53 protein-coding genes and 1 tRNA gene (2 of these 54 running past the window's edge) are annotated in these 57671 nt (G+C 51.3%); 7 read left to right on the top strand and 47 right to left on the bottom strand.

Annotation, left to right across the window (positions count from 1 at the left end; translation table 11 throughout):
* Window positions 1-1762, top strand: partial view of an AraC family transcriptional regulator gene (locus MKZ24_RS04950; RefSeq protein WP_340781523.1) — the 3' portion only. 584 nt of this gene lie to the left of the window's left edge; the window shows 1762 of its 2346 coding nt (coding positions 585-2346); its start codon lies off the left edge, out of view; the stop codon is at window positions 1760-1762.
* 11 nt (window positions 1763-1773) lie between these two features.
* The gene (locus MKZ24_RS04945; RefSeq protein ID WP_340781520.1) at window positions 1774-3429 is read left to right on the top strand and encodes an ABC transporter substrate-binding protein; all 1656 of its coding nucleotides are present in this window, start codon (window positions 1774-1776) and stop codon (window positions 3427-3429) included.
* Window positions 3430-3471: 42 nt separating this feature from the next.
* On the opposite strand, the gene nikE is transcribed toward MKZ24_RS04945, so the two are convergent.
* From nikE to MKZ24_RS04915, 6 genes are all read right to left on the bottom strand, one after another.
* Window positions 3472-4287: a nickel import ATP-binding protein NikE gene (gene nikE, locus MKZ24_RS04940; RefSeq protein WP_340790053.1), complete on the bottom strand. Its 816-nt coding sequence runs from the start codon at window positions 4285-4287 to the stop codon at window positions 3472-3474.
* Between the two features lie 20 nt (window positions 4288-4307).
* Window positions 4308-5132, bottom strand: a complete 825-nt coding sequence (locus MKZ24_RS04935) for an ABC transporter ATP-binding protein (RefSeq protein ID WP_340781517.1) — start codon at window positions 5130-5132, stop codon at window positions 4308-4310.
* A gap of 19 nt (window positions 5133-5151) precedes the next feature.
* The gene (nikC, locus tag MKZ24_RS04930) at window positions 5152-5982 is read right to left on the bottom strand and encodes a nickel ABC transporter permease subunit NikC (RefSeq protein ID WP_340781515.1); all 831 of its coding nucleotides are present in this window, start codon (window positions 5980-5982) and stop codon (window positions 5152-5154) included.
* 2 nt (window positions 5983-5984) lie between these two features.
* Complete coding sequence (gene nikB / locus MKZ24_RS04925; RefSeq protein ID WP_340781513.1) at window positions 5985-6926, bottom strand: nickel ABC transporter permease; 942 nt, start codon at window positions 6924-6926, stop codon at window positions 5985-5987.
* 21 nt (window positions 6927-6947) lie between these two features.
* Window positions 6948-8567, bottom strand: a complete 1620-nt coding sequence (gene nikA, locus MKZ24_RS04920; RefSeq protein ID WP_340781510.1) for a nickel ABC transporter substrate-binding protein — start codon at window positions 8565-8567, stop codon at window positions 6948-6950.
* Between the two features lie 206 nt (window positions 8568-8773).
* Window positions 8774-9124, bottom strand: a complete 351-nt coding sequence (locus MKZ24_RS04915) for an ArsR/SmtB family transcription factor (RefSeq protein WP_042241165.1) — start codon at window positions 9122-9124, stop codon at window positions 8774-8776.
* Between the two features lie 162 nt (window positions 9125-9286).
* Here MKZ24_RS04915 and MKZ24_RS04910 point away from each other — a divergent pair, with 162 nt between their 5' ends.
* On the top strand, window positions 9287-10699 hold the full coding sequence (locus MKZ24_RS04910) for an MFS transporter (protein ID WP_340781508.1): 1413 nt from the start codon (window positions 9287-9289) through the stop codon (window positions 10697-10699).
* 135 nt (window positions 10700-10834) lie between these two features.
* On the opposite strand, the gene MKZ24_RS04905 is transcribed toward MKZ24_RS04910, so the two are convergent.
* Together MKZ24_RS04905 and MKZ24_RS04900 are read right to left on the bottom strand one after the other, a co-directional pair.
* Window positions 10835-11002: a CxxH/CxxC protein gene (locus MKZ24_RS04905; protein WP_063776434.1), complete on the bottom strand. Its 168-nt coding sequence runs from the start codon at window positions 11000-11002 to the stop codon at window positions 10835-10837.
* Window positions 11003-11105: 103 nt separating this feature from the next.
* Window positions 11106-12890 carry a M3 family oligoendopeptidase gene (locus MKZ24_RS04900; RefSeq protein ID WP_340781506.1) on the bottom strand — a complete coding sequence of 595 codons (1785 nt, stop codon included), beginning with the start codon at window positions 12888-12890 and terminating at the stop codon, window positions 11106-11108.
* Between the two features lie 185 nt (window positions 12891-13075).
* On the opposite strand from MKZ24_RS04900, the gene MKZ24_RS04895 reads away from it, so the two are divergent.
* The gene (locus MKZ24_RS04895; RefSeq protein WP_340781505.1) at window positions 13076-14413 is read left to right on the top strand and encodes a DUF2252 domain-containing protein; all 1338 of its coding nucleotides are present in this window, start codon (window positions 13076-13078) and stop codon (window positions 14411-14413) included.
* A 414-nt stretch (window positions 14414-14827) separates the two neighbouring features.
* On the opposite strand, the gene cydC is transcribed toward MKZ24_RS04895, so the two are convergent.
* The 7 genes from cydC to MKZ24_RS04860 form a co-directional block, all read right to left on the bottom strand.
* The gene (cydC, locus tag MKZ24_RS04890; RefSeq protein WP_340781504.1) at window positions 14828-16627 is read right to left on the bottom strand and encodes a thiol reductant ABC exporter subunit CydC; all 1800 of its coding nucleotides are present in this window, start codon (window positions 16625-16627) and stop codon (window positions 14828-14830) included.
* Complete coding sequence (gene cydD / locus MKZ24_RS04885) at window positions 16624-18387, bottom strand: thiol reductant ABC exporter subunit CydD (protein WP_340781503.1); 1764 nt, start codon at window positions 18385-18387, stop codon at window positions 16624-16626. The genes cydC and cydD overlap by 4 nt, the downstream gene beginning before the upstream one ends.
* Window positions 18387-19400 (bottom strand): cytochrome d ubiquinol oxidase subunit II, encoded by a 1014-nt coding sequence (cydB, locus tag MKZ24_RS04880; protein ID WP_042241179.1) that lies wholly within the window; start codon window positions 19398-19400, stop codon window positions 18387-18389. The genes cydD and cydB overlap by 1 nt, the downstream gene beginning before the upstream one ends.
* Before the next feature lie 3 nt (window positions 19401-19403).
* Window positions 19404-20792: a cytochrome ubiquinol oxidase subunit I gene (locus MKZ24_RS04875; RefSeq protein ID WP_340781502.1), complete on the bottom strand. Its 1389-nt coding sequence runs from the start codon at window positions 20790-20792 to the stop codon at window positions 19404-19406.
* Between the two features lie 223 nt (window positions 20793-21015).
* A complete protein-coding gene (locus tag MKZ24_RS04870) occupies window positions 21016-21246 on the bottom strand; it encodes a cold-shock protein (protein ID WP_039295880.1) in 231 nt (76 codons plus the stop codon).
* A gap of 92 nt (window positions 21247-21338) precedes the next feature.
* Entirely contained in the window at window positions 21339-21539 is a 201-nt protein-coding gene (locus tag MKZ24_RS04865) for a cold-shock protein (RefSeq protein ID WP_019914582.1), read from the bottom strand.
* Window positions 21540-21933: 394 nt separating this feature from the next.
* Window positions 21934-23181 carry a S1C family serine protease gene (locus MKZ24_RS04860; protein WP_042241185.1) on the bottom strand — a complete coding sequence of 416 codons (1248 nt, stop codon included), beginning with the start codon at window positions 23179-23181 and terminating at the stop codon, window positions 21934-21936.
* 386 nt (window positions 23182-23567) lie between these two features.
* Between MKZ24_RS04860 and MKZ24_RS04855 the strand changes: the two genes are divergently transcribed.
* A complete protein-coding gene (locus tag MKZ24_RS04855; RefSeq protein WP_039295868.1) occupies window positions 23568-23774 on the top strand; it encodes a hypothetical protein in 207 nt (68 codons plus the stop codon).
* Here the strand turns inward: MKZ24_RS04855 and MKZ24_RS04850 are convergent.
* From MKZ24_RS04850 to rpsF, 21 genes are all read right to left on the bottom strand, one after another.
* Window positions 23743-24549, bottom strand: coding sequence for an MBL fold metallo-hydrolase (locus MKZ24_RS04850; RefSeq protein WP_340781499.1), 807 nt, complete (start codon window positions 24547-24549; stop codon window positions 23743-23745). The genes MKZ24_RS04855 and MKZ24_RS04850 overlap by 32 nt on opposite strands.
* A 16-nt stretch (window positions 24550-24565) precedes the next feature.
* Window positions 24566-25306, bottom strand: a complete 741-nt coding sequence (yycI, locus tag MKZ24_RS04845) for a two-component system regulatory protein YycI (RefSeq protein ID WP_340781498.1) — start codon at window positions 25304-25306, stop codon at window positions 24566-24568.
* 19 nt (window positions 25307-25325) lie between these two features.
* Window positions 25326-26618 (bottom strand): YycH family regulatory protein, encoded by a 1293-nt coding sequence (locus MKZ24_RS04840; protein ID WP_340781497.1) that lies wholly within the window; start codon window positions 26616-26618, stop codon window positions 25326-25328.
* The gene (gene walK / locus MKZ24_RS04835; RefSeq protein WP_445324185.1) at window positions 26615-28372 is read right to left on the bottom strand and encodes a cell wall metabolism sensor histidine kinase WalK; all 1758 of its coding nucleotides are present in this window, start codon (window positions 28370-28372) and stop codon (window positions 26615-26617) included. Before walK ends, MKZ24_RS04840 begins: the two co-directional genes overlap by 4 nt.
* A gap of 74 nt (window positions 28373-28446) precedes the next feature.
* Window positions 28447-29178, bottom strand: a complete 732-nt coding sequence (gene yycF / locus MKZ24_RS04830) for a response regulator YycF (protein ID WP_171717760.1) — start codon at window positions 29176-29178, stop codon at window positions 28447-28449.
* 149 nt (window positions 29179-29327) lie between these two features.
* Complete coding sequence (locus MKZ24_RS04825; protein WP_340781493.1) at window positions 29328-30872, bottom strand: M23 family metallopeptidase; 1545 nt, start codon at window positions 30870-30872, stop codon at window positions 29328-29330.
* Window positions 30873-31168: 296 nt separating this feature from the next.
* Complete coding sequence (locus MKZ24_RS04820; RefSeq protein WP_340781492.1) at window positions 31169-31843, bottom strand: hypothetical protein; 675 nt, start codon at window positions 31841-31843, stop codon at window positions 31169-31171.
* Window positions 31844-32038: 195 nt separating this feature from the next.
* A complete protein-coding gene (locus tag MKZ24_RS04815) occupies window positions 32039-33325 on the bottom strand; it encodes an adenylosuccinate synthase (protein ID WP_042241203.1) in 1287 nt (428 codons plus the stop codon).
* Between the two features lie 332 nt (window positions 33326-33657).
* Window positions 33658-35019 carry a replicative DNA helicase gene (gene dnaB / locus MKZ24_RS04810; RefSeq protein WP_042140590.1) on the bottom strand — a complete coding sequence of 454 codons (1362 nt, stop codon included), beginning with the start codon at window positions 35017-35019 and terminating at the stop codon, window positions 33658-33660.
* Window position 35020: 1 nt separating this feature from the next.
* Window positions 35021-35467, bottom strand: a complete 447-nt coding sequence (rplI, locus tag MKZ24_RS04805) for a 50S ribosomal protein L9 (RefSeq protein ID WP_039295840.1) — start codon at window positions 35465-35467, stop codon at window positions 35021-35023.
* The gene (locus MKZ24_RS04800; protein ID WP_042241206.1) at window positions 35464-37467 is read right to left on the bottom strand and encodes a DHH family phosphoesterase; all 2004 of its coding nucleotides are present in this window, start codon (window positions 37465-37467) and stop codon (window positions 35464-35466) included. Before MKZ24_RS04800 ends, rplI begins: the two co-directional genes overlap by 4 nt.
* 11 nt (window positions 37468-37478) lie before the next feature.
* Window positions 37479-38396, bottom strand: a complete 918-nt coding sequence (locus MKZ24_RS04795) for a DUF2232 domain-containing protein (protein ID WP_039295837.1) — start codon at window positions 38394-38396, stop codon at window positions 37479-37481.
* Window positions 38397-38402: 6 nt separating this feature from the next.
* Entirely contained in the window at window positions 38403-38705 is a 303-nt protein-coding gene (locus tag MKZ24_RS04790) for a MazG-like family protein (RefSeq protein WP_171717780.1), read from the bottom strand.
* 248 nt (window positions 38706-38953) lie between these two features.
* Window positions 38954-39379, bottom strand: coding sequence for a CBS domain-containing protein (locus tag MKZ24_RS04785; protein WP_039295831.1), 426 nt, complete (start codon window positions 39377-39379; stop codon window positions 38954-38956).
* A 189-nt stretch (window positions 39380-39568) separates the two neighbouring features.
* A complete protein-coding gene (locus MKZ24_RS04780; protein WP_042241211.1) occupies window positions 39569-40615 on the bottom strand; it encodes an LCP family protein in 1047 nt (348 codons plus the stop codon).
* 395 nt (window positions 40616-41010) lie between these two features.
* Complete coding sequence (gene opp4A / locus MKZ24_RS04775) at window positions 41011-42732, bottom strand: oligopeptide ABC transporter substrate-binding protein (RefSeq protein WP_042241215.1); 1722 nt, start codon at window positions 42730-42732, stop codon at window positions 41011-41013.
* A gap of 229 nt (window positions 42733-42961) precedes the next feature.
* Window positions 42962-44935 (bottom strand): endonuclease MutS2, encoded by a 1974-nt coding sequence (locus tag MKZ24_RS04770; RefSeq protein WP_340781489.1) that lies wholly within the window; start codon window positions 44933-44935, stop codon window positions 42962-42964.
* A gap of 457 nt (window positions 44936-45392) precedes the next feature.
* Window positions 45393-45626: a hypothetical protein gene (locus MKZ24_RS04765; protein ID WP_340781487.1), complete on the bottom strand. Its 234-nt coding sequence runs from the start codon at window positions 45624-45626 to the stop codon at window positions 45393-45395.
* 259 nt (window positions 45627-45885) lie between these two features.
* Window positions 45886-46158, bottom strand: a complete 273-nt coding sequence (rpsR, locus tag MKZ24_RS04760; protein WP_036699837.1) for a 30S ribosomal protein S18 — start codon at window positions 46156-46158, stop codon at window positions 45886-45888.
* Window positions 46159-46179: 21 nt separating this feature from the next.
* A complete protein-coding gene (gene ssb / locus MKZ24_RS04755; protein ID WP_039295814.1) occupies window positions 46180-46689 on the bottom strand; it encodes a single-stranded DNA-binding protein in 510 nt (169 codons plus the stop codon).
* A gap of 48 nt (window positions 46690-46737) precedes the next feature.
* Complete coding sequence (gene rpsF, locus MKZ24_RS04750; protein WP_038598251.1) at window positions 46738-47022, bottom strand: 30S ribosomal protein S6; 285 nt, start codon at window positions 47020-47022, stop codon at window positions 46738-46740.
* Between the two features lie 287 nt (window positions 47023-47309).
* Between rpsF and MKZ24_RS04745 the strand changes: the two genes are divergently transcribed.
* Window positions 47310-47507 carry a YjzC family protein gene (locus MKZ24_RS04745; protein WP_039295806.1) on the top strand — a complete coding sequence of 66 codons (198 nt, stop codon included), beginning with the start codon at window positions 47310-47312 and terminating at the stop codon, window positions 47505-47507.
* Between the two features lie 346 nt (window positions 47508-47853).
* On the opposite strand, the gene MKZ24_RS04740 is transcribed toward MKZ24_RS04745, so the two are convergent.
* The 4 genes from MKZ24_RS04740 to MKZ24_RS04725 form a co-directional block, all read right to left on the bottom strand.
* Window positions 47854-47944, bottom strand: a tRNA-Ser gene (locus tag MKZ24_RS04740).
* A 77-nt stretch (window positions 47945-48021) separates the two neighbouring features.
* Window positions 48022-48234: a DUF951 domain-containing protein gene (locus tag MKZ24_RS04735; RefSeq protein WP_042241221.1), complete on the bottom strand. Its 213-nt coding sequence runs from the start codon at window positions 48232-48234 to the stop codon at window positions 48022-48024.
* Window positions 48234-49274, bottom strand: a complete 1041-nt coding sequence (locus tag MKZ24_RS04730; RefSeq protein ID WP_042241223.1) for a mechanosensitive ion channel family protein — start codon at window positions 49272-49274, stop codon at window positions 48234-48236. Before MKZ24_RS04730 ends, MKZ24_RS04735 begins: the two co-directional genes overlap by 1 nt.
* On the bottom strand, window positions 49271-49540 hold the full coding sequence (locus MKZ24_RS04725) for a DUF3343 domain-containing protein (RefSeq protein ID WP_042241225.1): 270 nt from the start codon (window positions 49538-49540) through the stop codon (window positions 49271-49273). The genes MKZ24_RS04730 and MKZ24_RS04725 overlap by 4 nt, the downstream gene beginning before the upstream one ends.
* Before the next feature lie 105 nt (window positions 49541-49645).
* Between MKZ24_RS04725 and yyaC the strand changes: the two genes are divergently transcribed.
* Entirely contained in the window at window positions 49646-50254 is a 609-nt protein-coding gene (gene yyaC, locus MKZ24_RS04720) for a spore protease YyaC (protein ID WP_042241227.1), read from the top strand.
* Here the strand turns inward: yyaC and MKZ24_RS04715 are convergent.
* The 7 genes from MKZ24_RS04715 to mnmG form a co-directional block, all read right to left on the bottom strand.
* On the bottom strand, window positions 50226-50726 hold the full coding sequence (locus MKZ24_RS04715; RefSeq protein WP_042241229.1) for a DUF4446 family protein: 501 nt from the start codon (window positions 50724-50726) through the stop codon (window positions 50226-50228). The two genes, yyaC and MKZ24_RS04715, sit on opposite strands and share 29 nt — an antisense overlap.
* A gap of 128 nt (window positions 50727-50854) precedes the next feature.
* Window positions 50855-52009 (bottom strand): aminotransferase class V-fold PLP-dependent enzyme, encoded by a 1155-nt coding sequence (locus tag MKZ24_RS04710; RefSeq protein WP_340781474.1) that lies wholly within the window; start codon window positions 52007-52009, stop codon window positions 50855-50857.
* A gap of 94 nt (window positions 52010-52103) precedes the next feature.
* Window positions 52104-52946: a ParB/RepB/Spo0J family partition protein gene (locus MKZ24_RS04705; RefSeq protein ID WP_042218719.1), complete on the bottom strand. Its 843-nt coding sequence runs from the start codon at window positions 52944-52946 to the stop codon at window positions 52104-52106.
* Complete coding sequence (locus MKZ24_RS04700; protein ID WP_042140602.1) at window positions 52939-53700, bottom strand: ParA family protein; 762 nt, start codon at window positions 53698-53700, stop codon at window positions 52939-52941. The genes MKZ24_RS04705 and MKZ24_RS04700 overlap by 8 nt, the downstream gene beginning before the upstream one ends.
* 210 nt (window positions 53701-53910) lie before the next feature.
* A complete protein-coding gene (noc, locus tag MKZ24_RS04695; RefSeq protein ID WP_039295780.1) occupies window positions 53911-54726 on the bottom strand; it encodes a nucleoid occlusion protein in 816 nt (271 codons plus the stop codon).
* A 448-nt stretch (window positions 54727-55174) separates the two neighbouring features.
* Window positions 55175-55897 carry a 16S rRNA (guanine(527)-N(7))-methyltransferase RsmG gene (gene rsmG / locus MKZ24_RS04690; protein WP_042241235.1) on the bottom strand — a complete coding sequence of 241 codons (723 nt, stop codon included), beginning with the start codon at window positions 55895-55897 and terminating at the stop codon, window positions 55175-55177.
* A 3-nt stretch (window positions 55898-55900) separates the two neighbouring features.
* Window positions 55901-57671, bottom strand: the 3' portion of a protein-coding gene (gene mnmG, locus MKZ24_RS04685) for a tRNA uridine-5-carboxymethylaminomethyl(34) synthesis enzyme MnmG (RefSeq protein ID WP_340781471.1). The gene runs 116 nt beyond the window's last position; 1771 of the gene's 1887 nt are visible here — the last part of the coding sequence; the start codon falls outside the window, past its right edge; it ends in the stop codon at window positions 55901-55903.

Raw genomic sequence — 57671 nt, 5'->3', positions numbered from 1 at the left:
CTCCGGTGCCGACAGTGAGCTGCTGATCGCCATTGACCTGAAGGAGAGTGCGGTACGTGATATCCTGCTGAATATGATGCCTGCCCGGGACCAGACCAGCTTTATTGCCACGCAATCCGGAAGGATTCTTGCCGGCTCTCATCAGGATGCGGTGGACCAGGCAGGCACCTATGCTGCCAGCATTGCTAATGCGTTAGCCTCTCCAGAGACATCCGGGAGCTTAAGCCAGGAGATCAGCGGCAGCGCTTACGTTATTTCCTATCAGGATCTGCCATCAACCGGCTGGAAGCTCTTCAACGCTTCCCCGGCGGACCTCTTTTATGAGAAATGGGGGGTTGTCCAGCGGCTCATCCTGTCCCTTTGCCTGTTCGCCCTCTTGGTGGGAATCGGTTTGTCTGGAATCCTGGCCAAAATAAATTACAGCCCGGTCAAACGGCTGCTCCGGACGATTAAGGATCTCTCCGGTTCTGCGCCCGGTCCGGCGATTAACGAATTTAACCTGATTGACTCTGCCTTCACCCGGTTGAACGATAAAGTCAGCAGTCTGGAGGACACCCTGCTGGCCAGCAGTCCGCATATCCGGCAGAATATCATCATGAATCTCCTTCAGGGCACCCCTCCTCAGGCTAAGGTGACCGGAGATCCAGAATTCCTGGGACTGTCGCCGGAGCATACCCGTTACTGCTGCCTGCTCTTGAATACGCGGGGAGCTTATACCCACATGAGTCTAAGCGGGATGCAAACGGCAATGACCGGAATCATCGAAGGGCTTGAGGAGATTCGGCTGCCGGGAAGCCGGATTATCGCTGAAGAGCTTCCGGACAAGCAGCTTATTGTAATCCTCGGTACACGCGAAGCCTCCGGGATTCTCCTTGATCAGCTCTCGGAACTTATCGTGACGGAGACCCGCAAACAGTTTCAGATCGGGATTCAGCTCTCCCGGGGCTGCTGGGTGGATGACATCCGCCGTCTCCATCACAGCTATACCGAAGCACAGACATTAATGAAATATGCTTACTTTTTGCCGGAGATAACCGTCTTGAAGGATCGGGCTCTTCTGGAGAAGGACCATAGTCTTGAGGAGCTTCCGCAACCTGTCCTTGCCAGGTTCAAAGATAAATTGCAGACCCGCCAGCTGGAGGAGGCCCTGGCAGCCCTGGAGCAATTGGTAGCGGCTATGCGGGAAGGCAGTTACCCTGCGGACTATTGCCACTTCATTCTGGCAAATACCGTCTTCATGTATTCCGATGTTCTGAAAAGCGTCCGCTATACCCCTGTCCTTCACGGGCATCTGGACCTCTACAACGAGTATATTGCCCTTGCGGATATCCGGCATTTCCAGGAATGGTTCGACGCGTCCATCAGCACCTTCATTGCCGATACGGAGAAGCGGAACAGTGACCGCGCGTTGTCGGCTATTGAAGCGGCCAAGGAATATATCGGGAAGCATCTGCCTGAAGATCTGTCCCTGGATGTCGTAGCTTCCAAGGTCTTTATCAGCCCTAAGTATCTAAGCAAGCTGTTTAAGGAAGAGCTGGGAATCACCTACACCGACTATATCACCGGCAGGCGGATGGAACAGGCCAAGCTGCTGATTGAGAACAACAACATGTCTATCGAACAGGTTGCCACTAGCGTCGGCTATGGAACTACAGCTTACTTTATCAAGCGGTTCAAGGAAATCTACGGCTGTACGCCGGGGAATTACTTGCGCACCGTGAATACATTACAGCCGCCGCAGGCAGAGATTAGTTTAAGTTAAGGAGGTGACTTATGATTGCAAGCAGACTCCGGCGTTATACCGCCTTCATTATCTCACCTGCACTCTTGCTTCTCTGGGGACTGATCAGCGGCTGCGACGGACAGCCCCCTGCTTCACACCTGCAAGAGCCCGGACCACAGGAGGCTGCTGCTGACGTCCCGAAGTTCAAGATCTCCTGGACCATGCACCAGAATCTGCCTGTCGCTGAGGATGCGGTGATGGTCCGGATTCTGGAGCAGAAGTTCAATGTAGATCTGGATTTCTGGAATCTGGCGAACAATAACTATGAGTCGCTGCTCGATCTGAAGCTGGTTCAAGGCCACATTCCCGACTTGTTCCGGGTCCGGCAGACTCAGGATCTGCTGAAATATCAGCAGCAGGGCCTGCTCGTCGCAATCCCCGAAGACCTGCTGAACACCTACGCCCCCAATATTCTTAAGGCCATCCGTGAGTATGCACCCGCATACCAGGATTATGGCCGTATTAACGGGTCCTATTATGGAATTCCGGTCATCAACCCTACCAATATCTATCGGGTCCCCGTAGTCTACCGCCAGGATTGGCTGGATAAGCTCAGCCTTACGGTGCCAGAGACCCTGGCCGATTTCGAGAAGGTCATCTATGCCTTTGCGAACCAGGACCCGGACGGCAACGGCATTCGGGACACCTACGGGTTATCGCTGGAAGGAATGAATGTCGTCTTCGGCGCGTTCGGGCAGATGGTCTTTACAGATCAGCTCTACTTCAGCCGGAAGGGTCAGGATCTGGTCATTGGCGCCCTGGAGCCGGACATGAAGAAGGCTCTGTACTATCTTCGCAAATGGTACCGCGACGGGGTCATTGATCCGGAGTTCATCACCGGGGAGAACAGCGGAGGCTATAAGCATCTGTCTCATGCCTTCATCAAAGGGCGGATCGGCATGACCTCCATGGGTAATTATTATCACTGGGTTCAGGATGGGGATTATTTAGACTGGAGCCTGGATGACCAGAAGACAGCCAGGCTGGTTCCGGCAGAAGCCACGTTTAACGTGAAGGAGTTAACTGCCAAGAATCCGCAGGCTAAGATCGTATTCGGCCGGCCTGTTAGCGGTCCTGACGGCAAACGCGGCTCCAAAGCCTACGATATGCTGATGAGCTTCACCGCCATTGGCGCGGAAGCTGTCCAAGAGCCCGGCAAGCTGGAGACCCTTCTGCAGATGCTGGACTACGTCAGCGCTAATCCGGATCCGGATGAAGCGACTGCCATGCAATACGGCCTTCAGGGAACCCATTGGGCCTGGGCGGGAGCGGGCAAGAAGGACATCATCCTGCTGCCCCCGTATAACCGGATGTTCAGCTATCAGAATACCATCGGTGCCAATATCGGCATGACCCTGCCTGTCATTCCTTCAGACCGCAGGGATCAGTGGGCGTCTACCTTGGGACTGGATCACGACGGCATCTATAATGCCCTTGAAGTGGCCACCCCTTCTCTTATCAGGAACAGTGCCGGGCTTATCAAGCTAAGAGACCAGGCCTACATTGCCTTCATTACCGGGGAACGCCCGCTGGAGGAATTCGGGGAATTCGTGGAGGAGTTCATGTCTGCGGGCGGAGCGGAGGTGCTGAAGGAGGCGAACGGGTCTTATAAGGAGCTTATTCCACACCAAAACGGTGAGCAATGAGGAGACACTGTAGTCCCCTCATTGCTCACCGGATTACTATCGTTAGGTTACGGAGTCCACGGGCAGATTCCTGTGCCGGTTACGCGGGTGATCTGCAAGCATAGAATCTAGCAAGCCTCGAACGGCGGGATGGGATGACCGCAGGAATTGCTCTTTGCTTGCGTTATATTCCACAATCTCGCCCTTCTCCATGACAGCCAGTGCGTCTGAGATCATATAGGCTGCTCTAATATCGTGGGTAATAAACAGATACGACAAGCCAAACGTAGCCCGAAGGTCATCCAGCAGCCGCAAAATATTCGCCCTATTAATCATATCCAGACTGCTTACCGCCTCATCCAGCACGATTAGCTTAGGCTTCAGAGCAATCGCCCTGGCGATATTGATCCGCTGCAGCTGCCCTCCACTGAACTGGAAGGGCTGCTTCTTCATGTCTGCAGCGCTGAGTCCGACACACTCCAGCAGCTCTCCGACCGCCCGCTTCTGCTCCTGGACCGTTAAGGTCTCATAATTGTGCAATGGCTCGCCAATGATCTGCTCCGCTGTCATCCGGGGGTTCACCGCAGAATAACAATCCTGGAATACCACCTGGAGGTCCCGGCGGATCGCCCTGCGCATCTTGGGGTCCAGCTTATACAGATCCTGTCCCTGGAACCGCACTTCTCCCTCCCGGGGTTTTTCCAGTCCTAGAATGACCCGGCCCAGTGTGCTTTTGCCCGCTCCGCTCGATCCCAGCAGTCCCAGGCATGTTCCCTCTTCAATATGAAGCGACACGCGGGACAGCACAGGGTCTGTCACTTCGGAACGTCTCCACAGGCGGGATGTATAAGTATGGGTAACAGCCTTGACCTCAAGCATGTATTCCGCCTCTATTCCGATCATAGGCGGCTACCTGGCTGCGGGCTGAGCTGAAGCGTGGGCCTCGCAGCGAGCAGCTCCCGGGTATATTCATGCCGGGGATGGTCAAATATCTCATAACACCCGGCCTGCTCCACTATTCGCCCCTGCTGCATGACAGCAACCTCATCGGCCAGCTCCGCAATCACGCCGAGGTCATGGGAGATCAGCAGAATGGCGGTTCCATGCTCCTGCCGCATCCGGTCCAACTGCCGTAGCACCTGGAGCTGATTCGTCACATCCAGCGCCGTAGTAGGCTCATCGGCAATGATCACGGACGGTTTCAAGCACATCGTTAAGGCCAGCATCACCCGCTGCAGCATGCCCCCGCTCAGCTCAAACGGATACTTGCCCAGCAGCGCTGCAGGATCGGGCAGATTCACACCGGCCATGGAGCGGATCGCCTCTTCTCTAGCCTCTTTTTTACCCAGCTTACTGTGCGTACGGATCGCTTCTATCATTTGCACACCAATAGTGTACACCGGAGAGAATGCCGTCATCGGATTCTGCATGATCAGAGCCAGCTGGCTACCGCGAAGCCCGCGCATCTCCTTCTCCGGAAGCCCGTTCAGCTCACGGTTATGTAACCGGATACTGCCTTCAATCACGCTTGTCTGCCGTTCAAGCATCTGCAGGAGTGCTAACGACGTAACAGTTTTTCCGCTGCCGCTCCCTCCCACAAGACCAAGGACATGCCCCGGCTTCAGATTAAAGTGAACATCCTCTACAAGGGGCAGAATTCCCGCCGCTGTCTCCACAGATACTTTCAGACCCTTCACCTGCAGCACATATTCCGATTGTTCCATGATTCGCTCATTCCTTTTTCTAGGAGCCTCTTTTTACACCATACCGCTCAGACAATGCTTCGCCAAGCAGATTAAACGACGCTACAACCATGATAATCATCAGGCCCGGATAGAGCATCAGCTGCGGGTGATTGCGGATGAAGGATTTCCCCTCGTTCAGCATAGCCCCCCATTCCGGTGTAGGAGCCTGGACTCCCAGTCCAAGAAAGGACATGGCGGAGATATCCATAATCGCCCAGCCCATCTCCAGGGTACCGATCACCACAATGGAAGGCAGAATGTTGGGAATGAGGTGCCGTCTCATAATCTGCCATGAGGAGGAGCCGCTGATGCGCGCTGCCGTAATGAAATTCCGTTCCTTCAGGCTGACTATCATATTACGAAACATCCGGGCGTAATACACCCATTGGACCAGCATCAGAGCGATTACTAATTGAGACAGGCCCGGACCCAGTATCCCGATAAGGCCGAAGACCAATATCATACTCGGAAAAGACATGATTCCTTCACACAGCCGCATAAGCACAGCGTCCAGCCACCCGCCGGTATACCCTGAGACTACGCCGACGAATAGCCCTACCCCCAAGGAAGCTGCAAAAATAAGGGAAGCGAAGCCCAGCGATATCCGGGTTCCATACAGTAGCCTGGACAGATTGTCCCGGCCAAGCTGATCTGTGCCCAGCAGGTATTCCCACGAGGGTGGACTGAGCTTCATCGCCAGATTCACCCGTACCGGGTCATGTGGTGAAATCCAGGGAGCCAGTAGACCGGCAAGACCAAATAGCATCAGGAGGCTGCCGCAGATGACGATCACCCTCCTGCCTTTGAACCCACTGCTTAAGTACCTCATCCTTAGCTGGCCCTCCCTTTACGCGCAATCCGGGGGTCCAGGAACAGCTGGAGCAGATCTGCTGCCAGATTGCTCGTGACGATCACACAGACGGACAGCATCACATAGCATTGAATCACCGGAATATCGCGATTCACGATCGCTTCAATGAAGTAACGGCCGAACCCCGGCCAGGAGAATACCTGCTCCACGATAATCGCTCCTGTCAGCAATTTCCCCAAATTCATGCCCAGTCCTGTAATTAGCGGCGCTATGGCAATTCTCAGCACGTACTTATACAGAATTACACGTTCCTTGATCCCTCTGGCCCGGGCATAACGGACATAAGCCTCCTTCAGCTCCTCCAGGACCGTGGTCCGCAGCAGACGCGCGTAGATGGCAATGAGCCAGAGCGCGAGGGTGATGGAAGGAAGAATCAGGTGCTGTAAGGACCCTCTGCCTTCTACAGGAAGCCATTCGAGCTTGACCGATATGAAGAACATCAGCAGATATCCAATCCAGAACACGGGAACACAGGCACCGATATAAGCAAACCCCCGGATAACGTGATCCACCAGCCGGTTTTTGTAGATAGCCGACAGCACCCCAAGCGGGATGCTGACAACCAGTGCCAGAAGAATGCTGGCCGATGCAAGCTGAATGGTCGCGGGCAGCTTCTGTGCAACTTCCTCCCACACCGGCATATTGGAAATATAGGAGTTGCCGAAGTCCAGCCGGAGAAGCCGGGTCACAGACTGGACGTATTGAGCCAGCAGCGGCTGATCTAACCCGAATTCATGCCTTTTGGCTGCCAGCACTTCATCATCCGGATGGATATGGGCTGCAGCCAGATAGGCCTCAGCCGGGTCCACAGGCCCTACCCGGATCATCACAAACATCAGAAACGAGGAGAACAGAATGATGGGAATGATGGATAGAACTCTTTTTCCTATATAAACGCCCATTGGAACCCTCCCGAAAGCCGGCTACTTCTTATCCATTCCGTACAATGGATACTCATCCCGGTTGGACGGGAAATTGAAATCAGTCACATCCTTCTGGTACACTGCAATCTGCTTGATGTAGGAGATCGGAAGGATCGAGGATTGTTCCTGCAACGTAGTGAGAACAGAGCCGAACAACTCGGTACGGGCTTGGTCATCTGTAGTAGCCATGCCTTCCTTGATCTTCTTGTCAATCTCGGCCTTCATCGGCAGGGCAGCCAGTGTATCTGAGACCCCGAAGCCTTGCTGCACAACGGCTGTCATGAAGGAATGCGGGTCATACGGCGCACCGAAGGTAGAGTAGAAATTCATATCGAATTCATTGGCTTTTCTACGCTGGATATAGACGGTCAGCTCTACACCCGTGATCTTTAGGTTAACGCCTATTGCCGACCATTCGGCCTGCAAGGTCTCCGCCATTGCTTTCTGGGTCAGATCCGCCTTGTCATAGATTAGCTCCAGCTCAAGCGGCTCCCCATCCTTCTCCCGGACGTTTGTACCAGAAGCCAGCTTCCAGCCCGCCTCGTCCAGAAGCGAGTTCGCTTGCTCCACATCATACTTAACAGGGCTCACTTTAATATTGGCGTAAGGCAGATTGGGAGGCAGGATATAGTCTGCCTTTTCCTCCAGTCCCAGCGTTACCCCTTCTACCATCGCTTCCTTGTCAAAGCCCATGCTAAGCGCTTGGCGAACCTTAAGATCGGCCAGTTTCCCGTTCATGGTATTCAGCACCAGATTACGGGTTGCGATCGGATCAGACAGCTTAGTGACGTACTTCCCGGCACTCTCAAGCTGTTTGTATGCGTCATAGCTAATCAATCCTTCGCCGTAGATCAGGTCTAGATCACCTTTTTCGAAAGACAGCACACGGGTTTCCGCATCAGGAATAACCTTCACAACCACCTTATCTACCTTGGGCTTCTCTCCCCAATAATAGGGATTCGGCGTGAATGTTGCAGATTCATCCTTCTTATAAGTGCTAAGCACCCAGGGTCCGGTTCCAATGGGACTTGCCACTCCCTTGGACGTATCGCCATCCTCAGGGAAGCCCGCCTCTCCAAGAAAACGTACAGGCCGTACAACCGCAAGATCATACAAAGCCGGATAATACGGCTCCTTCAGCGTAAGCTGGAACGTAGTATCATCAAGCGCTTCTGTCTTCTCAATCAGCGGGATCACCCCCAGCCAAGTGTGCATCTTCATATTATTCAGGACTGCATCCATATTCCTCTTCACAAGCTGTGCGGTAAAAGCCGTGCCGTCAGAGAATTTGACGTTACTGCGGATCTTGAATGTGTATACCTTGCCCTCAGGCGATAGCGTCCAGGACTCGGCCAGAGTGGGGACAATCTTCCCGTCCTTATAACTGACTAGCGGCTCATAGATCATAGATTGGGCTAGCAGCTGAGACGGATTATACAAATGCGGATTCATCGGTCCAATATCCCGGGGCCACGCCATCGTGATAGTCTTGGCGTTCTGCTCTCCTGCAGCGTCCGATGAATTTCCCGTATTATTCGTTGAACAGCCTGCTGCCACCATAGAAATAGCCAATAATACGAGCAGGCCTTGCAGCAACCTCTTGCCTCTAGATGCAAACATAGTGTTGAAGCCTCTTTTCTAATCGAGAATGATTATCATTATAAATTAAAATATTACTTTACTTGACACAATTTTGTCAATGGTAACGCTTGTGATTCCTATACATATATATGGGAAAGAAAAACCACCCCAGGGCGCTGGAGTGGCAGTTAAGCATAGGGTATATGAATTATTATTATACTCAATCGGCAATTACCTTATGGTAGCTATTCTGTCTCTTCCCCCGGCTCCCCGAACCCCTCACCCGGCTCAGACATCTCATAAGCATTCAACACCGAATCCAGAAGCCCCGGAAAACGCTCGTCCAGATCCTCTGTCCGCAGCGACAGAATACGCTGCGTGCCCTGCGCCTGCGTGTAGACAACACCCGCTTCGCGAAGCGTCCGGGCATGATGAGTCAGGGTGGACTTGGCAATCGGCACCTTGAAGCTATTGCAGGCCTGGGCGCCATGTTTGCGAATTTCCGACACTACATATAAACGGACCGGATCACTAAGTGCATAGAGCACGGAAGCGAGCTGAATGTCCTTGCGGTCCGGATGATGGAGCAGCTTCATAAGTAAGACTCCTTTGGATTACAGAAATGAATTTAAATTTCATCTTCCTACTTCATATTTATATTTTATTCCCTAATTGCATTTTACATTAGCGCATGCTATATTTCAATAGTTCGTAAGTAATCGAACTATACAATAACTTTAATAAAGGAGTGGCCACCCATGAGCTCATCACATACAGCTGCGGACAATACAGACTTTCCAACCGCAGCTCCGGAAGCTACTCTTCCGCGCGAAGGTTTGCTTACTCTGTTATTCAGCGTTGCTGTTGTTCTCGTCATTATGAATACAGCGATGTTCAATCTGGCATTGCCTGATGTGACCGAGACCTTCGGCATCACAGCAGCATCCGCCTCCTGGATTGTTACCGGGTATTCCATCATGTTCTCTATTGCCTCAATCACATACAGCCGGCTCTCTGACTTCCTGCCGATCCGCCGGCTGCTGGTTATCGGGCTGCTTACGCTAGGACTTGCTGCCGTGGCCGGTTTCTTCAGCACCAACTTTATCTTCCTGCTTATTGTGCGCATTCTGCAAGCTTCGGGAGCAGGCGCAGTCATGTCCTTATCGCTCGTCCTGTTCACTCGTTATGTCCCGCAGGCCCGCCGCGGCAAAGCAATGGCAACGATCATGTCCGCCGTCTCGCTGGGTCTGGGACTCGGGCCCGTAGCCGGAGGTTCCATTGTGGAGTATCTGGGCTGGACCTGGCTGTTCGCGGTCACCGCAGCGATTCTGCTCCTGGTACCGCTGTTCCTGATCCTGCTCCCTAAGGAAGTTCCTACCCGCGGCTCCTTCGACATCCTGGGCGGTGTGTTCCTCGGCGCTGGCACCACCGGTCTGCTGCTGTTCCTGACCAGCGGACTGTGGGTTGCCCTGATCGCCGGACTTGTAGCCATTGCCTTGTTTGTCGGCCGCATCCGCACCACACCTGACCCATTCGTGATGCCGGCGCTGTTCCGTAACCGGTCCTATCTCGTGCTGGCCCTCGTTGGTGTCGCCTCCTACCTGTGCAGCTTCGCCACCTTGTTCCTGCTGCCTCAGATTCTGGTTCACCGCTTCGGCTTCAGCGCCAGCCATGCCGGACTGGTAATTTTCCCCGGCTCACTGCTCGCGATCTTCGTCTCCCGCACCGTGGGTCGGATCATTGACCGTTACGGCAATGCCGGAATCCTGCGCTTCGCACCGTTCCTGGTACTGGCCGCAACAGTACTATTCGCCTTGTTCGCCGGGAAGTCATGGGTTGCCGTCATGCTGGTCTACATGATTATGAGCCTCTCGTTCACCGTCCTGTCCAGCAGTGTATCAAATGAGATCTCGCGGATTCTGCCTTCCTCGCAGATCGGCTCCGGGATGGGGCTGTTCCAGCTGCTGCAGTTCTTCAGCGGAGCGTTCAGCGTGGCGATGGCCGCAAGCGCTCTGCAATGGCAGCGGGGCTTGCCGCTCTCAGCGGCTTACTCCAACATCTACTGGGGATTATCCATTGCGGCAATCGTCGCAATTGTATCAGCCTTTATATATGGGCGCAGCAGCCAGAGCAGCACGCTGGCCGAAATGGCGGAAGCCGCAGACGCCTAACAAGCTTACGCTATTTTTTCCCGCAGGCACTTTGCCTTGGTCTCTTGCTGCAGCTATCCGCCTGCAGAACCCGGAACGCCAAAACACCCCGCAGCCTTCATCACGGCTGCAGGGTGTTTTTAATTACAGCAGTCCTCAGACCACCAGATATTCCGCATTCTGCTCACATTCCGCACATTTCGCCGGCGGGTCCCAGTCCGAGAACTCCGTCTCCTTCAGATCCACTACATCGGGTGCATCCTCGTACTCGTCCACAAATTTGTCGATGGCCAGCTCTACGTGTTCCTTACACACTACATACATTCAATCAAGCATCCCTTTCTGTGCCGCTGCGGTGTATACTTCTACTACTGTTCTACCACATTTCCCGGCAAAAAGGAACCTTCCGCAGCGCAAAATCCCCGCCTTATTCCCGCCCCGTAAACTTATCAATATCCCCGGCAATCAGCCCGAGCGCATCCTGCCAGAATGCCAGTGAATGTACATCGATATCCATCAGCTTTGCAGCATCCGCAATACTCCGGGTACTGGTCGCTGAGAGGAACTGCTCATAGCGTTCTACGAAGGCCCCGCCCCGCTTCTTGTACTGCGCATACAGCCCTTTGGAGAACAATAACCCGAACGAATACGGGAAGTTCAAGAACTCATTACCCGCCATATAATACCCGGCTTTGCTGATCCACTGGTAAGGATGAATCGAGTCCGGCAGCACACTTTCACCGTAAGCCGCATGCATGGATTCCAGCATCAGCGCGTTCAGCTCCTCCTCAGACAGAGCACCGGATTTCCTGCGGGCATATAACCGGCTCTCGAAGCAATACCGCGCATAGAAATCAACGATATAATACCCGGCATCCGAGAGACTCCGCTCCAGTATGGCAGCCGCTTCTCCCGCAGGCAGAGACTGAAGCAACTCCAGATGAATCAGACTCTCGCAAAAAATCGACGCCGTCTCGGCAATCGGAACCGGATATTCCGTGTTAACCATCGTTTCCCCGCAGAGGCGGCTGCTGTGGTACGCATGACCGATCTCGTGGGCCAGCACGCTCACATCTATATAATTGCCATTGAAGCTGGTAATGATCCGGCTCTCCCCAACCGGGAAAATATCAACGCACATCCCGAAGTTGCCTTTACCGCTCCGCGGTTCGGCATCGATCCAGCGCTGCTCAAACACCTTACGGGCGAATGCGCCAAGCTCCGGGCTGAACCTGCTGAAGCCGGCAATAATCATCGTCTGGGCCTCAGCATAAGTGATGCGCTCCGCAGCAGCTTCCGCCATCCCGACAGGCGCAAAAACATCACAAAAAGGCAGCCCTCCCGCATGCCCCAGCAATGCTGCCTTTTTGGCATAATAACGCTGAAAGTCCGGCAGGCTCTCTTCGATGGCCTGAAGCATCACCTGAAGTGTCTCCTGGTCCATCCGCGATGCTTCCAGCACTTTATGCAGTGGTGAAGCATATCCTCTCAGCTCATAGACGGCCGCAGCCTCCCCGGTTACGGCATTAATACAGGCTGCACTCTGCTCTGCTACCCTGCGGCAGGCTTCGTGCTCTGCTTCCGCCGCTGCCCGGCGGACCGCAGGATCGCGATCATAGGCGAGATTACGCAGCTCCGCAAGCGACAGACTCCGGTTCACCCCGTCCAGCTCTGCCTCGACCCGCAAGGTAGACAGCGTCTGCATGTACAGCCGCTCCCACGCCTTGGACCCTGTAGCCTGCATCCGGGCAATCACCGCTTCGCCTTCCTCGCTGAGTAAATGCTCTGATTTACTCTTAAGCTCCCGCAAGTAGAAGCCGTGCTGCTCCAGATAAGCGCCCGAAGAGATGCTTGCCTCCAGTTCATCTGCGCTTACCTTCGCCAGCCATTTGCTGAAGCAGACCAAGGCTTCACCCGCACCATAAGTGACCTCCTCCAGCTCATCCATTAGATTAACGGCTTCCGTATTACTGCTGTCTGCACTGAACCTTAATTCCGCGTAGCTGAACAAGCGAAGATATATATGTTGATACCCATTATATTGTCTCAGGAACTCTTCCATCACACCGGCAGCATCCTGCCCGTTAATCATCTGCGAGGCTGACCATGTATTCAGCTCCCCGGCAAGTGTCTCCACCAGCCTGCGGTCCTGCTGAAATTGCTCCGACTGGAAAGAGGGATAGATTCGGTCCAGATCCCATGTTAATTGCATCTTCTAACATCCCCTTATTTATAGTCGCAGGAACAATTCATCCTCACATGCTTCCACCCTGTTCTTAGACGACTTGCAGGAAAATCCATTCCAGTATACCATGCCCGCCAAATTAGAAGTCTATGGAAATAACAGCTATAATCAACTATACCAAGTTACTACCGATTTCCCGAAAGGAGCACCGCATGGTCAACCAGTCTATTACCGAAGGAGTCATACGTACACGTTCGAAGCTGCGCAGAGATTTGCTGATTTCTATTTTTGACGAGTTCGACGGCAGCATCATGGCCCTATCTCCTGACCGGAGAACGGAGAAATACAGCAAAATGGCGCAAAATGCCTTTTCCTTCTACCGGGGCAGCGCCTATCTGTTTTATTTTGACACGACAAGGCAGTACTTCCCTTACCATAGCTCACCCGGGCGCCCTACATGGATTCAAGGGGACCTGCATTTCGAGAACTTCGGCGCTTTCCGCAGTGAAGACGGGGAGATTGTGTATGATGTGAATGATTTTGACGAGGGGTATGTCGGCTCTTATCTGTATGATCTGCTGCGGATGGCAGTCAGTATTGCGCTTGCCGGCAGGCAGCTCGGAATGAGTCGGACAGAACAGCTTAAGCTGAGCCGGAGTTATGCGGAGGCGTATTACCGGCAAATTCACCGCTTTTGTGATGGTAAAGACAATCCCGGTAACTTCACCCTGAATGAGAATACAGCCAAAGGCCCCGTCAAGAAGCTGCTCCGCAAGCTGGAGAAACGCCGGCAGAGTCATTTCCTGGAGAAGGTCACTGCCCAGATGCAGACCAGCCGGGTATTCCTCGAGACCTCGGAGCTGCTGATTCCCGGAGCTGCTGAGCAGACACAGCTGGAGCTGGCCTGGAGCTTCTATACACAGACAGTGGTTACACGCAGCCTGAACGAGGAGCATTTCCGGATCAAGGACATCGCGGTCAAGCGCGGCTCGGGAACGGCTTCCATCGGACTGGACCGCTATTATATTCTCATTGAAGGCGGCTTGGAGCAGGCAGGAACTGACGACACCGTACTGGAGGTAAAAGAAGTCCGTGTTCCCGTTCCCGCCTATTTCCTGCCCTATTCCGACTCGTTCTGGCAATCCTTTGCCCATCAGGGCAAACGTGTATCCGCGACCCAGCAGGCGATGCACCACAAGGCGGATCCATACCTCGGCTTCTTAACAATGGACGGCCGGGAGTTCTATGTCAGAGAGCGTTCCCCGTACAAAAAAAGTCTGAAGCTGGAGAATATCGCAGACATGGATGAGTTGACCGTAGTTATCCAGCAGATGGGCAGCCTGACCGCCAAAATGCATGCCCGCGCCGATGCCGATGTCGACAAGGGAATTCTCGACTATCACAGTGAGCAGGAGATCGCCAAGGCCATGGGTCCCGATTCGGATGCCTTTGCCCGTTATATCGCAGAGTGGGCTTACGGCTATGCCGGGCAGGTAGAGAAAGACTATGCCATGTTCGCGGATTGGGTGTCGGAGCAGTACGGTATATAACGGGCGGGTCCCCCTTCTGATTAAGCGCAGTGAATTCTACTTTGGACAATCGCTTCTGAAGCGCAACAGATATACAGATATACAGATAATGCCGCTTTCGTACATCTGTTGCGCTTAACTGCACTTGGTACAACTAAAAGGTCTGATTCTCGCCCCGGCATCCGTTTAATTGTATTCTGTACACTTAAGCGGCCCTATAAAGACCGCATTAACGAATTCGGGCTGATTTAGTTGTATGAACTACAGTTATAGTCTGCAAGTGGACCTCATCGCTGTTTTTAATTGCACATTATACAGCTATCCCGGAGATTCCGTTTGAATACCCTTCCTCCAATGGAGGATAACTTTAAATAAATTAAAAAAGCTCTCTCTACCCGGTAACCGGGCGGAGAGAGCTTCTTGATCTATCCATATTTATTCATCAGCCGCCGTATTCATGAATTGGCTCGGCCGGTCCAGCTCATACAGCTTGCGGTAACGCGGTTCCCGCTCCATCAGCTCCGCATGGGTGCCGCGCATCTCCACCAGGCCATTCTCCATGAAAATCACCTCGTCCATCTGCTCCGCACCCACCAGATGATGGGTAACCCAGATCAGCGTCTTACCCGCCATCGCCTCGAACATAGTGGCCAGCAGCTCGCGCTCCGTGCGCGGATCAAGGCCAACCGTTGGCTCATCGAGCACAACAACCGGCGTATTCTGCAGCAGAATACGGGCCAGTGCCATCCGCTGGCGTTCTCCGCCGGAGAAGCGCTGCCCTGCTTCGCGTACCGGAGTGTTATAGCCCTCCGGCAGCGAAGAGATCAATGGATCCAGCTTCGCCAGGGCTGCCGCCTGCTTAACCGCTGCCTCCGAAGCCCCCGGGTCCCCGAGCCGGATATTGTTCGCCACCGTAGTGTCGAACAGATGCGGGCTCTGGTTCAGCACGGCGATGAGCTGCGGAATCTGCTCACCGTAAGCCGCAGCGTTAATTCCGTTAATCGTCGCGGAGCCGATGGTTGGCGTGATTACGCCCTGCACCATCTTGAGCAGCGTCGATTTACCGGCTCCGCTGCGGCCGATCACGGCAACCTTCCGGCCCTGCGGCAGGTCCAGCGCCATATTCTGCACTGACCAGTCGTCTCCCGCCGCATAGCGGTAGCCCGCCGACTTCAGTTCAATATGGGCCTGCCCGCTGGCCTGAATCGCCTGCACAGCGGCAGCCGCCTTGGCTTTGTCTTCTGCCTTCTTGGCTGCTTCGGCCACGGGTAGCACAGCTCCCTCCGCTGCTTCCACCCCATTCAGGCGCTCCAGTGAATTCCGGTATTGCGGAATTTTCTCCACGGCCTCCGATACGGGCAGGAAGGCATCCGCTACCGGGAAGACGACCAGCACGAACGCGGCAATCAGCGTTCCGGCGATCGCTCCATCGGCATACTGTCCACCTGCCCAGTAGAGCAGGGACAGCACGCCAAGCCCGACCACGGCTTGGCCGATGAACATCCGCAGCCGTGCCCAGCGCCGCAGCGCACCGTCCGTCCGGGCGACCGTCTGTTCGTCGGCCTCATAGGTGTCGACGAACTGGCTCTGCCGCCCACTGATGACCCAGTCGCCCAGACCCAGCACGGCATCGGTCAGCTTCTGATACAGCCGGTTGCGCTCCTGCTTCACCTGACGCTGACGCTTCTGGGTGAACAGCAGGGAGATCAGCGGCAATACGGCCACCAGGATCAGCATGTACAGGCCCATAAGCAGGGCGAACGCCAGATCAAACGTGCCGAGCGAAATAACGGCTACCGCATAGATCAGGAGTGCGATGATACTCGGAAAGACCGTACGGAGATACACATTCTGCAGATATTCAATATCATCGGCCAGCATGCCGAGAATATCCCCGGTCCGGAAGCGCGAGGACAGGAATAAGGCCTGCGGCTCCAGAATGTTGTAGAGCCGGATCCGCATCTTCGAGAGAATGCGCAGAATCGTATCATGTCCTACGAGCCGCTCCACATAGTGAATGACAGCCCGGCTGGTCCCGAAGGTGCGCACGCCGACAATTGGCACATAGATCATCAGTATATTTTCCGGCGGAATCGATGCCTTCGAGATCAGGAAACCTGAGGTATACATTAGGGAAGACGCCGAGAAGATCGTCAGTGCCCCTAAGGCAATGATCAGCACGAACCGCCAGAAGTAGGCAGAGTAATAGGGAGCAAACCATCCTTCACGTTTCAATGGATTCCCTCCAATTGACTTTGAATAAGCTCATAGTAAGCACCCTTACGGGCTGTTAGCTCGCTGTGTGTGCCGGTTTCGGCTACCCGTCCCTGCTGCATGACGACAATCAGATCCATGTCAATCATCCAGTGCAGGCGGTGCGTAGCCAGGAATACCAGCTTGCCTTCGAACAGCGGCAGCATCGTTTCCTTCAGCTCATATTCTGTCTCAATGTCCAAGTGAGCCGTCGGCTCATCCAGCAGCATAACCGGGCGGCTGCTCAAGAGAGCACGGGCCAGTGCCACACGCTGCTCTTGTCCGCCGCTGAGCGAACGTCCGCCGCCGCCGATCATTTCATCCAACCCGCCAGGCAGCAAGGATATCAGCTTCGATAGTCCGGCGGACTCCAGTGCTGCCTCAACAGCCTCCTGCGTAGCTTCCGGATAATAGAACCGCACATTGTCAGCCAGTGTGCCGCTGAAGATGTAAGGACGCTGCGGAATATAGGCGGTCTGCTTGCGCCACTCCTCATCCGTAAGCGCACTGACCCCATTCCCGTTAATCGTGATATTGCCGGAGGTCGGATGAAGGAAGCCGCCCAGGATATCCACGAGTGTAGACTTGCCTGCCCCGCTCTCCCCGATAATTCCGATCTTCGCATATCCTTTGAATTCAAGCTTCACCTCTTCGAGCGAGGATGCACCTTCTTCTTCATACTTGACGCTAACTCCGTTAAGCCGTAAAGAGCTGTTATTGTTCCACGTGAAAAACGCTCCCGGGGCCTTGCCGTCCTGTATAGCCTCCTGTTCCCCCGGCTCCAGCAGCTTCGCCTGCACGGTCTCGCGGTCAATAATGCTCTTCATCGCTTCTCCGGCTTCCTTGCCGTCTAGTGTGGCATGGAAGTCCGCACCCACCAGCCGCACCGGCAGGAAATATTCCGGGGCCAGAATCAGGATCGTTAATCCTGTAACCAGTGTCATCTGCTCATTGACCAGACGCAGCCCGAGGCTTACCGCTACCGATGCCACCGACAGCATCGTGAAGAAGTCCATGGCGAATGAAGACAGGAACGCCACGCGCAGCGTACGCATCGTGGCCGAGCGGTAGCGGTCGCTGACCGCTGCAATACTCTCGCTATGGCTGCGGCTGCGTCCAAGGAATTTCAGCGTTTCCAGCCCGCGCAGCGAATCCACGAAATGATTGGACAACGTGCGGTAGGACTTCAGCTGACGGTCCATCTGCTTGCGGGCCGTCATACCGATCAGAATCATGAAGACAATGATGATCGGCATCGTTAAGGTAAGAATAACACCGCTGGACGTATCCTGGGTGTACACATAGACAAGCAGGAGAGCCGGTGTTACCGCCATGCCGACCATCCGCGGAATAATCAGTTCCAGGTAGGTGCGGAACTTGGTTACTCCTTCAAGCACAAGTGTGACCACATTCCCGGTTCCCCGGTCACCTGCCAGCCTCGGTCCCAGCTGGAACAGCTTGTCCATCATTTGTCTCCGCATGCTGCTGCCGGTAGCTTCCGCGAAGCGGTAAGATGTACGGCTCATCAGCATGGCACAGGCATGGCGCACGAGAAACGCAAGAAGGAACAAGAGCGATTTAGCCCCTTGTTCCTTCAGCGGTTCTCCCGCAAACAGCGCAGAGACAACTTCGGCCAGCGATTTCGCCAGCAGAAGAATGGACAGGCTTTGCACCAGGGTAAGGAAGCCGACAATCAGAAATACAGGCTTTACTCCTTTGTACCCAAGCAAATTTTTATCCATTAGTATTCAAGATGCTCCTTCTCGTGAACCCGTTTGTGGAAGATGAAATAACTCCAGATCTGATAACCAAGCACGAATGGCAGCAAGGTCAGCGCCACGATCGTCATTACCTTCAGTGAATAGTGGCCTGAGGCCGCATTCGTAATCGTCAGGTTGAACGCCTGATCCAGCGAGCTGATCATGACCCGCGGGAACAGTCCGATGAAGATCGAAGCTACCGACAGCGCCATTACCGCCCCGGTCATTCCGAAGGCATAACCATCCTTCTTCTTGGTCATGAAATATCCGGAGAGCAGATAAGCGACTACGCCTAGAGCAACTACAATCCATAGCAGGGTTCCGCGTTTATCGAAGATATCTGTCATATTGTACGTCATTATAACGAAGGCCACCAGCAGCGCTGCCAGAGGAATCAGCAGTTTCTGGGCCAGCTTGCGTGCCCGTTCCTGCAAATCTCCAAGGGTGCGGAGCGTAGTGAACATCAGTCCATGGACCAGACACAGCAGGACTACTGTAATTCCCGCTACAACTGTATAGGCGTTTACGATATCGAAGAAACCAGCATACATCTGCATATCCCCGTCAATCGGCAAGCCTTTGATGAAGCTGGCAAACACCACAGCCAGCAGGAACGGCGGCAGGAAGCTGCCGAAGAAGATGCAGACATCCCAGGTTTTCTGCCACGTCTTCGAATCGCGTTTACCTCTGAATTCAAAGGCAACACCGCGGGCAATCAGGGCCAGCAAGGCGAACACGAACGGGATATAGAATCCGCTGAACAGCGTCGCATACCAATGCGGGAAAGCGGCGAACATCGCGCCCGCCCCCGTAATCAGCCATACTTCATTCGCATCCCAGAACGGCCCGATGGAATTAATCAGTACCCGGCGCTCTGTATCATTCTTGGCCAGAATCTGCGTCTCCATTCCTACACCGAAGTCAAAGCCTTCAAGGAAGAAGAACCCGACAAACAGCACCGCAATCAACAGAAACCATAATTCATTAAGTGACATGGGTTAGTCCTCCTTGTTATACGGATCGTGGGATTCGCCGTGTTCGTTATCCATAGCATAAGGACCTTTTTTGATAACCTTGATGAACAGGCCGATCATTACCGCACCCAGTATGGCATAGATTGCGGTAAACGAAATCACCGAGAACAGCACCTGTCCGCTTGTAATATTAGGTGATACACTGTCTTCCGTAGTCATAAGTCCGAATACTGTCCATGGCTGACGCCCGATCTCCGTCATAATCCAGCCTGAGGTGTTGGCAATCGGCGGAAGCAGCAGCCCCCAGAACATGAACCGCATGAACCAGGTATTCGGTTTGTCCATCTTCTTACGCCACATGAGGTAGATGGCATACACACCAAGCGCAATCATTAGCGAGCCTGCCGCAACCATGATCCGGAAGCTCCAGAAGGTTGTTTTGACAGGCGGGATATAATCTCCAGGTCCATAAGCTGCTTCGTACTCCTGCTGGAGCTCCAGCATACCCTTAACCTCACCGGAGAATTTACTGTAAGACAGGAAGCTCAGCAGATACGGAATCTGTACCTCTCCGCTGCTCGTCTGATTCTCTGTATCGATATTAGCAAAGACTGTCCAAGGTGCCGGGTCGCCGCTCTTACCCCATAGCCCTTCGGACGCGGCCATCTTCATTGGCTGTGTTTCAACCAGATACTGCGCTTGGGCATGTCCGGCAACAGCTACGCCAAATGAAGAGATAATACCGACAATTGCCGCAATCTCGAACGATTTCCGGAAAAAGGCAACGTCCTGCTTCTTGAGCAATTTATAAGCACTAATCCCCGTTACCAGGAATGCGCCTGTAGCGTATGCGGCAAGCACTGTATGCGGGAACTCCACCAGCAGCTGACCGTTTGTAATTAATGCGAAGATATCATTCATTTCAGCCCGTCCATTATTGATCTGGAATCCTACCGGATGCTGCATGAACGAATTGGCGGCCAGAATCCAGAATGCCGAGAGCATCGTTCCGAAGGCTACCAGCCAGATCGATAATAGATGAATACGCTTGGATACCTTATCCCAGCCGAAGATCCAGATTCCGATGAACGTGGACTCCAGGAAGAATGCCAACAAGGCTTCAATCGCTAGCGGGGCTCCAAAAACATCACCGACGAAGCGCGAATAGTCAGACCAGTTCATTCCGAACTGGAACTCCTGCAATATCCCTGTCACTACGCCTACTGCGAAGTTAATGAGGAACAGCTTCCCCCAGAACTGCGCCATTCTTTTGTACTCTTCATTGCCTTTTCTAACGTACATGGTCTCCATAATAGCAATTAAGAGCGCTAGTCCGATCGATACCGGCACAAAGAAATAATGAAAAATCGTCGTCGACGCAAATTGTATACGCGACAGTATTACTGTATCCATATTTCTCCCCTTCCTTCTCCCCATTCGATATGTCTATTCTGTCAAATTTCCAGGGCCTAAAGTGTGATAATTATCACATTATACACCCTGTTTGAGCATGAAATTCAATAAATTTGTGACAAATATCACAATATTACGGTTAGAAAGCAAAAAAAATAAGACGGTTTCACCGTCTTGGATTTGTCTATCATTTATAGTTGTCTTGGTTCATAAAGGCATTGGTTTAGGTAATGGAAATACCCTTCTTAAGCGATTTGAGATCGCCATTCGAATTAAGCAATTGCGGCAGCATCTTCATGCTACGAACCATCGGGGAATGACAGAGACGGCAAGAAGGCGCATGCTCAAATGCGAAATTATCCCTCATCCATCCGTTACATCCATCGTTGGTACAGGCCCATATTGCGGTATTTTCTTCCGGTACTTCCTCCAAAGGCTTCTTCCGGTAGTTCATTGCCGTTCCTCCCTTCCTTTATGTTACAAGCTCAGTAACGATAAAAAAAGACCGTCCCAACTTTCACAAGCGGGGACGGTACCTTCTATTAATTACAGTTTTACAACGTTTTCGGCTTGTGGTCCGCGGTTGCCTTGAACAACGTTGAATTCAACGCGTTGGCCTTCGTCCAAAGTTTTGAAGCCGTCGCCAGTGATTGCGCTGAAGTGAACGAATACGTCGCTTCCGCCTTCAACTTCGATGAAACCGAATCCTTTTTCTGCGTTGAACCATTTAACTGTACCTGTTTGCATGTGTGTTACCTCCACAAATTTAAATTAATATGTTCTTTTTATCTTCAGACAAAGAAAAAATTCACACATTGAGAAAGGTTGTGATTCATTTGACAGCCCTTTTCAATGCGAGAATTAGGTATCAATTGTATGAATAATTTCATGTTACCACACCTGATTAACAAAGGCAAGCTGTCCTATCCGAATTTCTCCGTTTTTTCCCTTATAAGGACTTCTTCCCAATGTAAGGGTTACCAGTTGGTCTAAATAGTAATATTTATAGCCGATATTCATGTTTACCCCATTATTTTGGTCTTGAAACGGGCTCCGTCCTCTTAAATTTTGCATAAGAGGACGGCCTGAACCGTTTCCGTTATCCTGACTGCCTTAATATTATATACGGCAGCTTCCGGTTTTATTCCTCGGGTTTCTCAAGAAGCTGTACCGTCACCTGCTTCACTTCACCATTGCGGTAAAATGTAATTTGCAGATCATCACCGATCTTGGTGTGATCGTACAAATACTTGCGCAGGGACAAGGTGGATGTAATCGGCTTCTCATCGAACTTGGTAATTACATCATTGAATTGCAGGCCTGCATCCTTAGCCGGACCCACTGCATCCAATACCACAACCCCATCGGTTACCGTAGTTGGAAGGTTAAGCTCTTTGCGCTGGTCTTCAGCCAGCGGTACATACGGATTGTTCAAATCCACAGAGTACACACCCAGGTAGGAACGGGCAATTTTCCCGTTAGCCGCAAGCTCATCTGCTGTCTCCATCACATGGTTGGCGGGTATCGCGAATCCCAGCCCCTCCACGCCCGTATCCGAAATCTTCATCGTGTTGATGCCGATCACTTTGCCGTCCAGGTCAACCAGTGCGCCCCCGCTGTTGCCTTCATTAATGGCAGCATCAGTCTGGATAACCTCCTGCTCCCAGTCGTATACCCCATCCTGGTTCAGAGATACCGGGATCGTCCGCTCTGTATTACTGACAATGCCAGAGGTCAGCGTATCGCCGAGGCCCAGCGGGTTCCCGATCGCAATGACCGTCTCCCCCAGACGAAGTTTGGAGGAATCCCCGATCTGTGCAACCGTGTTAATCCCTTTGGCATCAATAGAGAGCACTGCGATATCACTCACCTTGTCGGTACCGATCAGCTCCGCTTTGCGGGTTACACCATCCACGGTAACAACCTCCAGCTTGCCGGAGCCTTCAATCACATGATTATTGGTAATGATATATGCCTTATTGTCGTCCTTCTTATAGATAACTCCCGATCCTAATGCAGACTCATCGAGAATATTAAGTTCCTTGTTGTCTTCCTTATGATTAATGATGCTTACTGCCGCCGGGCGGACAAGCGCGGCAGCCTGAATAATCCGGTCATACGGGTCTGCACTGCTCACAGCCACATTATCAATTACTGCCGGAGCCTGTGCTTTCTCCTCGGTCAGCTGTCCCGTAACCAGACTGAACAGCAATACAGCCACTACCGCACTGCATACGGAGCAGATCAGCGATACCTGCCATGTAGCCAGTGAACGCCGCGATCTGCGGACAGACCATTTCCCTTCGGCGTATCCTTTGGAGGTACCCTGTTTGCCGGCTCTGCGCCGCGACACCTTGGTTGAATAGAAATCATCATCAAACAATCCCACGTTACATCCTCTCCCCTCTATTGCCACCGCATTCAAGACCTGAACGCCAAGCAACCACGCCCGAGCTTAACCGCTATATCTCTTAGACTTCACAAAGTGCTAAAAGGTTTCACTTGATTCATTCACCACATTCCTGTGGTTTCTAAGCGCAAGGGGGCTCTCCTATTCTTGCAACCTACTAAAAAGTTTATAAGCTTGTATCCGGAATATTTTGCAACATAAAAGACTACACTAGAATTAGAAGCGGCAAACAGCTCATAACTTAAAGGAACGTTCTATATGATTGTATCACAGGCAGCAGCACCGCCCACATTTTTTCTGTGTTAAAAAAGATGCGAATTTTTTACATTCCCGCTACAAATCCATTTCAAAAGGAGGGCTGGACTATGGAGTCATTCTCAACAAGTATGGATCTGGTACAGTTTATCGGCAAGCTGGGTGATCTTAAGGATGAACACTACCACCTGATTCTTGTCCAAAGTGCGATGATCGAGCTGCTGATTGACAAAGGGCTGTTCTCCCGCCAGGAGCTGGAGCACAAAATCACTGAAGTGGACCGCCTTATGACTGGCTCACCTTATCCCATGGCGTAGGCCGGTCATAATAGGTGTCACAGAGCCTGAACTCGCTGTCTTTGAAGAAGCAGCCCCGGTCCTCCATTGCCCCGCGTACAGACATTTTTGCCAGATCCATCATATTGTGGTCTCTGCTCAAATGAGCCAGATAGGTTCGTTTGGTCCGCCCCGTCAGAATCTCGCTGAGTGCTGCTCCCGCTGCCTCATTGGACAGATGCCCCAGATCGCCAAGAATCCGCCGCTTCGTATTCCACGGGTAACGCCCCATCCGCAGCATCTCAATATCATGATTCGATTCCAGCACGAGCACATCGGCATCCGATATTGCCGTCCTTACCTTGTCGCTGACATACCCGAGGTCTGTGGCTACGCATAGCTTCTCTTTGCCATCATAGAAATTGTAGGCTACCGGTTCCGCCGCATCATGGGAGATCGCGAACGACTCTACCCGCATACTGCCGAAATCCCGGTGCTGCCCGGTTTCCATAATGACCCGGTTATGCCCCTCAATCTTCCCGATTCCCTTCTCTATCGCTTGCCAGGTATTGGTATTCGCATAGATCGGAAGATCATATTTGCGCGCCATCGCCCCAAGCCCTTTAATATGATCGGAATGCTCATGGGTCACAAGAATTCCGTCTAACTCTGCTCCTGTCAGCTCACGCATCGCCAGCAGCTCATCTATCCGTTTGGCGCTAAGACCCGCATCGATCATAAGCGTGGTCTCACCGTTACGCACCACCGTCACATTCCCGGTAGAACCGCTGGACAGTACTGTAAATGAAATCCCCATATCTCTCCTGCTCCTTCTACTCTGTTGTCTTAGGACTGATAATGTCCGCACTTATCGCATCCACGTAATAGGCACTCCCGTTCTCCAGCACAAACCGCCACATCGGCGAAGCCACCTGACTCTCGGAATTGAATAATTCACCGTAATAGCCAAGCTCAATCTCCTTCACCGCAGAATCGGCCGGAAAGTACTTCTCGATCAGGCTGCTGAGCGCCTGCGAGGCCGGAAGCACCTTTTGCAGATTATCACTCCGGCTTGCACCGATCTCAATCTGCGGCCAGCGGTACGCCACAATCTTCTGATCGCTGTTGATCAGCTCCAGCCTAACCCTGAACAGCGACCACTTATTGTCCACCAGCGGATGAAGCACGAACTTGCCCACCTCGCTCTCCTGTGAATCAAAGCGGTAATTCGCGATATCTGTAATCTGGCTCTCCAGCAGACTGCTCAGCTCGGAGAATGAGGAATACATCAGCTTGCTGTCGATCGGCTCGTTAAGCTTCACCGGCACATCATTCTGCTCTTCTCCGGAGTAGCGGTACGTGATATCCGGCAGCTGCGGAGTGGCAGCCGGAATCGGACACAGCAGCCGGATGCCCTTCTCCTCCATCACCGCCTGCGTTTCTGCGGACAGGGAAGTGAAATCAAGCCCTGCGCTGACCTGATCGCGCACGTCTATCCATAGCTGATAGCATAGCAGCAGATTCAGCACCAGAAAGGCGTAGATTAATACACTTTTGGCTCTACCCCAGTCCATACCGTTTCCTCCTTAGAAGTTAATTCAGCGTCAGCACACTGCCGTCACTGAGCGTCACGCGCCAGACCGGACGAAGCTGCAGCTTCTCCTCAGTCAGCATAGGCATATAGGCGGGCGTCAGATCGGTAACCCGCAAGGAGCTGCCGATCCGGGCCAACTGCTGCTTCAGTGCTTCACCCCCGGTCAGCTCAACAATTGTTTTCTCGGACTTCTCTTCATCCATATACATCAGGGAGCGCTCATAAGAGGATACAGTTCCCTGCTGCAGCTCCAGATGGATCACACCGTACTGGAGCTGAGGATTACTCATAATCGGATAGGAGCCAGATGGATAGGCACCGTAATATTGCTGAAAGGACACCTTGCGGTCCTGCCGGCCTTCTTCTGTCGCAGCCAGCCTGTAGGATCCGTTCCAGCCGCCATGGTCATTGACGAATTCCACCGCCTCCAGCGCATCCTTCGCCGGTGTGCTGTCCCCGTCCGGAAGTGCTGCAGGATCACTATAGCTCATCCAGTTCTGCTCCTGGTCCACCTGCAGGCTGCGTTTGCTGTCGGTGTAGATTTTGGAGCCGTCCTTCTCAGGAATATATCTTGTGCTGCCTGCATCGAAGAACAGATTACTCTGCATTTGCTCAATGGTATACATACCCGCAGGCATCACTACCTCAACCAGCGGAATTGCTGCTTCCGGGACATAATACTCGCCGTTCACAGCGGTATAAGGCGTCAGATTCTTGCCGAAGTCCACGTGCTGCTGTACGTCCTGAACCGTCAGGTCGGCTTTGGCCGCCTCATACACAATATCACCGCGTGTGCTGAAGAAGATGGCATGCGCTTTGGAATCATTCTTGATATTGTAAATCCAGATCCGGTCGATGCTCTCTCCTTCAAACAGCGAATCCGGCGAGATCTGCATCACCCGCTGCAGCAGCGTTACCGGAATACCTGCCCCGAACGACAGCTCAATGCCGGAATTCTCACTGCGGATTTTATTCCAGTCGAAATCCTGTACGGAGCGGCGCTGGAAGCTCTCGAAGCTGCGCCCCTTCAACCGGTTCAGAATCAGATTATAGAAGGTTGAGCTAGGATAGAAAAGCGTGTGCTTATCCTCTCCCATATGAATGATCATTTTATCCGGGTAGAGCAGGTTCTCTACCTTCTCTTTAGGTCCCATAATATCGGTCTTCACATACTGGCTCTCCGACAATACAGCCGAATCACTGCCCGGCAGCCTGTAAATTAAGTAATAGCTCTCCACAAGGCTTCCGAGTATAAGCAGGAACAGCATCCATGACTTAATTTTCTCCTTCACGCCTCACTCCCCCTATGCTTCATCAAAGGCAGCGTGAACGTTACCAGAGAGCCTTCATTCAGCTCAGACTGCAGGGAAATGGAGCCGCCGTGCGCTTTGACAATTTCCCGGGCAATGGACAGCCCGAGACCCGTTCCGCCCATGTTCCGGGAGCGGGCTTTATCGACCCTGTAAAAGCGTTCGAAGATGCGTTCAATATCTTTCTTCGGAATTCCGATCCCGGAATCGCGTACAGAAACGGCCAGCATGCCGTCCTCAGTCTTATGGGCTTCAAGCCGGATCGTCCCGCCTTCAGGCGTATATTTCAAGGCATTGGAGACCAGGTTGCCCAGCACCTGATCAATCTGATCACGGTCCAGCCAGGCAGCGGCTACATCCTTATGCACTCTCGTGCTGATATGAATCCGCTTCTGGCGGATCTGGAAGGAGAAGCGGTCCGCCACATCCTCCAGCATCTCGGAGATGTCTGTCTGCTGAATACGCAGACTGGACTCCTTCGAATCCAGACGTGACAGATGCAGCAGATCGGTGACCAGGCGGATCATCCGCTCCGTTTCGTTGCGGATAACCCCGACAAACCGCACAGCAAGCTGCGGATCATCCAGCGCACCGTCATCCAGCGCCTCCGCATAGCTCTTAATGGTGGTGAGCGGCGTCCGCAGCTCATGTGATACATTCGCCACGAACTCACGGCGGGACTCCTCGAGATTCTCTTGCTCGGTGACATCCTGCAGCACCGCAATCGTTCCGGCGATCCGGCCGCCTTCGCGCCGGTGGATCGGGGTGAAGGTGACCCGCACAATATTCGGGTCCTCTCCGCCCATCGGAGACAGATGTAGCATTGCCGACTGCGCATTGCCCTGGGCCAGCGAGCCGGACTGCTCATGGTCAAGGCCGAGCAGCCCACCCAGCGGCGCCCCCTCCGGAAGCGGCCCTTCCGCTCCAAGCATCAGGGCGGCGCGGGTGTTCATCAGAATGACTGCGCCGCTCTCATCTGTCGCTACCACGCCATCACTCATATTCGCGAGGATGGAGGACAGCTTCTCCTTCTCCTCTTCATTCTGCGACAGCGCTTCGCGCAGTCTGTCCGTCATATAGTTGAATGCCTGGCTCAGCTGGCCAATCTCATCGTTGCCGAATACGGGAACCTTCCGGTTGAAACGGCCTTCTGCCACCGCAGTGGCATGCTTGGTCATTTCTTTTATGGGATGGGTAATCGTATGCGCGAGTATAACCCCCAGCACCGCTGTCAGCGCGAGCGCCAGCAGCAGCCCCGAGAGGAATACGCTGTTAATCCGGCTCATGGTGGCATATAGATCCTTCATATCTGCGGCGATATAGATTGCCCCTACGACCTTATCACCGGAAATCACCGGCTTGGCCACAACCTTCTTGCGCACGTTGTCATCCGCGATGATATATTCCTCGTTGTCACTGATTCCCTGCAAGGCTCGGCTGACAACCGTCTGCGTATTGCGCCGGCCCACATAATCATTCTGTGAAGGAACAGAGGTGGTAATAATCTTGCCGCTCGCATCCAGCACCTGGATTTCTGCGCCGTTAATATACAGATTGTTCACCATGCCCCGCAGGCTTTCCACAGCAGATTCTTCATCTGCCGTGCCCGTCTCACTCCCAAACTTGTCGGCGGTAAGGATCGAGAGCATCTCTGCACGCGCCTTCAGGTCCTTGGTGAAATTATCGGTCAGAGAATTCTTCATGGAGCTGACAAAATATACGCCGATCAGCTGCATCGCAATCAGAATCAGCAGCACATAAATTACGATAAGCCTGGCCTGAATCGTCCGGAAAAAGGACAGTGCTTTCATCACAGCCCTCCGCTTTTGGGGCTATGCATCAAATAACCGAGTCCGCGCCGTGTGAATATATATTCCGGCTTGCTGGGATTCTCCTCAATTTTTTCTCTGAGCCGGCGGATCGTTACATCCACGGTCCGCACATCACCGAAATATTCGAAGCCCCAAACGGCCTGCAGCAGATGCTCCCGGGTCATTACTTTGCCGGCATGGCGAATCATATAATACAGCAGCTCGTATTCACGATGCGTCAGATCCAGCGGCTCGCCGTCCTTGTAGACCAAATACATATCCGTATCGATGAATAAGCCGAAATGATATACCCCCTGCTTGCTCTCCACGCTTTCGCTCGGCGTTTCGGACAAGGCCGGCTTATGCTGGCGGCGCATCTGGGCTTTGACTCTGGCCAGCAGCTCACGCGTACTGAACGGCTTGGTTACATAGTCATCGGCGCCCAGCTCCAGGCCCAGCACTTTGTCAATTTCTCCATCCTTGGCGGTCAGCATGATGATTGGAATATCCAGATGTGCAGAGCGCACCTCACGGCACACGTCCATCCCGTCCTTACCGGGCAGCATCAGGTCGAGCAGCATCAGGTCGGGGCGTCTGGACAGGGCCAGCTCAACCGCACTGTTGCCGTCAAATGCACAGATCACCTCATAGCCCTCTTTTTCCAGATTGAATTTCAATATATCAGCAATAGGTTGTTCATCATCCACTACCAGAATCGTGCCCATTTGCATATGCTCAGCTTCACCTTTCTAACGATACTCAAGTCCTTGATTCCTTTATTTTAACATACCTGTCCGGGCGTCACATCTAACTAAATAAAAACCGCCCGAAATTATCCGGACGGCTGGTCATTCTATAAGCGGAGCTTAAAATATATATATTATTTCAGATATTTCATAGGGTTGACCGCTGTTCCATTCTTGCGGATTTCGAAGTGCAGATGTGTTCCGGTGGAGCGGCCGGTGTTGCCCATAATGCCTATTTGGCTGCCCTGTCCAAGCTTCTGTCCGACTGAGACGGAGATTCTGCTTAAATGTCCGTAGTAAGTAACGTATCCATTGTTGTGATTGACAATAACCACATTACCGTATCCGCTCTGCACACCGGCAAAGCTTACCGTACCGGCATCAGCGGCTTTGATTGTACGGTTGCCGGATACAATATCCAGTCCCTTATGTGCACGTCCCCAACGCTCGCCGTAACTGCTGGATATCGTAGCTCCGGTAACCGGCCAGGCGAACATTCCCGTTCCTTCACCGACAACCTTGGTACCGGAATAGACCACTTCAGGCAGCGAAGCCTTCACAACCGTCTGGCCCAGCCACTCTTCTTTGACCACCAGTCCATTTTCTTTGGTCAGCCTGTATTGCATCGTCTTAAGTCCTGTCTGGCCGGCACGGACCACCTTTCTCTTGCCTGCCGCCAGCTGATCGCTTTTGCGTACAATAACTTCAGGCTCTGTAACTACTTGTTCAGTTACCTGCTCCACAGTTACGACCGTAAGATCAGGCTGGGGAACCGTCAGTTGCAACTGATCCCCGATCTGCAGGCTAAGCTCCTTGACCGCAGGATTGTTGCGGAAGATATCGGCCTGGGTAATCTGGAATCTGGAAGCGATCGCAGAGACCGTGTCTCCTTCCTGAACCGAGTAGACCAGCGGCTCTTCCTTGCCTTCGGTCAGCACCCTCACGGCTTCCTCTACACTAAGCACCTTGTTGGGGTCTGCCTTGACCGGAACAATGCTGACCTCCTCGCGGATGGCCGCCGATTCCACTTGGTCTGCCTTAGCTGATGCTGCTGCAGTCGTCTTGGCCGCCGTCTTCATCAGCTTCGCGCCAGTGGCTGCAGCCTGCGGAGTGTAGTGCGCCTTCACGGCCTCAAGTACCGCGGCTGCCGTCTCCTGATCCTTCACGATCCCAAGCGGTTTGCCATCAACCGTCAATTCCACGCCTACCGCATAGGCTTTGAGCATGCCATCCAGCTTGTCCAGTGTAGCTTCGCTGTCGATCTCCGGTTTGTACGCCTCGGCGGCCTCTGTCGTGATGCCGCTGGTTTGCAGCACCATGACGGAATCCGGATACTTAAGCTGATATTCCCGTCTCTTCGCTTCAAACAGCTTGTTAAGGTCAGAGTCCTGACTTAAAGTTCCGATCTCTTCGCCCTTCACCAGCACCTTGTAGTAGGTTACTGTATTCGCCGCAACATGTTTCTTCTCCGCTCCGACTAGGAAGGTAGTCAGAAGAACCAGACCGGCAGTAGCAACTATCCATGAACGCCGGAGTCTGCGTGGTTTGGTTTCCGGCTGAAAGACCCTGGTTTCGCTGGCAGTGCTATTGTCCTGTTGACCTGCTGCACCGGACCCTGCGGATGCTTCTTCGCTGTTCCGCAGTTTCCCCATCCGGTGCATAAACTTAAAACCTTTCATGAAACTCTCCCTTTCAGTCCGCCCATACGGTCCGCCTTAGCGGATAAACTTATTTTTAGAGCCCCTTTTATATGTGTACGTCATCTATTTATCTGTTTGCATGAGTATGAATATTGCTGCTTTTTTGGGCCCGGAAAAGGTTACAAAATATTAACCCCTCATAGTCCTTTTTTACTGTACCATAGCCTGAAGAAAAATTTCAACTTTCTTCACACAGCAAAACCCGCGAAAATCGCGGGTTTAATCCAAAAATATGCGTTTTAAACAGATATACCGTGTCCAAAAAGTGACATTTTTTAATTTTGCGTGGAGCGTGCAGAATCAGGTGTAAGCATTTTCATTAAGGACTCATATTCCTCCTCATCCACATACCTCGCAGTGATCTCCTGCAATTCCTTTACCTCACTCTCTGTCAACCCGCCTTCCATAGCAGAGGAAATCTTTAGCATTTCCTCCTGCGGGAGCTTCTTCATCAGAATATTGAAGATATTGGATTTCTCATCCGCGGGAAGATTCTCCTTCAAGTCGTTTAGTGCGCCTGGCGTCATCACCAGCTCCTGATCCAGTGCACGGTCACTCTGTTCTTCTCCGGCCGCCGCTTGTCCCATTACAGGCAGCGCATCCTCAGGCACCGTTTCGTCCACCGTATCCCCGGCGTCACTCGCTGGGGAATCTCCGCCAGTTCCTTTTTCTCCGTCTACCTTGCTTGAGTCTGCCTCTTTAATTGTATCCTTAGTATCCGTAGTATCCTTAGTATCCTTAGACGAGGAACTGCTGCTTCCCATCCCCGTCAGACTCTTCACGAAGCCAAGCATACCCGGCTCAGGCCCATCTACCTTAATATCAAAGCCTGCCAGCACTGACTGGATATACGTATTGACCACATACGCAGTCGTCAGCATGGACAACCCGCTGGCCAGTACAACAATCAGACATATGCCAAGCGTCCGTTTCATTAGTTTCATCATCATCGCTCCCTTATGCCCTGCTCTATTCATCTCCGGAGAATCAGTCCTTGGTGATCCTATTCTCTCAGTATTGACTAGAACCCGGCCCGGGAAACCTCTGTTATCCATAGAAAAGCAGCCTAACAGCTGCTAAAACACAAAAACAGGAGCCTCCTCCGAGGCCCCTGCTCCTGTAATTCATATTCATTCTGCTTCAATCTAGATATAGATTGGCAGTACCTGATTCGTCTGTTCCCGGTTACGGCCTACGGAGAAGATAGAGATTGGAATACCTGTCAGCTCTGATACACGCTCCACATATTTGCGAGTGTTAGCAGGCAGATCGTCCAGGGTCTTCGCACTTGTAATATCTTCACTCCAGCCTGGAAGCTCTTCATAGACAGCTTCGCATTCCGCAAGCTTCTTGAGGCTGGCCGGGTAATGCGTGATGATCTCTCCGCGGAACTTGTAGCCTGTGCAGATCTTGACAGTTTCGAGGCCGCTCAGCACGTCCAGCGAGTTCAGGGACAGACCCGTGATTCCGCTGACACGGCGGGCATGACGCACAACTACACTGTCGAACCAGCCCACACGGCGTGCGCGGCCGGTTACAGTACCGTACTCGTGGCCTGTTTCACGGATATAATCACCAGTGGCATCGTTCAGCTCTGTAGGGAACGGACCGTCGCCAACACGGGTAGTGTAGGCTTTAGCCACACCAATAACCTGTTTGATCTTGGACGGGCCTACGCCCGAACCGATGCAGACACCGCCTGCGGAAGGATTGGATGAAGTGACGAACGGATAAGTACCCTGGTCAATATCAAGCATTACACCCTGTGCACCCTCGAACAATACTCTGGAATCTGCATCGATAGCATCATTCAGCACTACCGAAGTGTCCGTCACATAACCGCGAAGCACTTCTGCATACTCCAGATATTTGGTCAGAATTTCTTCCACATCCAGCGGCTGAGCACCGTATACCTGAGTGATAACCTGATTCTTCTCTTCCATCAACGGACGAAGCCTCAGTTCGAATTCCTCGGCGTCCATCAGATCGGCAATCCGGATACCGTTGCGGGCTGCTTTATCCATGTAGCACGGGCCAATCCCCTTGCGTGTTGTTCCGATTTTGTTCGGACCCTTGCGGTCTTCTTCAAGCGCATCCAACAGCATATGATAAGGCATAATGACATGGGCGCGGTCGCTGATCACCAGGTTCTTCGTATCAAAGCCATTCTCATGAATATAATTAATTTCTTGAATCAGGGCCTCTGGATTGATAACCATTCCGTTGCCGATAACACAAGTTTTTTCTTTATAAAATACACCTGATGGAATCAAGCTGAGCTTGAACTTCTTTCCGTCAATCAGAATCGTGTGACCGGCATTGTTACCCCCTTGATACCGAGCGACCACATCTGCACTCTCTGCCAGAAAATCCGTGATCTTTCCTTTGCCTTCGTCTCCCCATTGTGTTCCCACGACGACTACCGTTGACATGTTCATTCCTCCGTAGATGCTAGCAAGCACCATTATTTTTCAAAATAGAAGAATTTATATGCTTACGCTATAAATTATCATGATTAAGCCATAAATTTGCCTTCTATTTCCACGCTGAAACCCACCGTCCCTTTATAAGGACAGCGAAGCTGTTTCCACTTGTAATATGGGCTCTGTACGGACTTCTTATGTACGCAGCCCCCCGGACACCAGGGCGGGCCAGCCCGCCAAAGCACAATAATCAGTGTAACAGCGGCACTTTTTAAAGTCAAATAAAAACGAACGATCGCAGTTGAATATGTGCGATCGTTCGTGTATTGTGCGAAATTCGCCTAACCTGCGAACGGTTCCGCATGTGCCCGCTCGTAGTTGACGAACTTGTTAAAGTTCTTGAGGAACACCAGCTCTACCGTGCCTACGGGACCGTTACGCTGTTTGGCGATGATGATTTCAATAATATTCTTCTTCTCGGTATCCTGATTGTAGTAATCGTCACGGTACAGGAACGCTACGATATCGGCATCCTGCTCGATCGAACCCGATTCACGAAGGTCACTCATCATCGGCCGTTTGTCCTGACGCTGCTCCACACCACGGCTGAGCTGGGACAGGGCAATAACCGGAACATCAAGCTCACGGGCAATCTGCTTCAGGGTACGGGAGATTTCGGATACTTCCTGCTGGCGGTTCTCTCCGGCCTTGCCGCGGCCCTGGATCAGCTGCAGGTAGTCGATGACGATCATACCGAGGCCTTTTTCCTTCTTCAGCCGGCGGCATTTCGCGCGGATATCTGTAACGGTAACCCCCGGTGTATCGTCGATATAAATTTCAGCCTCAGACAACGACTGGATCCCCATGGTCAGCTTGGACCAGTCATCATCGCTTTTGAAATCACCGGTACGCATAATATTGGCGTCCAGATTGGCTTCTGCGCAGATCATACGCTGTACCAGCTGGGGCGCGGACATTTCCAGACTGAAGATCGCTACGGTCTCTTTGGCACGGACCGCAACATTCTGGGCGATATTCAAGGCGAATGCCGTCTTCCCTACGGATGGACGGGCAGCCACAATGATTAAGTCGTTACGCTGGAAACCGTTCGTCATATGGTCAAGATCGGCAAAACCGGAGGGAATCCCCGAAGTGCCGCCCTTGTTCTGATGGAGCAGCTCCACCCGGTCGAATACCTGCATCAGCACATCGCGGATGGCAATGAACCCGCTGCCGCTGCGGCGGTTAGAGATCTCGAGGATCCGCCGCTCGGCATCACTCAGCATGATGCCTACATCTTCGCCGCCCGTATAACCTTCGCTGACAATCTGCGTTGCTGTACGGATCAGCCGCCGCAGCATCGCCTTCTCTTCTATAATCTGTGCATAATAGTCGACGTTGGCCGCAGTCGGTACTGCATGCGCCAGCTTAGCCAAATAGCTGACACCGCCGACATCCTCAAGCTCACCCTTGTCCTGGAGCCGGGATGTCAATGTAATCAGATCAATCGGCTGGCTCTCTTCTCCGAGCTGCACCATCGCCTCAAATATCATCTGATGCGGTTTGTCGTAGAAGTCTTCGGTATTCACCCGCTCCATCGCGGTAATAAGCGCTTCATCCGACAGCAGAACCGCACCTAGTACGGCCTGTTCTGCCTCTAGATTCTGCGGGGGAACCCGATCGAAAAAGAGATCTCCACCCATTCTACTCCTCCGTTACCTGCACCGTGAGGTTAGCCTTTACTTCAGTGTGCAGCTTCACTGTTACCTGGAACGTGCCTACATGGCGGATCGGATCGCTCAGCTCAATCTTGCGCTTGTCGATCACGATTCCCTGCGTAGCGGCCAGCGTTTCGCCGATCTGTTTGCTGGTGATTGCCCCGAACAGACGGCCGCCTTCGCCGGCTTTGGCCTTCAGCGTCAGGGTCAGCTCATCAATCTTCTTGCCGAGCTGAACAGCTTCCTCTTTCTCCTGGTCCTTACGGCGCTGTTCCGCTGCCGCCTGGTTCTCCAGCGTCTTCACATTGCCATCGGTAGCCGGACGAACCAGTCCGCGCGGCAGCAGGAAGTTGGCTGCATAACCTTCCGATACCTCTTTAACCTGCCCCTTCTTGCCTTGACCCTTAACATCCTTGATGAAAATGACCTTCATTCGAATAGCCCCTCTTTCGCTTCAATTTCGGCCAGTACTGCAAGCAGTCTGGCTTCTGCTTCCTTGCTGGTTCCTTCAAGCTGTACAGCCGCGTTGGACAGATGTCCGCCGCCGCCCAGCTTCTCCATAACCACTTGTACATTCATCCGCCCCAGTGACCGGGCACTGATGCCGATCAGTCCATCAGGCCGCTCACTGATCACGAATGAGGCAACCACATTGGTCATCCCCAGCAGCGTATCCGCCGTCTGGGCAATCAGCAGCTGTGGAATTTTCATTCCCGGCGCAGTAACCACCAGCGCGATATGATCGTATACCATCCGCGCATGCTTGATAATCTCCGCCTTGGAGATGTACTCCTGCAGATCCTCCTTCAGCATGCGCTGAATGAGAATCGTATCTGCCCCGATACGCCTCAGGAAGCCGGCTGCCTCGAAGGTCCGCGACCCGGTATGCAGTGCGAAATGCTTCGTATCAACCGTAATGCCCGCCAGCAGCATGGTAGCCTCCAGCGGACTGAGCTTGATCTTGTCGTGAATATACTGCAGCAGCTCGGTCACCAGCTCACAGGTTGAAGATGCATAAGGCTCCAGATACACGAGCACTGCATCATTGATGAACTCTTCTCCCCGGCGGTGATGATCTACTACGACGATCCGGCTGGCGTATTGCACCAGCCGCGGCTCCATGGTCATGGAAGCCTTATGTGTATCTACAACGATCAGCAGCGTATGCTCTGTCATGACCTGCAGCGCCTGCTCTGTCGTGATGAAGGTCTTGTATAGCGCTTCATCCTTACGGATCTGCTCCATCATGCGGGTAATGGACGGATTCGGCGTCTCCATTACAATACTGGCTTCCACGTTGTACATCTGTGCAGCCTTGAGCAGGCCGATTGCTGCACCTACAGCGTCGATATCAGGCACCCGGTGCCCCATAATCAGCACCCGGTCGCTCTCCTGCATCAAATCGCGCAGGGCATGGGCGATCACCCGTGCCCGTACCCTCGTCCGTTTCTCTGCGGCATTGCTCTTGCCGCCGTAAAAGGAGAGCCGCTGGCCCGCCTTCACAGCCGCCTGATCGCCGCCTCGGCCCAGTGCCATATCCAGACTCGACTGGGCAAGAGCTCCGAGCTCACTGGCCGATTCCGAGCCATAGGCAAGGCCTATGCTGAGCGTCATCGGCACCTTGAGATCAGCCGTCATCTCGCGGACCTCATCGAGTACAACGAACCGGCTCTCCTCCAGCGCCTGGAGACTGCGGTGATTCAGCAGCATCAGATACCGCTCTGAGGACAGGCGGCGCAGATAGACTTCAAACTGTTTGCTCCACTCCGTAATCTCGCTGGCTACCTTCGCGATCAGTGACGTGCGCTGCTGATCGTCCATTCCCTGGGCTGCTTCATCCAGATTGTCCATCATTACAATACCGATCGCCAGCTTTTCTTCCTCATACCGCTCACGCAGGACCACCAGCTCAGTGATATCGTAGAGATAGAGCAGACGTTCACTTGGAATCACCACCACCTGATAATAGCGGTCATCGACCGTGATCTCCTGGCGGTGATCCTTCAGCGCACCGTCTTTGGCAGGTTCGCGCTTCTGCGGTATATTCTTCAGAGAGGCAATGACATCAGGCATCAGCTCTTGCATATCTTCACCCACAAGAGTCTTGCGGGTGAAGATTTGGCTGGCATTGCGGTTATTCCACTCCACTGTACGGTCCTCACTGTACAGGATAATCCCTAAGGGAAGCATACTTACAGCCTCACCTTCCACCCGTTTAATGCGGAAGGAGAGGCCGTTAATATAATCTACAAGGTTGCGGCGGAACGACAGCTCGGCCTGCAGCATGGTGAAACACAATGTGCCGGCCAGAAAGAGGCTGGCAACACCGAGGACCCAGTTATAGATACTGACCACTATAATCAGGACCAGCAGCAGCAAGAACGCCCACACGGTATGATACCCGTGCCAGCGTCTTTGCAGAAATTTTGGCATGAGCTCTCACCCTATCGTTTCGATTTCTTCACAAGCTCCCGCAGCGGAAATGCCAGATCGACAACACCGATAATCCAGAATCCCGGCAGGACGATAACAGGTATCGCCAGCAGCAGCGCTACTATCTTGCTCCACTTCCGTTCATGTATCAGGAAGAAGAGGAAACCGATGGTTTGAATCTTGAATGCGATTTGCAGCAGCGGCAGCAGATTGGCCGAGACCATCAGCATGAAGCCGCTGTCCGCACCGCCGAAGAGCAGGCTGAGCACTACACCGAGCAGATAATACCAGATGAAGGCTCTGGACAGTCTCCACTCCCGTGCAGGCTTCAGTCTTGGCACCGCATATTCCATGCTGTTCAGAATCGGACGGACAATGGAATGCGTAATGACAGCTATGATGAATGCGCTGAGGATGAGCGTCATCGGAATAGCCTGGATGGTCATCCAGCTCATCATGCCAATCTGATCCGATGAGATAGTGATCTCGGAGAGCAGAGGATTGCTTGCCCCCATAGTGGCCAGCCAGTCCGTATAAGTCTGCAGAACATCGTATACATAATCGTACAAGTTAAACTGCAGGAACGTAGTGCTGATTAACAGAATCAGCAGGAATTCACCTAATACTGCGACCATACCGGCAATTAGCGTAGACATCGCAGAGGCGCGTTTCTTATACCGGCGTCCCATTACAAGGGCCGGTATCAGGAAATAAATGGCTATCAATACGTAAAACGGTGTAATCAGGCCCACAATCAGCAGGACCGGCACTATATGCAGAATAAACTGCTTCGTGCTAAGCGTCGTAAAGAGCACAATGGCCGGGATAATCATAAAGAGCGTCGTGATAAGCAGCAATGGGGTGGACAGGGATAACAGCAGCAGCAGATAAGCTATGCTCCAAGCCACAGATGTCCAGCGAAATTTCAACAGTATTCACCTCTTACGCATATGTTCTTCTAGTGCAGATATATCCTGGTACCATTCTTCCAGCTGATGGCCTTCCTGCCTATGCTTCCTCAGCTTCTCCATCAGCAAGTCATCCAGTTCACGATAAGGGATACCAAGTCTGCGCCCCAATATATATGAGCTCATAATCAGGCTGGCCAGGCTGTCGCCTACACGGGCGGTACTGCCTTCCCACAACGCTTTGAATAACCGTGAGACTTGATCGATTACTTCAGTCTTTAACCACTCAATTACCTTGGCGCGTTTGGCCACGTCCAGGTCCTTCGGCACATTGGGCACGTCTCTCTACCTCCGGCAAAAAGCATTATTCTCCATTATAGCATAAATATTTCCGAGCCACACGGACGCCAGCCTCCCGGATCATCCGCATGGCGGAGCCTTACAACCGGGTGTGATTCATGGACTTTACAGGCATACCGGAAGGTATCCACAGCCTGCCTTTCAAAAAAGGCCCGCATTCCGTTACGCCGGAAATACAGGCCTTGGTTCCTTAAGCATTTGTCGCCATATGGATGAGGTTATAACGATTCCTGGGATTGTCGCGAGACAACCTTTTCGCAATATTCGATGATCTGACTCCGGCGCACAATACCAATGAACCGTTTCATGTCGTCAACTACAGGTACAAAGTTCTGTACTTTGGCCAGGTTAATCAAGTCCTCCATATCCGCATCAATGGATACCGGCAGATTGTTCATCCGCAGCGGTACATCCTTAAGCAGATATTTGGAAGCATTCTCAAAAGTAACGGCGCCGCCCGACTCCTTCATGTACCAGAGCAAATCACCTTCTGTGACTGTTCCGGCATATTCCCCGTTCCGGTTCAGAATCGGCACTGCGGTATAGCGGTGAAACTCCATCCGTTCCAAGGTCTGGCGCAGCGTCGAATCCAGTGTAACGCAAGCTACCTCCTGTTTCGGAAGTAAAAAAAACGCAATATTCATCTCTTGATCCTCCTCAAAGAGTTCCGAAGGAATGATGCTCTACCCTTCCGTGCTGCAAGGCCCACCGTAGTTATACGCCTGAGACAGCAATTCGTTCCACTTCATTATACCATGAAGACAATAAACAGCAGCCATTAACCTTGCGAATGGCTGCTGTTTTTATGCGGGACAGAAAGTACGTGTCCGCCCTTACTGGGCTGTAGCTGTAGCCGCAGGCTCCAGGGCATTCTCTGCTTTGCCTGGTTCAATTAGCTGGTCCACTGGTGTGCTGGCATTCATCCAGTTATCGATCATGGCCTTAGCTTCGCTCAGATCCTCTTCATCAACAATATCGTAATACACGCCATTGATGCGTTCGCCTTCGCCCATCACCGTGAAGCTGGAGATATCCATATCCTTGCCGCCCATGAATTTCTTGGCCAGACTGATAATCGTGGAAGGCTGTATGTCTGTTTTGAAATTATCACCCATAATATCCAGCAACTCCGGGATGTTGCCGATTTGGCTGATTGATAACATTTTATTCGCTACCACATCGATAAATACCTGCTGGCGTTTGGTCCGGTTGAAATCGCTATCCTCACGGTAACGGGTGTAGTTAAGCGCCTCTTCACCACTGTAATTCGACTTATTGGCCTTAATGGTGAATTTCTCATGATCTGCACCTTTGTTGACAATATCCTTCTTGATCGGCAGCGGAACACCGCCAATAGCGTCAACCGCATCCTTCAGGCCCTGGAAATTAATTGTGGCATAATATTGAATATCATGGCCAAGCAGTGCTTCCAGGGTATCTTTAGCCATTTGCTGGCCGCCAAAAGCATATGCATGCGTGATTTTGTCCTTCTTATTGTCACCATGCCCGATAATTTCCGTGTACGTGTCACGGGGGATAGAGATCAGCAGAATCTTATAATCCTCCGGACGGATAACAGCATAGATCATTGTATCGGACCGGGCCACTTCATTGCCCCGCTGGTCTGTACCCAGGAGCATTAAAGAGAACGGGTCGCTTTTGAATACTACCGGGGCTGGTTTAACCGTTGTGGTAGTTGTACCGTTATTCTCCAACGGCTGGTAGGATTCTTCCGCCAGCTTGGTTTCCACCTGATCCGACAAAAAGAGGTCAAAGGCCAGCACCGCGAGCGGCTTCTGGAACAAAAATCCTCCAGCTACAATGACCAGGGCTACAATGAGTGCAATGTATCTTTTCTTCAATTTTTTTATTTTTTTCATAATTATAATTCCTTCTTTATGGTGGATTGTACATATGATTGCCGTGCTCTATTTACAATGCCTGCCTGAACTTTCAGACAGTCATGACTGGGCTCTTCTTGCTGCTATGCGCTGCCCTGCTTAAGGATATGGTTCCCCCTTTCCGGGATTCGGGTCGTTCCATTTGTAGAATAAACCTGGAAAACTGCTTTGACACATAAACAATATTTCTATTGTAATCACTTCACACCTAAAAAGAAACAACAAATAACGACAGCATCGGCGCGATAGCCGCTTGTATTCCTTAAAGTATATGACGCAAGAAAGTCCGTTTTGATGCTCATTTCCAAAAAATAAATAAAAAATGACGGTCCGCACTGCCTGCCTAGGCAACAGATCGGACCGTCATTATTTAACTAATCCATTTCCTTGATCCACCAGTTCTGCGGATCACGTATATTGCTGAGCGCATTCGTAGATACACCCTGGAGGCGTTCATTAATCGCGGTAATATTAGAGCGTTCGGAGAAAAAGATCATCGGAACCTCGTCATTAATCAGCTTCTGCCATTCATAATAAACCTCTTTGCGGAAATCCTGGTCGTAAGCTTTCAGGCTTACCCCGTCACGGATAAGTTCCTCGCTGCGCTTGGACGTCCACCGCGGATAATTCCACGAATCGGTTGCCCGCCATAAGCCCGAAGGATCTGGGTCGCTCGCCAGCCCCCATACACCGTTAAACAGCTCTACGGACGGATCATCGGACTCTACCGCTTCATAAAAGCTGTTCAGCTCCTTCAGGCTGCCGCCGTTTAACTGAACATCCAGGCCGACATCATGCCAGTTCTGCAGAATCGCTGCAGTACGCGCCTCTGCTGTTTTGCTGCCGGACATAGCGTCGTAATGAATCGTGAATTTCTTACCGCCTGGGTCCTCGCGGAGCCCGTCTCCGTCCGTATCGAGATATCCTGCCTCATCCAGCAAAGTTTTTGCCTTCTCCGGAAGATAAGCATAGGTATCTATTTCCTGGTCATCGATCTTAGCCCAGCTTGAGCTGGGAATAGGGGTCTCGATCAGTGTTCCCAGGCCATAGGAATATTTATCAATTATACCTTGCCGATCAATCGCATAATACATCGCTTTGCGGAGCCGCTTGTCCTGGAATTTGGGATTATCCATCACCACTTGGCCGCTCTCTTCATCCCAGTGTCCGAACTTGAACCCTATATATTCATAAGACAGCCCCGGTGTCACTTTGATCTCCACATTGTTCAGCTGGCCTGCAGTCTGGTAGGCATCCCGCGGAAGGGTCCCGATATCAATGCTTCCGGCTTCAAGCAGGGCCGTCATGTCCTTGCTGTCAATGACCTTGTAGGATATTCCGTCCAGCAGAGCTTTCCCTTTATAATAATCATCGAACCGTATCATCTCGACACTCTCACCCGGCACAATAGCCTTAATCATGAAAGGACCGGTGCCAATAGGCTGCTTACGCACCTGATCACTGTCCAGCATATCCTTCACTGCGACTCCCTCAAAATACCTCTTGTTCATGGGATAGGCCCACAGATTATCGATCATGTTTGCCCGCGCTGTATTCATCGTAATGCGCAGCGTATACGGGTCCATCACCTTGAGTCCGGTGATTTCCTTAGCCTCCCCCAGGTGATAAGCTTCGGCTCCCTTAATCATTTCCACGCTATAATACCTGGAGCCTGGATAATCCGGGCTGGCGATGGTCTCCAGGGCAAATTTCCAATCCTCCACGGTCAGCTCATCGCCGTTGTGCCAGCGGACTCCGGGTTTGATGGTGAATGTAAATACCGTATGATCCTCAGATTCCTGCCAAGTGGCAATGTTAGGAGCCGTAGACAAGTCATCGTTGACTTTGAACATGGCTTCCGTAGTGAACTCCAGCACATTCGCATCGTCCTCCCCCTCAATAAAGGCCGGTTCGAAATTGCCCTGAAACGCAGATGAATATCCATATGTTACTGTCCCGCCTGCTATAGGTTCATCGGCTGTTTTGCTTAAGCGCGCCATGTAAGACTGGGCGCCCGGGCTTGGCCCGCTGCATGCAGACAACGCCACCGCAAGCATAAGCGGAAGCATTAGCCGGCCGATGATATATTTTGACATATATTTATTCCCTCCCGGGTTCCATCACGTGTTAATGTAAGCGGTTTCTACACTTAATTTTACTATAACTCTGATTGTTCAGCTCATGGACATTTGAATACACCACATAATAGAGGATAACCAATATTGGCTCTAAAGTGAAGCCTTTAATTTCTATTCGCTCTGCTGAAGCCCCCGTGAAATATGAAAAAAGCCTGCCCTGACGGGCAGACTCCTGGAGTAATCACACTTATTTCTCCTCCTCGGGATGTATGATGCTAAGGCCTTCAACATGCCTCTTCTGCATCAGTTTGCGCTTCTTGCGGGTATCCTTGCTCTCGAAAATAATATCAAAATCATAATCCTCGGGGTATAGCTCCTCTTTGGACAGATATGGCTTCAACCGCTTATGGTTTACGGTTATTTTCTGTTTCTGGATCATCACTCCGACCATCCCCCGGCTGTCCTGCTTCATGTATACAATGCCATTACGCCCCAGGGTAGTGACGTAAACAGCATCTCCCACTTCAAAATCGGGCTTCGCCGCCGGCACGCTGTGCCCCGCATCAGCTGCATCATCCCGGTTTTGATCCGGATTGCCGCTCTGAGACGCAGCATTCCTCTTCTCAGCATCAGCAGCTCTTGAACTCTGTTCCTGTCTGTAAGGGCTATTCCACGGCTTCCGGCTGCCTCTATGCTCCTGCTGCTCGGCTACAAGCTGTTTGGCGCGCTCAATTACCGGTTTGTATATGCCAAGCTGCTCGGCTATCTGCAAGGCATAGCTCTCGCCCGCTTCGCCAATCGTCAGCCGGTACAGCGGTTGGAGAGTCTCTTTATCAAATTCCATCCGTGCATTCTGGAATCCCGGTGAAGCCGCAGCAAATACCTTAAGTTCGTTGAAGTGGGTGGTTACCACAATATTAGCGCCTTTACGGTTCAGCTCCTCCAGAATAGCAATCGACAATGCGAACCCTTCCCCGGGATCCGTACCTGCCGCCAGCTCATCAATCAGCAGCAGTACGCCTCTGCCGGCATCACTAAGCATTCCTTCTATACTCTTCATTTGTGCAGAGAAGGTACTGAGCGACTGCGTCAGACTCTGACCATCGCCAATTACGCTAATTACATTACTGAACACGGTAAAATCACTGCCCGGCGCAACCGGCACCAGCAGTCCGGATTGCGCCATCAACGACAGCAGGCCCAGCGTTTTGAGTACTACCGTTTTGCCGCCTGTATTGGGGCCGGTTACGATCAGAGATTTGTAGCCTTGACCAAACTCCAGACTGACCGGCACCATATCCTTGAGCAGAGGATGCCTGCCTCCATTCATCCGCAGGAAGCCGCGTTCATTCAGTGAGACAGTCCGGGCATTAAGAACCCTGGCATACTTCCCCTTGGCGAAGATGAAATCATAGGTGCCGGTTACTTCAATATTCAGCCGCAGAGCAGCCTGTTCCTGCTCTAGCAGCCCTGTCAGCATACTTAGGATGATTCCTTCCTCGCGGGCTTCATCAGCGGACAACAGCTCAATCTCTCCTTGAAGGGAGGCCACCTCGTCCGGCTCCACGAAGACAGTCTGCCCGCTGGTCGACTGATCAAGCACCGAGCCCTTGATTTGCTTGTGATACTCCCGTTTCACCGGGATCACATACCGGCCGCCGCGCATGCTGATCAGACTCTCCTGAAGGATGGACTTATGGCGCGACATAATACTCTCCAGCTTTCGGTGCAGACGATCCTTGGCCACAGCCAGCCGTTTGCGCACCCGCTCCAGTCCTTTACTGGCCTGATCGTCAATAACACCCAGCCGGATACAACGTTCGATCTCATCCCTGACAGAACTCAGCTCCTGCAGAGAAGCTCCGTAAGCAGCAATACGCGGTGCACTCTGCTCCTTGGAAGCCATATACTTACGCAGCTGTCCACAGCTGTGCAGGAATACGGATACTGCGGTGAAATCCTGCTCATTGTACAGATAACCCGTTCCAAGCAGTGACAGAACCCACTCAATGCCTTCCAGTGACGGAATGGGCACACTCGCCCCCCGCTCCAGCAGCTCTTTGGCTTCGTCCGCTTCATCCAGTGCGCGGTGTATAGCCGGCAGATAGGTCATCGGCACAAGCTCGCTCACATATCTTCTCCCTTCATAGGATACGGCATGGCGCATTAACTCCTGTTTGATTGTCTCGTATTCCAAGGTGTTCATACTCTGTAGATTCACTCTGATTCCTCCTTGTATAGATGCCTGTATTTCAGGCTTGCTCCCTAACGCAAAAAGGGCGAAGACCCGCCACTGCGGCAGTCTTCGCCCTCCTTTGAATGCTATTCTTCTCTTTGGCTTCAGAAACAGTCCCCACCCGCCGGATGAATACTCCTGAAAACAGAAAAAACCGTGCTGCAAAGAGCACGGTTAATCACAAAGAGAATAATAGCCGTAAAGAGGCCATCATGACGCTTCGCGTGTGTTCTTAACTAAATCATTCATTCTTACAGCCCGCGGCTAATCAGACATGCCCTCTGGACATAGTCTAACAAGACATGCTCCTGCAATGATTCGAGCACGCTGCGGCTTACTGCCGGAATGATATGAAGTTGCTTAGTTAAGAACGCTCACCAACATCAATATTTCCCCTTTAGTTATAGGATACCTGTAATTTACTACATCTGGAATCCGGTTGTCAATTGCCGGCAGAGCAATTCATTACCCATATAATTCCGTTTTTACCGTCGGCAACCTGTCCATGAAGTGCGCCGAAGAAGGTTTTTTGCAGTTCTACCTTGACCTGCCCGCCCTCTGAGCTCAGTTTCTCATAAATCGCCCGCATCTCATCTTCATTGTCCAGCCCCAGAATAACACTTACATTCTCTGTCTTGGCACCTTTGCCGTAATCATCGGAACTTGCACTGATCACTGATCATTGTTCATTCCTCCAAGTTGAATTTAAATGGACTAACCAGTCTTTCCTCCGTTAGCATATACAATTTTTCATATCTAAAAAATGGCCGGGCTGATCTTCGGATAGCTGCTGATATATAGCTGATACATATATTTAGGCAAAATAACCCCACAAAGTGGGGCCTTAGCTTAGGCGATTATTCAGGCACTTTGCAGGGACTTCCCAACACTCAGAAAAAAAGCAGCCGGCTTAGCCGGCTGCTTCATAAAACGTCCTATTCTGTTGTGTAAGGCAGCAGCGCGATTTGACGCGAGCGTTTTACAGCAATGGTCAGAGCGCGTTGGTATTTTGCACTTGTACCAGTTACACGACGCGGCAAAATCTTTCCGCGTTCGCTGATGAACTTCTTAAGAAGCTCAGTGTCTTTATAGTCAATGTGAGTAATCTTGTTCACAGTGAAGTAGCACACTTTTTTACGCTTGTTGCGTCCACCACGACGTGCCGGTCTTTTGTCGTTGTCCGCACCTTCTCTTGGTTTAAAAGCCATGTTCAGTTCAGTCCTTCCTTATTAAAATGGCAAATCATCGTCCGATATATCGATCGGTTTTCCATCGCCCGAAAAAGGATCTTGAGTATTGTTGTTACGCGAGAAATTATTGTTATTTCCGCGTGCACTGTTACCGCCGTTACCGCCGCCACCAAAGGCAGGCTCTTCGGGAGTACTTCCACCACTTGGTGCATTTCCGCCTTCACGGTTCTGCGAGGATTCCAGGAATCGGACATTATCAGCAATAACTTCAGTGACGTATACACGTTTACCTTCATTATTCTCGTAATTCCGTACTTGGATGCGTCCTTCTACGGCAGCCAGTCGTCCTTTGCGCAAGTAATTGGCACAGGTCTCAGCCAGCTGTCTCCAGGTTACTACCGGGATAAAGTCCGCTTCGCGTTCACCGTTCTGGCCCGTAAAGTTGCGGTCTACGGCAAGCGTAAACTGCGTTACGGCAACACCAGCGGGAGTATAACGAAGTTCCGGGTCACGGGTCAACCGACCGATCAGAATGATACGGTTCAACAATTCAATCCCCTCCTTATAGCGCGATTCGTTACAAAGCTTGTCAATATCTTAGGCAACGTCGTTCGTAATGAGATAACGAATTACTTCGTCGGAAATCTTCATGAGACGTTCCAATTCGGTAACTACTGCAGGTTCTGCATTGAAGTTAACCAAAACATAAACGCCATCACGGAATTTCTTGATCTCATACGCAAGACGGCGTTTACCTTGCACATCGTGCTTTGTAATTTCTCCGCCGTTGGAGATGATGCCTTGGAATTTTTCGACTGCTGCTTGAACGGCTTCTTGTTCAATGTCAGGACGAATAATGTACATGACTTCATATTTGCGCATAATTTTCACCTCCTTATGGTCTGAGGCCCCTGATCACGTCAGGAGCAAGGAACGAGCACAAACATAGACTCGCACCAAATCAATATACCAAATCCCACTGATGAATGCAAGCTTTATTCATACGCACCAGATCATGGACTTGTATTCATCTTTCGGGGTCCCCGCAAAGCACCGGACTAATCGCTAAAGCTCGCCCCACTTTGTGGGGTTAATTTATGTACATGAAGATGTCTCTGCAAGGCCACAATATAACCGCTCCACCACTCTACAGAAGGAGGCTTCATACTATGGGCGAGAAAACAGAGTACGAAAAGGGCGATAAAGCCCCAAATCCGGGGGTTTATACAGAAGTAGGCGAAGCGCGCAGCTTCCATACCGAGATCCAGAATCCTAAGCGGATTGAAATGGAGAAGGGAGACACGTTTCCTGAGACCTCCAACCAGAACCGCAAGTGGAAAAAAGTCGAGAAAGCACGCGTGCATTAATTAATCAATTGCATGTATAAAACCTGTCCGGCTGCACATACTATACTCAGGCAGTACAAAAGAGAGGTGTGGTTCCGTTGAACGTCGTAGACGAACACAATCACAGGGATTCTGAATCAGCAACTATTGTAACCCGGGGAGAGTAAAGGCCGCTCCTAAAAAAAGCAGCCTGGCACAACCTGTTTCACTTTAGCGGCTACAGACAGAGATTTCCGAACATCATTGATGTGCTGCCTCTTGAAGAGAGACCTGCAAAGGTCTCTCTTTTTGTATGTCTTCATGCAGAAATAAAAAAACCTTCGTCACCTGAACGAAGGAATAGTAGTTAAAGTATATAATGCTGAAGTGGCGGAGAGGGTGGGATTCGAACCCACGCACGCTGTGACACGCCTAACTGATTTCGAGTCAGCCCCCTTGGGCCTCTTGGGTACCTCTCCGCAGCAAGAATTATTGTATCATGCCAAGGTTACAATTGCAAGCTTTTTGCACTACCGCTTTGCCTCCTGCAGCAAGCTTAATTGTTTTCTGCCCCGCCTTCAGCGGAACGAAGAACCTTCTTCATGTTTTTTTCAAATTTTGCACGGGGGATTAGGACGCTATGCTGACAGCCGGTACATTTAATCCGGATATCCATCCCCATACGGATAATCTCCATCTCGTTCGTTCCGCAGGGATGCGGCTTCTTCATCTGTACAATATCACCCAGCCCGAATACTTTACGTTCCATTATTCTTCTTCCCCTTCCTCTCCCTCTTGCGCAGCAGCTATCTGTCTTCTCGGACTTGCCGGCTGCTCCTCACGGGCTCTACGGGCGCTTCCAGAGAGTTCCTCCTCTTGAGCCGCTTCAGCCTCCCTCGCCTCCCTATCTGCCTGCACACGCGCCTCCTGCTCTGCCTTAGCTGCTTCCAAAGCGCTCTGCTGCTCCAGGGCCTGCTTAATATCACTCTGAATCTGCCGCTCTGCAGAATCCCTGGCGTTAGGCATGCAATTAGCCGCCACCCGGATCACATACTCCGAAGTACTCATCGACTGAATGCCCAGCACATTGGGGTAGTTAATTACACTGGGGTTCCGTTCCTCTATCCCCTTAAGTGCTTCTCCAATCAGTGCAAGAGTTGCTTCTAACCCCCGCTCTATTTTGACAGGCACATCCACCACCGCCAGAGCATTAGCCAGCGAATAATTCGTAACATTTACAATCGTGCCATTAGGTATGATATGCACTTCCCCTGTGGCACTCAGCAGCCGGGTCGTTCTCAGGCCAATCATTTCTACCGTACCTTTATAGGTTCCACTCTGGATGACATCGCCTACTGCAAATTGATCCTCGAAGATGATGAAGAAACCGGTAATTACATCTTTGACCAAACTTTGTGCGCCGAACCCTATCGCCAGCCCCACAACTCCGGCCCCGGCCAGCAGCGGTTTCAGATCGAATTGGAATACAGACAGAATCATCATAATCATGACAAAATTACAGATGAAGGCAACCACATTTTTCATAAGTCCGCCTACTGTTGAGAATCGGCGGTTATTCGCTAAGCGTCTTCCCCGCGTCTCCCTCTCCAGGGAACGGTCAATAACACCCGAGACTACTTTAATAATCACCCGGGTCACAAGAAAAAGCAGCAGAATCTGTACCCCGGAAAACAGCACGGTTGCCCACATATCTGCATTGGTTACCCATTCCCATATTCTATCCTTAAAGCGGACCACTTCGTCGACTGCCTGACCCGGTGTTGTCACTTCCAGCATCCAGTTATTCATCCTGCTTCTGCTCCTCCAACCTCCACATATCCTATACCATCACTTGATTTGGCAAAGATCCCGCGTATCTCTACATTCTGCTCCGCCACAATGACCCGCACCTCTTCCAATGCATTCCGGTAGAATTGGATCGACATGGCGCAACCGGCTGTAATCTCCTTGGGTGTAGGAAATATATCAATTTCAATCTCCGCATATTCCAGCAGCATCTCAGCGCGCAGCGCCTGCTGGGTCGAATCAAAGGCTATCAGCAGTTCATCCTCCACACTCCACGCCTCCCTCTGGGCTTTTCGTCCTATCTATTGCCGCCATAGTATAAAAAGCCACTTTCATCCATATACTAGGATCATCAGAACAGAAAGGAAGATCATATGAATTTCTCTTCTAAAGCTTCATCCCTGCAAGAACCATCCTGTTTAAAAATATCACATGCTGATCCCGATATCTATTCTGCGATTACCCACCGGCTTCTTTTTCACTTTTCACGCACACGTACAGATACACCAATTGTTATTGTCTGTGTAGGCACAGACCGCTCTACCGGCGATTCACTTGGACCGCTGGTCGGCACTGCGCTTGCCCGCTTCCATAGCCCCTTATTCCATCTCTACGGAACGCTGGACGATCCAGTTCATGCTGTTAACCTGGAGGAGACTCTCTCCCTGATTTATCAGAAGCACCCTAACCCGTTCATCATCGGAATCGATGCCTGTCTCGGCCAGTCAACAAGTGTTGGCTGCATCCAGGTCGTAGACGGCCCCCTCCGGCCGGGAGCAGGGGTCAACAAGCAGCTCCCTCCAGTAGGCGATATCCATTTGACTGGCATTGTGAATGTCGGCGGCTTCATGGAGTATTTTGTACTGCAGAATACGAGATTAAGCCTTGTAATGAGATTATCCGATATCATTGCTTCCAGCCTATACTCCGCACTTAAGCAATGGAACCTTCATGCTAGATCTGCTGCAGCGCGAGAGCAATGACTTCCTTCTCCTCTGGAGACAGAGGATACTGCGACTCTCCCTTTACAAGCGGCTTGGAGTATATATATGAGTTCTCGCGGTTGTGCAGGCTGCTCAGCACAATTCCGCTATGGTTGTCATCCAGAATGGCAAGCGAGAAGCTCAGATCATTGCCGCGCTCTCCGAAGGCATTATAGCGTTTCATGGCTACCTTTGACTTCATCCCCCGCATTTTGGCTTGTGCAGCTTCAATCATTGCCTTATGCTCACGCTGACCATCCTCCAGCATATCTCCCTGGTTCTTCAGGTTTACCAGCAGGCTCTCCAGATCCTCAATGCCATTGCCGGTCATCATTGCTTCATATCTGCGCCGCATCTTGCGGAGCTTGGCACCCTGAATGATCAGAACAATTGCCAGCAGAATAATTATCACTGCAAACCCCATAATGAACACCGACAGCTGTTCACTTATTACTTCATTTAATTCCGACATATATGGACCATCCTTTGTCTAAATATAAAAATTTACAGGTTTCACATGATAGCTTATCCATCTATTCCCCGACGAAACGGTACCGTCCTTTTAAAGGACACCAACACCATAGCCACTTGTTATCTTGTTCATGAAGCACCATACATTTCAGCCATCGCATCCAGCAATCTGTTAACGTCCTCTTCTGTCGAGCTTACACCAACACTCGCCCTAACCGCTCCACTCTCCAAAGTATCTGCGGCTTTATGAGCGAGCGGCGTACAGTGCATGCCTGCACGCACTGCAATGTTATATTCACGGTCCAGGCGATGGGCAATATCCGCTGACTCTTGTCCCTCCATTACAAACGCGACAATTCCGCTGCGCTGAATGCCCAGACCAGGGCCAAGAATCCGAATCCCCGGAATGAAGGCCAAGCCTTCCATCAGTCTCTGTGTCAGTTCCCACTCCTGCATATGAATCCGTTCCGTTCCCATTGCCAGAATTTCCTTCACACCCACCAGCAGCCCAGCTACACCAACAGCGTTCTGAGTGCCCGCTTCATAGCGGTCAGGCCGTACCATGGGCTGATCACTATTCTCTGACTGGCTGCCTGTTCCGCCGTGCACCAGAGGCTCCAGATCTAAATATGGTGATATATACAGACCCCCGGTCCCTTGAGGTCCTAACAACCCCTTATGCCCCGGAAAAGCCAGCAAATCTATATTCATTGCCGGCACATTTATATCCAGTGAGCCCGCACTCTGAGCAGCATCCACCAGAAACACAGCTCCGTGTGATTTGGCCATATCGCCGATAATCCCAAGAGGAAGTATACTCCCGAGCAGATTGGAACTGTGATTACAAACCACCATTCTGGTATTGTGGCGGAACGATTGTTGAAGTTCTAGCAGATCAACCTGCCCCTCACCATCCACTTGTAAATAATCCACTTCAACACCTATTGTCCGGCGCAAATACTCTAAGGGCCTGCGTACAGAGTTATGTTCTGTCATCGTTGAAATCACATGATCCCCTGGTTGAAGTGTACCCTTAATAGCCATATTTAGCCCCATGGTGGTGTTATGGGTAAAGGCAATATTCTGAGCATTGGAGACCGCGAACAGTTGAGCAAGTAGTGCCCGTGCCCGCACCAGCACGCGGCCTGTACCTATCGCCAGCGAATGGTTACCACGTCCAGCATTTGCCCCTGAATGTTCCAGAGCCTCCATCATTGCAGCAGCCACTGCAGGCGGCTTTGGCCACGAGGTTGCTGCATGATCCAGATATACCAGTCTCTCCATCTCTTCACCCTCACTATTTTCCGTTTAAAAAACATATCCCTCCATATCCGTTTTAGGGATATCTCAGGATATGTTTTCGGCATAAATATCCAAATCAGTTCCCAAGCAACTCCAGTAGTCTTTCCAGGTCTTGGGCGCTGTAATAATTTAATTCTATTTTGCCTTTTTCCTTACCTTGCTTAATCTTAACAGTTGTTTTGAACCGTTCCCGCAACACTTCTTCAACGTTATCAATATAAGGATCGCGTTTGACCACCTTAGCTTTGATTCCATTAGCGGGTTTGCGGTCGAGGTTTTTCACTACCTCTTCCAGTTCTCTTACACTCCACTGTTGTTCCACACACTGTCCGGCTAATTGCTTTATCGTCTCCGGATCTTTCAGCGCTACAATTGCCCGGGCATGACCCATAGAAATTGTTCCACGTGAAACATAATCCTTCACTTCCTCCGGCAGACTAAGCAGTCGCAAGAAGTTGGCAATATGGGATCTGGACTTCCCCACCTTTAATGATAGCTCTTCTTGGGTAAGAGCGAATTGATCCATTAGCCCTTGATATGCAACCGCAATTTCCATTGCGTTTAGATTCTCACGCTGCAGGTTTTCAATCAGGGCAATCTCCATAACCTGTTGGTCGCTCAAGCTGCGGACCACCGCAGGGATCGTTGCTTTGCCGCAATATTGGGATGCACGGAACCGGCGTTCACCGGCAATGATCTCATACCCCTTCAATACACTGCGGACAATGATTGGCTGAATAACCCCATGCTGTCGGATTGATTCAGCCAGCTCCTGAATAGCCTCTTCGTTGAAATCTTTACGCGGCTGATACGGATTGGCTCTTAACTGAGACAAAGGTATCTCTACAACCTTATCATCCTCGTTAATAGATAAAGAAGGTATTAAAGCATCCAAGCCTTTGCCTAGGCGCTTACTCATAAGAAATCACTTCCTTTGCCAACTCTAAATACACTTCCGCTCCTTTAGAACGGGAATCATAAGTAATAATAGATTGTCCGTGTGAAGGAGCTTCACTCAGACGGACATTACGCGGAATAATGGTTCTATATACCTTCTCCTGGAAGTATTTTTTCACTTCTTCAATCACTTGAATCCCCAGATTGGTCCGGGCATCAAGCATAGTGAGCAGTACCCCCTCTATCTTAAGGTGAGGGTTAAGATTCTTCTGCACCAGTCTTACGGTGTTAAGCAGTTGGCTTAGCCCTTCAAGTGCGTAGTATTCACATTGAATCGGTATAATGACTGAATCCGCTGCTGTCAGAGAGTTAATGGTAAGAATGCCCAATGATGGAGGGCAATCGATGATGATGTAATCATAATTCGCCTTGACCGCATTTAGAGCCTTCTTCAGCTTTAGTTCTCTGGATATGGTAGAGACTAATTCAATTTCCGCACCCGCTAATTGAATAGTCGCCGGTATGATATGAAGGCCCTCGATTTGGGTCTCCAATATAGTTTCCTGCGGGTTTGCTTCATTAATAAGAATATCATAAATGCAATTTGCTACATCCGCTTTGTTGACGCCAACGCCGCTCGTAGTGTTGCCTTGCGGATCAATATCAACAAGCAGCACTCTTTTCCCTAAAGTAGCCATACCGGCACCCAGGTTTACAGAGGTTGTTGTTTTACCGACCCCGCCTTTTTGATTTGCTATGGCAATAATCTTGGACACTTATTTCACCTCGAATTGTTAGAAAGAATCATCTTGTAGGGTCATGAGTTGTATTATCATAATGATAAGTATACTACGGCATCACATGTGCGGGAATTGTAGACAAATATACATTAACTTATCCATAAACTGTATGTGTGATAACGTCTGGAGCTAGTCATAGAAAAGGCGGCCAATCACCTCAGGGCCGCCTTCAGCTTTTGAAACCATTTATCTTTTTGGGATTTGAATAACAATCTCATAATGATCGCCACGGTCATTCTCAGAGGTCTTGATTTCCATCCCCGAACCGGACACCATGTCTATGGATTGGCGAATTGTATTAAGGGCGAGACGAACATCTTTTGTATAGGATACCCGTTTTGATTTCTTAGTCTGTGTAACAGCTTTATAGAATGCAATACGTGCTTCTGTTTGCTTCACATTGAGCTCTTTGGAGATAATCTCAGCCAGCACCTTCATCTGCATCTCTTCACTGTCCAGAGACAAAAGCGAACGCGCATGACGCTCAGTGATCTTTCTTTCCATCAGTGCAACTTTGACTGCCTCCGGTAAATTCAGCAAGCGGATTTTGTTGGCAATCGTTGACTGGCTTTTACCAAGCCTTTGAGCCAGACTCTCTTGCGTCAGTTGATGCAGATCAATCAGCTTCTGATAGGCGATTGCCTCTTCAATAGAAGTAAGACCCTCACGCTGTAAGTTCTCTATCAGTGCAATTGAAGCTGCTTGTGAATCATTGAATTCGCGCACAAGAGCTGGAATAGTCTCCATGCCCAGCTTTTTGACCGCCCGCCAGCGTCTTTCACCGGCAATGATTTCATACTGGGAATCACGCATACGCACAACGATCGGCTGGATAACTCCATGAGTTTTGATAGTCTGGCATAACTCATCTATCTTGTCATCATCAAAAATCGTCCGTGGTTGATATGGACTGCTGATGACCTCATGAACCGGGATTTGTTTGATCTCTTCTCCGCTGCTCCGCTCGGTAAATCCAAAAAGCTTGGTGAATTGTTCTTTCATTCCGTTCATAACCACCTAATTTCGTTATAGTACGATCCTTCTAACCTTTCTTGCGAAAAGCCTATCGTACAGCGTAAGAAAAGCATCTATCCGATTCATAGTCGCTTTTCTACAATTAAAGAACAGATCACTGATCAGCTCAATAATTCAAGAACAGCCTGGCCATATTTCTGACCTCCAGCTCTCTACAACCAAGGTAGTGACAGAGTAGCAGAAGAGTCTTCTCTATAAAAAGTCTTACTATAGTATTCTATCACTTTTCTGCTCATAATCCTATTCTCCATATAGACCTATTTTTCCTGCCTAAAGGTCCCCTCAGGTCCCCTAATTCACAAATAAACTCAATATAGGACATATACCACAAATCTCATAAAAAAAGATCAAGCCCATTCTGCATGAGCTTGATCTGGTTTCGCAAATATGATTTTGATTGTTTCACGTGAAACAATTATACAAGAGGCGACTTAGCTGGTACGCCTGGCTTACGCGGATACTTCGCTGGTGTTGCCCCGGTCTTACGTACGAGAATAATATGCCGGGCGGATTCTTCAACAGGCAAGCTGAAGGATTCCACCTTCTGCAGCTCAGCGCGAAGTTCCTTGAAGCTGCGTTTGGCTTCTGCCAATTCCTCAGCCGGGTCGCTTCCCTTCATTGCGGCGAAGATTCCATCCTTACGTGTGAACGGAAGACAAAACTCATTCAAAAGAGATAGGCGGGCAACTGCACGGGCAGTCACCACATCATAAGCATCACGGTGGACAAACTGTCTGGCGACATCCTCGGCACGTCCGTGGATCAGTTGTACGCCCGTCAGGCCCAGGGTATCACATACATGCTGCAGAAAGGATATCCGTTTGCTGAGTGAGTCTACAATCGTCAGCTTCAGATGCGGGAAACAAATCTTCAGCGGAATTCCAGGGAAACCTGCTCCTGAGCCAATATCGGCGAGACTCTTGGTTTCGTTCATATTCAGATAGAAGGCCAGAGATAGAGAGTCGTAGAAATGCTTCGTATACACCTGACTTCTTTCCGTAATACCTGTAAGGTTCATCTTCTCATTCCAGGAAATCAATTCCTGGAAGTATAGTTCGAATTGTTCTAATTGCTTCGTTGAGAGCTGTAGTCCGCGCTCCTTGAGCAGAGCGGTGAACTGGGCTGCCGTATTATCCATAGATTATCCTTTCGCCGCTGTCACACGGTTATAATGCTCCAAATGCACCAGCAAAATCGAGATATCCGCCGGTGTTACTCCTCCGATGCGTGAAGCCTGGCCAATGGAGATGGGTACGATTTTGGTCAGCTTTTGCCGGGCTTCCATCGCAAGTCCATGAATCTCATTGTAGTTGATATCTTCAGGGATCTTCTTCTTCTCCATCTTCTGCAGCTTCTCAACATGCTGGAGCTGTTTCTCAATATATCCGGCATACTTTATCTGAATCTCAACCTGCTCCTTCATATCTTCGTCCAGTTCTTCTGGGGCAGGCGATATCATATCTACGAAGCTGTAGGCAAGCTCCGGACGGCGCATTAAGGTCAGCAGATTGCTTCCGTCAACAATCGGTGCAGAGTCATACCCGGCAAGAGCTTCATTTACTTGAACAGGTTTAACCTTCGTTTCCTGCAGGCGGATGATTTCACGGTCCACCCGTCCCTTTTTATCAAGGAATGCCTCGTATCGTTGCTCTGGAATAAGTCCGATCTCATAACCGATTGGAGTCAGGCGCAGATCCGCATTATCATGACGGAGCAGCAGCCGGTATTCCGCACGCGAAGTCAGCAGACGATAAGGTTCATTGGTTCCCTTGGTGACCAGATCATCAATCAGCACACCGATATAACCCTGGGACCGGTCAAGCACCACCGGCTCCTTTTCCTGTACTTTACGCGCTGCGTTAATGCCTGCAATTACACCCTGCCCCGCAGCTTCCTCATAACCGGAGGTACCATTGATTTGTCCGGCTGTGAACAGTCCCGGTAACCGTTTGGTTTCAAGGGAAGGCCAGAGCTGTGTTGGAACCATCGCATCATATTCAATAGCATAGCCGTTACGCATCATTTCAACCTTTTCCATGCCGGGAATGGAACGCAGCACTGCCAGTTGTACATCCTCAGGGAGGCTTGTAGACAGACCTTGTACATAGTATTCCGATGTGTTTTTTCCTTCAGGCTCAAGGAAGATTTGATGCTGTGATTTATCGCTGAACCGCACGACCTTATCTTCGATCGATGGACAATAGCGAGGACCTGTTCCTTCAATAATTCCGGTAAACATCGGTGCCCGGTGCAGGTTGTCATTAATAATCTGATGTGTGACCGGTGAAGTGTAAGTCAGCCAGCAAGGCAGCTGTTCATTATCTGATGACTTGGTTTCAAAAGAGAAAAATTTCGGCTTATCATCACCCGGCTGAATTTCTGTCTTGGAGAAATCAATCGTATCCTTGTGCACACGCGGCGGAGTACCTGTCTTAAAGCGGACAAGATCGAATCCAAGCTCACGCAAATTCTCCGACAACCGTACGGATGGCTGCTGATTGTTTGGTCCGCTCTCATAAGTCAGTTCACCCATAATCACTTTGCCGCGCAGATAGGTTCCGGTCGTCAGAATAACAGTTTTGCTGTGGTATACGGTTCCGGTCTTCGTAATGACCCCGGCGCAGCGGCCGTCCTCAACAATCAGTTCTTCTACCATGCCTTGGCGCAGGGTCAGGTTAGGTGTCTTTTCCATCGTTTCCTTCATCGCATGCTGATAGAGGAACTTGTCCGCCTGTGCACGAAGTGCATGGACAGCAGGTCCTTTCCCGGTATTAAGCATCCGCAGCTGAATGAAAGTCTTATCTATATTGCGGCCCATTTCCCCGCCCAGCGCATCAATTTCACGCACTACATGGCCCTTGGCTGGTCCGCCAATGGATGGATTACATGGCATAAAGGCCACCATATCCAGG

This window comes from Paenibacillus sp. FSL R7-0297 (assembly GCF_038009025.1).
Taxonomy (GTDB): Bacteria; Bacillota; Bacilli; order Paenibacillales; family Paenibacillaceae; genus Paenibacillus_AQ.
This window is presented reverse-complemented; position numbering and strand designations above follow the sequence as displayed.

Excerpts from the sequence above, each read along its gene's own strand:
- MKZ24_RS04945 (WP_340781520.1), top strand. The coding sequence starts at position 1,774 with ATGATTGCAAGCAGACTCCGGCGTTATACCGCCTTCATTATCTCACCT.
- MKZ24_RS04905 (WP_063776434.1), bottom strand. The coding sequence starts at position 11,002 with ATGTATGTAGTGTGTAAGGAACACGTAGAGCTGGCCATCGACAAATTT.
- nikC (WP_340781515.1), bottom strand. The coding sequence starts at position 5,982 with ATGAGGTACTTAAGCAGTGGGTTCAAAGGCAGGAGGGTGATCGTCATC.
- cydD (WP_340781503.1), bottom strand. The coding sequence starts at position 18,387 with ATGGATAAAAATTTGCTTGGGTACAAAGGAGTAAAGCCTGTATTTCTG.
- yycF (WP_171717760.1), bottom strand. The coding sequence starts at position 29,178 with ATGCAAATGGGCACGATTCTGGTAGTGGATGATGAACAACCTATTGCT.
- MKZ24_RS04850 (WP_340781499.1), bottom strand. The coding sequence starts at position 24,549 with ATGGGGATTTCATTTACAGTACTGTCCAGCGGTTCTACCGGGAATGTG.
- yyaC (WP_042241227.1), top strand. The coding sequence starts at position 49,646 with ATGAATTTCTCTTCTAAAGCTTCATCCCTGCAAGAACCATCCTGTTTA.
- rpsR (WP_036699837.1), bottom strand. The coding sequence starts at position 46,158 with ATGGCTTTTAAACCAAGAGAAGGTGCGGACAACGACAAAAGACCGGCA.
- rsmG (WP_042241235.1), bottom strand. The coding sequence starts at position 55,897 with ATGGATAATACGGCAGCCCAGTTCACCGCTCTGCTCAAGGAGCGCGGA.
- opp4A (WP_042241215.1), bottom strand. The coding sequence starts at position 42,732 with ATGTCAAAATATATCATCGGCCGGCTAATGCTTCCGCTTATGCTTGCG.
- MKZ24_RS04715 (WP_042241229.1), bottom strand. The coding sequence starts at position 50,726 with ATGTCGGAATTAAATGAAGTAATAAGTGAACAGCTGTCGGTGTTCATT.
- noc (WP_039295780.1), bottom strand. The coding sequence starts at position 54,726 with ATGAAAGAACAATTCACCAAGCTTTTTGGATTTACCGAGCGGAGCAGC.
- MKZ24_RS04855 (WP_039295868.1), top strand. The coding sequence starts at position 23,568 with ATGGAGTCATTCTCAACAAGTATGGATCTGGTACAGTTTATCGGCAAG.
- MKZ24_RS04910 (WP_340781508.1), top strand. The coding sequence starts at position 9,287 with ATGAGCTCATCACATACAGCTGCGGACAATACAGACTTTCCAACCGCA.
- nikB (WP_340781513.1), bottom strand. The coding sequence starts at position 6,926 with ATGGGCGTTTATATAGGAAAAAGAGTTCTATCCATCATTCCCATCATT.
- cydB (WP_042241179.1), bottom strand. The coding sequence starts at position 19,400 with ATGTCACTTAATGAATTATGGTTTCTGTTGATTGCGGTGCTGTTTGTC.
- nikE (WP_340790053.1), bottom strand. The coding sequence starts at position 4,287 with ATGCTTGAGGTCAAGGCTGTTACCCATACTTATACATCCCGCCTGTGG.
- MKZ24_RS04730 (WP_042241223.1), bottom strand. The coding sequence starts at position 49,274 with ATGAATAACTGGATGCTGGAAGTGACAACACCGGGTCAGGCAGTCGAC.
- MKZ24_RS04825 (WP_340781493.1), bottom strand. The coding sequence starts at position 30,872 with ATGAAAGGTTTTAAGTTTATGCACCGGATGGGGAAACTGCGGAACAGC.
- MKZ24_RS04785 (WP_039295831.1), bottom strand. The coding sequence starts at position 39,379 with ATGAATATTGCGTTTTTTTTACTTCCGAAACAGGAGGTAGCTTGCGTT.
- yycI (WP_340781498.1), bottom strand. The coding sequence starts at position 25,306 with ATGGACTGGGGTAGAGCCAAAAGTGTATTAATCTACGCCTTTCTGGTG.
- MKZ24_RS04745 (WP_039295806.1), top strand. The coding sequence starts at position 47,310 with ATGGGCGAGAAAACAGAGTACGAAAAGGGCGATAAAGCCCCAAATCCG.
- dnaB (WP_042140590.1), bottom strand. The coding sequence starts at position 35,019 with ATGGGTGGAGATCTCTTTTTCGATCGGGTTCCCCCGCAGAATCTAGAG.
- MKZ24_RS04935 (WP_340781517.1), bottom strand. The coding sequence starts at position 5,132 with ATGGAACAATCGGAATATGTGCTGCAGGTGAAGGGTCTGAAAGTATCT.
- walK (WP_445324185.1), bottom strand. The coding sequence starts at position 28,372 with ATGCAGCTGATCGGCGTATATTTTGTCAGCTCCATGAAGAATTCTCTG.
- rpsF (WP_038598251.1), bottom strand. The coding sequence starts at position 47,022 with ATGCGCAAATATGAAGTCATGTACATTATTCGTCCTGACATTGAACAA.
- MKZ24_RS04735 (WP_042241221.1), bottom strand. The coding sequence starts at position 48,234 with ATGGAACGTAAAGTATTCGGGCTGGGTGATATTGTACAGATGAAGAAG.
- MKZ24_RS04780 (WP_042241211.1), bottom strand. The coding sequence starts at position 40,615 with ATGAAAAAAATAAAAAAATTGAAGAAAAGATACATTGCACTCATTGTA.
- MKZ24_RS04895 (WP_340781505.1), top strand. The coding sequence starts at position 13,076 with ATGGTCAACCAGTCTATTACCGAAGGAGTCATACGTACACGTTCGAAG.
- MKZ24_RS04820 (WP_340781492.1), bottom strand. The coding sequence starts at position 31,843 with ATGATGATGAAACTAATGAAACGGACGCTTGGCATATGTCTGATTGTT.
- MKZ24_RS04915 (WP_042241165.1), bottom strand. The coding sequence starts at position 9,124 with ATGAAGCTGCTCCATCATCCGGACCGCAAGGACATTCAGCTCGCTTCC.
- MKZ24_RS04800 (WP_042241206.1), bottom strand. The coding sequence starts at position 37,467 with ATGCCAAAATTTCTGCAAAGACGCTGGCACGGGTATCATACCGTGTGG.
- rplI (WP_039295840.1), bottom strand. The coding sequence starts at position 35,467 with ATGAAGGTCATTTTCATCAAGGATGTTAAGGGTCAAGGCAAGAAGGGG.
- MKZ24_RS04865 (WP_019914582.1), bottom strand. The coding sequence starts at position 21,539 with ATGCAAACAGGTACAGTTAAATGGTTCAACGCAGAAAAAGGATTCGGT.
- MKZ24_RS04870 (WP_039295880.1), bottom strand. The coding sequence starts at position 21,246 with ATGAACTACCGGAAGAAGCCTTTGGAGGAAGTACCGGAAGAAAATACC.
- MKZ24_RS04710 (WP_340781474.1), bottom strand. The coding sequence starts at position 52,009 with ATGGAGAGACTGGTATATCTGGATCATGCAGCAACCTCGTGGCCAAAG.
- nikA (WP_340781510.1), bottom strand. The coding sequence starts at position 8,567 with ATGTTTGCATCTAGAGGCAAGAGGTTGCTGCAAGGCCTGCTCGTATTA.
- MKZ24_RS04875 (WP_340781502.1), bottom strand. The coding sequence starts at position 20,792 with ATGGATACAGTAATACTGTCGCGTATACAATTTGCGTCGACGACGATT.
- MKZ24_RS04705 (WP_042218719.1), bottom strand. The coding sequence starts at position 52,946 with ATGAGTAAGCGCCTAGGCAAAGGCTTGGATGCTTTAATACCTTCTTTA.
- MKZ24_RS04815 (WP_042241203.1), bottom strand. The coding sequence starts at position 33,325 with ATGTCAACGGTAGTCGTCGTGGGAACACAATGGGGAGACGAAGGCAAA.
- MKZ24_RS04900 (WP_340781506.1), bottom strand. The coding sequence starts at position 12,890 with ATGCAATTAACATGGGATCTGGACCGAATCTATCCCTCTTTCCAGTCG.